This window comes from Legionella nautarum (assembly GCF_001467895.1).
Taxonomy (GTDB): Bacteria; Pseudomonadota; Gammaproteobacteria; order Legionellales; family Legionellaceae; genus Tatlockia; species Tatlockia nautarum.
In genome coordinates, this window is sequence record NZ_LNYO01000013.1 from 1 (window position 1) to 57,671 (window position 57,671).

Here is a 57,671-nt window from a genome sequence, read left to right on the forward strand (position 1 = left end):
GCAGGCGTTGCAGTATTAGACGCAGGTTTTGTTGTGCTGGCAGCAGGTGTTGCTGTGCTAGAGGCAGGTGTGGTTGTACCGGCAGCAGGCGTTGCAGTACTAGAGGCAGGTGCTGTTGTGCCAGCAGCAGGCGTTGCTGTTGTAGCAGCGGGCACGGCGGTTGTACTCGCAGCTGATGCATGCCTGCTGGCCTTAATTGTTTTTCTTTCTGCACGAGCTAACTCTTGCTTCTTATAGGGTTTAGCTAAAGATGAAGATTTTCCTGGAATAGAGAGTTCTTTTTCAGTTGGCATACGAGGAGTTGTACCTGCAGGTTTTGTACCCGCAGGCTTTTTACCTGAAGCAGGTTGTTGAATTGTTGTACTGTGATCTTTAAACTGTTGCGGATTTGCGTCAGAAGAAGCGTGTACCGTATCAGCAATGACATTTTCAGCTTCTTGCAGGACTGCACTATCTGATTGAGCATTTGCAGGGCCAGACATCGTTTGTCCAGTATTTACATTCATTGATTTGCTACTATCTTCAGCATACACTGTTGCACTTAAAATAGTCATTAATCCTGCGCACAGCATGGATTTTTTCATTTATAACACTCCTTGCATTAAATAGTAATATACTCAAGACTTATCACTTTGCCAGTTTGTGGGATGTATTTCAACAGGGCTTTTGTCTGTTACTTAATCTAAAATCGTGCGAATTGAGTTTAGGTCTGATATTATCGCCACAATTTTAATTAGGTCAATCAACAATTCGATGAGATTGAATTTCAATGTTAATTGAGCTTGTTGCTGGACTAGTGTAATGGGGAAATACGATGTTTCTAATTACGGGTGGGGGATCAGGGATAGGTCGCGCTTTAGCTCATGCTTTAGCTACTCGCAAGAAAGAAGTGCTTGTCGTAGGCCGACGCGAACAGTTGCTCGCGGAAACAGCAAGCTTTTCCCCTTTAATTAGTTATTTCTCTGCTGATGTATCAACTACTGAAGGCCGTCAACAGATTAGAGCCTATTTGCAAAAATTCCGCTCGATTGAAGGATTGATTCATAATGCCGGTATTATCGAACCGATAGTTCCACTTACTTCTATGGATGAGGCGTCTTGGCAAAAGATAATGGCGACGAATTTAAATGCGCCCTTATTTTTGACGCAAGCGCTGATGCCGCAATTAGAGCAAGGGCGTGTGCTTCATATTGGTTCCGGTGTGGCTTATTTTCCAGTAGCGGGTTGGTCTGGATATTGTGTTTCAAAAGCAGCTTTAGCGATGCTGACACGCTGTTGGCAACTGGAAAACCCCAATTTCGCAGTGGCTAGTGTCATGCCTGGTATTATTGATACGGATATGCAAGCGTTAATTCGTCACGCTGAGTTTATGGATCCTGAAAAACGTGACTTCTTTGAAGTTTTACATCAGAAAAACAAATTATTATCCACAGCCACCGTGGCGCTCTTTCTCTCTTGGTTATTATTAGATCTTGAGAAATCACTCTATTTGTCTAAAGAGTGGGATATTTATGATAAAAGCCACCATCAAGCCTGGCTCATCGACCCGCATCAAGTACCGGATTGGGAGTCAGTATGAACTTCTGCGAACGCTTATTGATTAATGCAACGATGATCACTGCTGAGGGGACACAATTAGAAAACCAAGCTATTGCCATTGCCAATGGTCGAATTGCTTGGTGCGGTGCTCATGCGGCCTTGCCCTCCGATTATCAACAGCAGGCCAAAGTTATTGATGATTGTCAAAATCAATTAATCACACCGGGTTTGATTGATTGCCATACGCATCTTGTTTACGCGGGTGAGCGGGCTAATGAATTTAAGCTTCGCCTTGAAGGGTTAAGTTACGCGGAGATTGCCAAAGCCGGAGGCGGTATTTTATCCTCTGTCAGGCAGACTCGTGCCGCTTCAGAAGAGGCTTTATTACAGCAATCCCTAACCAGAATTTTAGCCATGCGTGCTGAAGGGGTGACCACTGTTGAAATTAAATCAGGTTATGGCCTTGATTTAGAAACAGAACTTAAAATGCTACGTGTGGCCAAACGGTTAGGCGAGCTGAGTGGTTTGAGAGTGAAAACCACCTTTCTGGGGGCGCATGCCGTTCCTCCTGAATACTCAGACAATAAACAAGGCTATGTGGATTTTCTATGTTCAGAAATGTTGCCTGCTGTTGCCGATACGGGCCTAGCGGATGCAGTCGATGTGTTTTGTGAATCCATAGGATTTAGCCTCGCCCAGACAGAACAGATTTTTATCAAGGCTAAAGAATTATCCTTGGCAATCAAATGTCATGCGGAGCAGTTATCTAATCTTGGTGCCAGTGAACTAGCTGCTAATATGCAAGCGCTGTCCTGCGATCACTTGGAGCATTTGGATCAATCCGGTGTGACAGCTCTGTCGCGCAGTGGAACAGTCGCAGTTCTCTTACCTGGCGCCTATTATTTTCTGCGTGAAACGATTAAACCACCTGTCGCCCTTTTACGCGAAATGGGTGTGGGAATGGCGATTGCTACTGATACAAACCCTGGTACTTCTCCCACAACTTCTTTACTGCTCATGTTAAACATGGCCTGTCAATTCTTTTCCCTGAAAGTGGAGGAAGCCTTAGCTGGTGTCACTTATCAAGCAGCAAAAGCCTTGGGTGTGGAGAAAGAAACGGGAACGATTGCTGTAGGTTTAGCCGCTGATTTGGTTCGTTGGTCTGTGAAGGATAGCGCAGCACTTTGCTATTATTTTGGTTATCCTCTGCCCCACAGTACAATGGTGGCAGGTGAATGGTTGAATTAAGGGGTTGTCAATGAAAAGATTGATTTACGCAACTATCTTACTGTGCATTTCACTAGGTTCATGGGCCTTAGTTCCCAAGACAGTCGAGCTTAAAAAAGAGACTGCTGAAATGGATCTGCAAATTAAATACCCACAAGGTTATGCCGACAAATCAATTGATACCGCTGTCCTCGCTTTTATTGACGCTCTGCAGAAAGCGGATACCCCGAAAAACCAGGAAAAATTACCATCAGATGTGCCGGGAAAAAATAGTTTATATATCAATTATCAGACCAAGTTTCAAAACAAGCAGGCGCTAAGTTTATTGTTTTCAATTTCTTCTTACTCCCGCGGGGCTGCTCATCCTGCAAATCAGGTCAAATCCTTAAATTTTTTAAATGGCCTGGTTGTTAATTTGGATCAATTATTTAAACCCAATAGTGATTATTTAGCTAAAATCGCGAAATGGAGTCGCGAATCGATGATGAAGAAAAAAATCTCAGACGTTGATTGGGTCACAAAAGGAACTCAACCCAATGCTGAAAATTATAAGAATTGGTTTTTTACTAAAAATGGCCTTGCAATTGTCTTTGATACTTATCAAGTGGCAGCTTATGTTTACGGGCCGCAAACGGTTGAAATTCCTAAAAATGAGCTTAACAAGGTCTTGCGCCCAGAAATAGTGAACGCAGTTTGGGGCAAGCAATGAATGAATCGAGCCCGTTTATCGCAGCGGATAGAAAAGTCGCTGAACTAACAGTGCGTAGCATTGTGTTGGCGATCATACTGACAGTGTTATTAGCACTATCAAATGCCTATCTAGCACTTAAATTAGGTATTTTAACTTCTGCTTCGATTCCCGCAGCGATTATCTCCATGGGAATTTTGCGTCTGTTTAAGGATTCAACCATCCTTGAAAATAATGCGGTACAAACTGCAGCGTCAGCGGGCGAGGCTGTTGCTGGAGGAATTGTTTATACCATACCCGCCCTCATTATTATTCAATACTGGAATAGCTTCGATTATTTAACTAATTTTTTTATTGCTGCCTGTGGGGGAATTTTAGGAGTTTTATTTTCAATTCCTTTGCGCCGTGTACTTGTTAATGAGCCTGTACTGCGTTTTCCTGAGGGTCGAGCGATAGCGGAAGTATTGAAATCATCGGCTGAGAAAGCAGGCATTCGCGATATTTTTCTTGGTGGGGCAATTGGCGGGTTAATTGAACTATTCCAATCGGGTTTTAAAATAATCGCGAGTACTTGGACTTTTTGGTTCACCGCAAAACGATCGTTATTTGGTTTTGGTGTTGGTTTTTCAGCGACCATGATTGGCGCGGGTTATTTAGTCGGTCATGAAATGGCGATAAGTATTTTTCTAGGTGCTATTATTTCTTGGCTGATTGCAATGCCTATTGTTAGCCAATTTTACCCCCATTTCCTGATTCAATATCCCCCAGAAAAAGCGGCCAGTTTTTTATGGAATAGCGAAATGCGCTATTTGGGAATTGGCGCGATGTTGTTTGCGGGGACTTGGACTTTTATTAAGTTAATAAAACCTTTGGCGAAATCGATGAGTGTTTCTTTTAGTGCTTTTATGGCAAAAAGTCATCAAGGAAAACAATTGCCACGTACTGATCGAGATATTCCCATGCCCTTTATCTTAATAGGGGTGTTGTTTATGGGCGCTATCTTGTTTTTGTTCTTCCAATTCATTTTTCCCTTATCAGAAGTTGGTTTGAATGAAGTTTATGGGCCTACTTTGGTTTTTGCCGCGGTATTTTATGTATTGGTCATTGGTTTTTTATTTTCAGTCATTACTGGGTATTTTTCTGGTATGGTGGGTGTTACCGCAAGTCCAGGAAGTTCTGTCGTGATTGCGGGGATGCTCTTTGCCGCTTCGTTGCTACTGACTTTAATTAATCATGCCTTACCATTGCCTTTGAGTGATGGGCAAATCAAGGCCGCAGAGGCAATCACTATTATTATCGGTTCGGTAGTCACTGGAATTGCTGCGATTGCTAATGACAATACGCAGGATTTAAAAGTAGGCCAATTAGTGGGAGCTACTCCCTGGCGCCAGCAAGTGATGCTCTTACTGGGGGTGGTGATTTCTTCTTTAGTCATTCCTCCTGTGATGCAATTACTCTTTGAAGTGTATGGAATAGCAGGGGTTATGCCCCATGAAGGCATGGATGTTAGCCAATCCTTGCCAGCTCCTACCGCAGCATTAATGGCAGCAATCACTGAAGCAGTTTTTCGCAATGCACTTCCTTGGACAATGATGCTCTTTGGTGCCTCGGTGATTTTTTTACTTTTGCTGATCAATTATCTGTTTAAGATGCATCGCTATTTTAGACTATCCATTCTAGGCGTGGCGATTGGCATGTATTTACCTATTTCTTCATCCTTTCCTCTGTTTTTAGGAGGAATGATCGCCTTGGTTGTTCATCGTCGTATCAATAGACGTGCCATACCCGACGAAGAAAAGCATTTGCATAAGCAAAAAGGAATTTTAATTGCCTGTGGTCTAGTTGCAGGCTCTGCTATCATGGACGTGCTACTCGCTATTCCTTTTTCCATCCTGCACTCTCCTGATGCTTTAACTTTAGTAGGACCAGGTTGGGACAGTTATAGTATTGTTCTTGCGCTAATATCAACCTTAGCCTTGGCTGTGTGGATTGGCCAGCGAGTTTGCGGGAAAAAATAAAAAAGCGCCCATGCTAATTCAATGGTGACGCGTACGATCCCTTGTTTTTCCATGGGATGAAGGCGTTATGTACATGATGTACAAAGATAAGCTATTGCCGTTTATTTAGGGCCAGAGTAGAGATTTTGAGTGGTTAACGATGCTATTTCGCTGCCAGCTACACTGAAGAAATTATTTGTGAAGTTAGTCTGAAAATGACTTCTCTCTGTATTTCTATGCTGCAAAATTTCTTGTAGTGGTTCTATGAGCCTGTAATTGGCTGTGGCTTGTGCCAGTTCTAGGGCTCGAATGATTTTGGCTTTTGGAGATTCTTTCGCTTTCTCTAGTAATCGTAGTGTTATGTTATTTTGACGAGCAATAATGGCTACCTCAAGTGAGTTAACAGAAACCATTCGCGGAAGCTGGCCTTGATACTCTGCTTTTAAAAAGGTTTCTACAGCCGCTTTGTTATTATGCTTTTCTGCCAAATTCAGTAGATATCGTGTGCGGGTCGTTATTTCCGCCATTATTGAGGCGTTGCGATTCAATAAACAATCGACTATTTCACTATGACCTGCTTTTACTGCAAAAATTAAAGCAGTAGCCCCGTCTGCATAGGGAGCATTGACATTTATTCTATTATCAGCAAGCAAAATTTGTGCTGTTGCAGTGTCAGCTTTGTGCACTGCTGCAAATAAAGCAGTAGCTCCATCAGTACGGCGTGCATTGATATTAACTCTTTTATCTTTCAGCAAAAGTTGTACTGTTGTAAGATGACCATTTTGTGCTGCCAAGAATAAAGCAGTGTGCCCATCTACACAGGGTGCATTGATATCAATTCTTTCGTCGGCAAGTAAAAGTTTAATTACTTCGTTGTGACCTTTTATTGCTGCGATTATTAAAACATGAGCACTATTGTCATGGGTCGCAGAGATATTTACTTTAGGGTGGGCTAGCAACAGTTTGATTGCTTCGCTGTGACCATAAAAGGCAGCTAATAATAGGGGAGTAGTCGCATTGCTCCTTTTTGCATTGACATCAAGCTCCTCTTTTTTTAATAACCACATTAGGGCCTCACTGTGATTAGCTTGAGCTGCTAAATGTAATACGGTGTCGCCTGATAAAGTAGTGGTAGTTAGGCGATATCCTAAATTTTTTAATTGTTTAATATAAGAAAGCGGTTGGCGACAAAGAATAGCCCAGTGCAGCAGTGTAAACCCTAAGGTATCTGTTTGTTCAAGGTCGAGAACTTTCCCATCTTGGCTGCGATACTGCGGTATTATTAATTTTTTATAAATAAAACGAAGGATCTCCCTATTATTTAATTTACAGGCCCAGTCCTGTAGGGTTAATCCATTGATGTCCTTAGAATATAAATCGGCTAACTTGATTTTTTCTTTGATTAAGTTGTTATTGCCGACCAAAAGCAAGAATAATAACTCAGGAAGATGCTTATCTCCTTCTTTAGGCCATTGATCTTTTATGGTTGTTTTTAAGTTAGTCCGGCTACGGGGAAAATATTGTTGAAGAATAGTTTGAGCCATTTTTTTGCGAAAACGCTGATCATTGATAATGCGGTAAAAACTTGATGAAACTTGTTTTGCCTTATGCAAGTCAATTGAGGGTAAACCCTGCAAAATGGCAAAAACTATTTCATCCGGTTGACCAGCTAAACTGAGACGTTCGTTAGGAGAAAACATGAATTTTCAAGCGGTTATAAAAGATGGAAGAATCATAATAGCGGCCTTGATTTTATCAAAGAAAAATTTGAATTCTGTCATTTCCATTTTGGGATGATCAACGTTTTTCTTGGGTTGAACGCTGTGAATTTAGCGTTTTATGCTTTGCTCTATACTTAATATGATGGCAATCAACGAAGTACTAAGGAGGATGCCATGAAGACACATTCTATATCATTTTCAGGATTATTACGGTTAGTAGCTATAGCGGGTTTGTTATCTTTAGCAGCAGGCTACAGTTCTAATGCTAATGCGGAGGATGGATGTGGGTGTGGATATCACAGGAGTTTTGAAGGGGGCTGCATTCGAAACTATCAAGGCTCATATTTAAGACCTACCGTCTATTATTCAAATTACCCAGTAGGCTATTACACAACGGCAGGATATTATCCAACTTGTTGGACTAATGCTCTAGGTTTTACACAATGTTATTAAGCAATAGTATCTCTAAAATTAACCTAGAAAAACCTCATTTCCTCCGATTTAATCGGAGGATTTTTATTCTGGATTCAGATTGGGTGATAGCTAAGTATGAATCGGGGTTGTAGGTGGAGAATTGTTTTCTTCTTTCTCTGTTTGTAAAGTGAATTTTCTTCTCGCAATGAGTTCAGCCTCTGCTGTTTGAAAAATCGATTTACTAGATCTTGCAAGTTGCAGAGCAGCTTTTTCATCTAGGAAGGATCCAACATACCCACCCATTTCAATTGGAAGATCTAAGCTACAGAAGAAACCCATTCCTGCTCCACGAGCAAAGGGTTGATTAGCTAATGCTAAATACCCACTCTTTATCTCTTTATATTTATTTTCTCTCCAACTTTTTACTGCTTCAGGAGCTTTATTATTAAAAATGTCTTCGTCCAAGGAGAGATGGGTTAAAAACGAATAATGAGGAAAAATTCCCTGTAATACTTTTAAATCAGATGGTGTTTTGATTATTTGCTCTAAAATTTTATTCTTAAGTATTAACTTAAATAATTCATCTTTACAACCAGGGAAGGCTTCGACAATCAGTTTAACCTCATAAGTACTTTTCATGTTCTTTTTAGCGGTAAGAATAAGATATTGATACAAGTAAGTTTGATAGGCAGGAAATTGATGGGCATATTGTTTAATATATTCAGGACCAAGGGCTATTGGGTTTGACTTCGAGGGATTTACGATGAATTCGAATAACCGTTTTTGTCCTTCAGGACACCATAAACATAATTTCTCTATATCACTACCAATTGTCACCATTTTTTCTAAATATTCTGGTAAGAATGTGCAATCAATTAATTGTGTTTTATTTTCAGGAAACGTTACGAGTAATTGTTGGAAATCAAAGAAACTTTTTAAAAACCTAGGCAAAATGTTGGGCTGCATAAGATATTCGAATAATTTCTGTTTTTTTTCTAAATCTAAATCTTTAGCAAACTGTTTTACTTCTTGGGTAGAAATTATTTTTTCAAAACTCTCTTTCATAATGATTTAGCAAAGATTAAATGTTATTTATTATACAAGTTGAAGTTGAATGTGGCAAAAATTATATAAAGCTAGCCATCATTCGTAGTCCTGGCTGCAAGCAACCAAGCTTGGTTTACAGCCTAGCTCTAGAATGTTTGAAGTTGATTATATTGACGATGAACTTGTCTTAAAAATACCTTGTGTTTCTAATTCTTTGTTAAAAAATTTAACGAAAAAAGTTTACTCAACTTGAGATTTTTTTTATTTATTCGCGTAAATTAGGCTATATAGCTTACAGTAGCGCGTGAAAGTTCACCCAAAGTGAATAACCAAGCTCCAGCAGGAAGTGATAGCTCATTCAAAGCTAGCTAGTGAAATGCAGGATTTTATAGAGACAGCTTTGGTGGCTGTCTGAAAAACTTGTTAAAGGATCTTATGGATTTAGAAGTTTTAGCAATAACAAAAGAAGAATTATCATGGCTTCTGCTCCATGAAGCGGAAAAAGAAGGATGGCTTTTTAGTGAAGAAGATGTTGATTTTTGTTTCCATTATCCTGCCAATGAATTATCTGCTATAAAAATCAATGGCGAACTTGCTGGTTGTATTCTCCTGCAACGAAAGTTAAATTTTCCCGATAGCCCTCCCATTGCCTCAGTAGGACTTTTTCTGATTCTTGAAAAATATCGTGGGCAAAAAAAATTAGGACCTTTCTTATGGAATCGTGCGATTAGCGAAAAAACAAATGACCAAATGATTATCTGCCTGAACTCAGTGGCGCGCGCTCAAAATTTCTATGAGCGCTTGGGTCTGATGAAAACCTCGGTAAGAAGAGTTAGTTATATTTTGCAAAGTCAAGAAACTAATAAAGAGGCGTTGAATACGGTTTTAGCTTCCATTGATCAAGGGATTATTAAAAAAATAGACCGGCCTCTAGCCATTGATTTATACAATGAAAAATTGTTTTCATCGGCGAAGGTTTTTTGCGATTTTATCCATGATTGGCAACAGCGACCTGACGCTTTGACTTTGGCTTTTTATGAGGGAAAAGAAATTAAAGGCTATGGTATTGCCACCATCTGTAAGAAGGTCAATAAGAAATTATATTATCGTTTTTCGCCGATTTATGCGGACTCCGTTGAGGTAGCAGAAACAATTTTAAAAGGGCTAATCTATTTTACACTACAGGCTCAAGGTAGACAGATAGAGCTTAATCTTCTTGAAGGGAATCCATTCATTAGTATTCTTGAAAATATGGGTTTTGTTTCCGCAGATAAAGATTATATTTTTTGTAATCATAGGCAACTCATTGATTTCAACGCGCCAATGCTAAATAAGATTTTTTCAAGTTTACCGCTTGAATATGCGCATGAAGTGATGGCGACTAAATCCGTACCCTCCTTTTAATTTGCTTTAAAAGATCAAAATCTGCCACCTTTTATAACAGGCGGGGACGTTATCTAATCTAGCTGATATTCAAATTAAGCAGATGCCGAATTTTAAAAAGGCATACAAAAAATTACCTAATGAATATAAGTTAAAAGTGAATGAAGCCATACGAGCTATCGTTAATAATCCAAAAATTGGTGAAGGAAAAAAAGGCGATTTAGTCGGCGGTTATGTTTATAAATTTAAAATTAACCACCAAGAAATGCTTTTGGCTTATGAATGGGGTTCAAATGAGCGACTTTTACTAGCGCTAGGAGTGCATGAGAATTTTTATCGCGCCCTCAAGACCAGATAAGTTTCTGAATAGTATAATACATTCTGAGGATGGAACTGGTGCTTCGTCCAACACATCCTCTCTTATTTTTTTGAGTTTTTAACCACACTTCGCTCCCATCCTATTTCAAAAATTAATTTTTCTGTCACAGCTTCCAACTCTACTATTTTTATAGTAGTATCTACTAAAAATATAGTAGATCATGTTTTATGGTTTCTGGAGAAAAAAATGTCAATAAAAAAGGGGTCGAATGCTTTTACCCATGATCGCCTTCTTACAGAGGTCGAACTTGAATTAATGACTATTATTTGGAGTCTTAATCAAGTAACAATCAAAGAGATTGTCTCACACTTGCCCAAAGAAAGACCCTTAGCTTATACCACTGTGGCCACTGTAGTAAAAGTGCTCGAACAGAAAGGTTTTCTTGAATGCCAAAAAAGCTCTTTTGCCCATGTTTTTGTTCCTATTGTTACAAAAGCCGAATATGAGGGGACCTGCATCGAACATATGGTCACTAATGTTTTTGATGGTGAACCGGTGGCTTTGGTGCAAAGGCTCTTGATGGCCAAAAAATTAGAACAGGATGACATTCAAGCAATTGAGGAAGCACTTAAACAATTGCTAACTTCTGAAAAACAAAGCGAGATCTAGTCATGTTATTTATAGAAATTTTTTTGAGCATTCATTGTTTACTCTTCATAAGCTCGTGGCTAATCGGAGGTCGTTGGCTTGCCAATCAACCGTCTTTTAAACTTAAATTGGCTCGTCTTTTATTAGTCAGCTCTGTGATTTCTCCATTAATCGTCCATTGCCTAAACTCATCTCATCAGCCTGAGCGACAACACTATGTATCCTTTGATGCTTTACAAGAGTATATAAACCAGCCCATCTTGAAGCCTGAACCTTCCCCTTTGACTCCTGAATCAGCAGCTAGTTTTTCAGTGAATAATATGAGTTATTGCCAACTCTTTTATCTCGTCTTTGCTTTGCTGCTCTTGTTTCGCAGTTATGATCTACTGTTAGCTATGGGGCGTGTAAGAACTCTGTTAGCTGAAGCAATTCCTTATCGAACTTCTGGTAAATTGGTTATTAAAGTCTCCGAGAGCTGCCATATCCCTTTCTCTCTATTTCTAATTAACAAAGCGTATATCGTATTACCGCTATCCTTATTGTCTTCTTCAAAGAATGTGAAGATTGCGATTGCTCATGAAGGCCAACATCATCGGAATGGTGATTGCCTATGGGCCTATTTTATTGAGGTTTTGCGGATCATTTTTTTGGGAAACCCAGGGGTTACCCGATGGAGTCGTATTTTAAGTGAATTACAAGAGTTTTCATGTGATGAAGTATTGGTTGGCCAGCCAAAAATTTCGGCTCATGACTATGGCCACTGTCTGTTTGAGGTTGTCCAGACATTGGCTCAACATCCTAGGCCATCTAACCCTGCTCTAGCAGGCACGGTGGGTATGGCTTTGGGCAAAGATAACGAAGACCGTAGTTTTATTATCAGGAGAATTTCAATGTTATCAACTTATCCACTTAATACGGCAAAATCCTTGTTGTTAGGGGGAGTTTTTGCGGGAGTGGCTATTTTGGCCCAAATCAGCGTTGCTTATTCGGCAGTAGGGGCTTTGACCAATTCTAAGGGAAAAGAAGTCGATATCTCCCATTTAGACCCTAAAATGCAACACATTGCAGAGAAAGAAATTAAAATAGCCCTGAAACGATATCATGCAAAATCGGGGGTTATTGCCATCGCCAGTGCAAAAACTGGTGATATTATTGCCTTTGCTGAATCGGGTAAGAATCAGCAGAGTTGGAAGTCACGTGTTTTTTCCCCTGGCTCTACAATAAAACCTTTTATTGCAGCAGCAGCGATTGATTCAGGAAGTAGCTCTGAAACCAAAAGCTATGATTGTCGTGCACCTTATTCGATAGAAGGCCAAACATTTACCGATTACTATGCTAATAAGGGTCCTATTTCATTAGCAGAGGCTATCGCAAAATCGAGTAATGTTTGCCTGATTAAGGTTTCTCAGGAAGCTGGAGCGGCAGTAATTCGTAAAAAACTGACGGAGTTTGGTTTTGATATGAATAGTTGGTGGCAAGAAACAAATCGAAGTGATGAATTGCAATTGGCAATGGCTTCTGTTGGTGAGAATATACCGGTTACGATCGACTCCTTAACTAAATCCTATGCCATTCTTGCGAATAAAGGACGTCCATTTAAAAAAGGAGAGGCCGCTATTATTTCAGGAACAACGCTAAGCTCAATTAATCATATTCTTGAAAACGCTGTGACTAACGGCAATGGAAAACTAGCTGCGATTCCAGGTATTAGCGTAGCCGGCAAAACAGGAACCGTTGGGGAAAGTGTTAATATTGCTCAGGATAAACATCTTTCCTTGTTTGCTGGATATCTACCGGCTAATGGTTACGCCATGGTGGTTGTTATTGAAGATGGTTATTTAAGCAAAAATGGCGAGACCTTGACTTCCGGTGGGGAGGTGGCTGCCCCTGTATTTCGTAAGGTCGTAATGACTAGTCTAAATAATCCCAATCAATAAAATCACCTTGGGTACGGCAACTGTGTTGTACCCCTACCAATGACAGCGATATTGGAGTTTTTATGAAGAAAATATCTACAATTCTAGGTATAACACTATTCTATTGTGTTAATACTTGGGCGCAAGGCTCTTGCTTTTTGGTCTATGAAGATCAAACACTACTTCTGCATGAAGGCAAGGATTGCAATCAGCGCTATACGCCACAATCAACCTTTAAAATTGCCTTGAGCCTTATGGGGTTTGATTCAGGCATCTTAAAAGATGCTTTACATCCTGAATGGCCCTACAAAAAAGGATATGAGCTTTACCTCAATACCTGGAAATATCCTCATAATCCGCATAGCTGGATAAGAGATTCCTGTGTTTGGTATTCGCAAGTTTTAACGCAACAATTAGGTATGAAGCGCTTTAAGGACTATGTTGAAGCCTTTCACTATGGCAATCAGGATGTCTCTGGTGACAAAGGCCAGAATAATGGTTTAACCCATGCCTGGCTTTCAAGCTCGCTTGCCATTTCACCAAAAGAGCAAATTCGCTTTCTACAAGAAATAATCAACAAAAAATTACCTCTAAGCCCCAAAGCGTTCACGATGACTAAAGAGGTTCTTTATATTCAAGAGTTAGCTGGTGGGTGGAAACTCTATGGAAAAACAGGGAATGGCCGACTGTCAACCCAGGACAGAAACCAAAAACTAGCTCTGCAACAGGGATGGTTCGTAGGCTGGATTGAAAAGGGTAATCGTGTGATTAGTTTTGCGAGTCATATTACAGATAGTAAAGAAAAGGCGACTTTTGCTAGTTTCAGAGTGAAAAACGACACCTTGAATAAATTGTTTTATTTGATTGAAAAATTAGAAACATAAGGAAGTCCTAACGGAGGGAGCTTCGATCCTCTTAGTATTATTTCATTTCTCCTCATCACATCATTTCCACACGTCATCCTGCGCTGTGTAGCTAACACATTCAGGGATGACGTAAGGATGAAGCAACTATGCTTTGATCAATGGATTAGATCTTCAGAGACAGCAGCAGACTTTATGGGCCTGTTTAACAATAATATTGCTGAAAATATGAATAGTGCACCTAAAATATCTGAAAAACCTAAGATTTGATCAAAAAAGAGTAACCCAAGTGCTGCTGCAAAAATAGGCTCACTAAGTTCATAGAGTTGAACCTTAGCCGCATCTAATAAGGTTAGCGCTTTGATAGTGCAGTAAAATCCACCGATGGTTCCAAGAATAGCTAGTGCTGCGATGCAGATCAATCCATTGAACGATGGTAGGGTGAATTGATTAAACGTGCTTGGAATAGCTAGAAAAATCGTACCTAGCAATAATAACCACCATAAAAGGGGCACGCCCTGATGGGGAAGTTTAACTTTTTTGTTTAAGGTTAAAAATAATCCATAGCCGATACCAGCAACAGTCGCTAAGAGTAGTCCCCAATTGATTTTAAACGAATCATTACTGGAGAGGTAAAAGATGGCTAAGCCAATCATGGCGAGTACTAAACTAAGCCAATCTTTTTGACTGTGCCTAACCTTTAAAACAAAATGGCTAGCCAAGAAGGTAGTGATTGTAGAAACTCCCTGTAAAGTAAAAACCGTGAGTGCGATACTAGTGAATTGATAAGCACTGGTTTCAAAATAATAGAGTACAAAAATCCCGCATAGTGCCAGCGGTATAATTTTGAAAATATGTTTTCTTAAGGCGAAACATTCTTTTAATTGAGATGAATTGCAACTCAGCGCAATCGATAAAATCAATAAAGCCACCAGACATTTATAAAATGCAACCTGTACAGCAGAGACGCCGCTAATAAATGCTCCTTCGCTTAATACTCCCACTGAAGCATTAAATAGTGCTGCCAAGATAGCAAAAATAAAGCCGATATTCATTTGATTGCTCCCGAAGATTATTTATAGGGGATCTACCCTAATGAGATTTGTATTCTGCGCTTCTTATAAGTTGCATGTCAATACTTTTTAGTATATATTTATATAAAAATAGACTATTAAGTATAAATAATGCCCTTAACTAACTATATTCCCCTTTGCGATGCCATGGTTCTTCTCATGGAACCACTTCTTGAGTTAGTCATCCACGATTTGGAATCAGATACAATCCTTTATATCAATGGGGGCTTATCGAGGAGGCAGGTTGGAGATCCTTCATTACTGGATAAGGATGGAATTGATAAGCAGGATATTGGCAAAAAAATATATCAAAAAATTAATTTTGATGGAAAATTAATCAAATTTACTTCAGTAGTACTTGAGGATAGATGGCTGCTCTGTATTAATGTGGAGTGTTCTTTGTTTAGTAAAATGAAAGAGTTAGCAGAAATTTTTCTCAAAATTTCAGACTCTTCCGCACCAAAAAGCTTATTTATCAATGACTGGCAGGAAAAAGTCCACATTGCTACTAATGAGTATTTGCAAAAACATGAGCTTGAATTTGCTCATTTGAATGCAGCTAATAAAAAAGCTTTAGTTCAACATTTGTGGGAATTGGGTGCTTTTAATGAAAAAAAGGCAGCTGATTATGTAGCAAAAGTTTTAAAATTAGGTCGGGCTACTGTATTTAACTATTTAAAAGAATGGCGAAATAAAGAGGTGTCAACAGGTTCATTATGCTAAATATGAAAGATGGCCATTTCGCATCCCCTCAATTGCCCTTATCAATATCAGCCTTGTTAATTATTATGGGGCAGTTATTTTTTATTTTTAAGATAGATACTCCAAAATCGTGGTTAACTAAGCCTGAAATTAAAGAGCTTAAAGAGTAAACTTTAGAAATTGCAAAACTCTGTGTTAAACCTAGGGGGCATAAAAGATTTCAATATTGATAAGGATTTATATAATTTCTAAATGTATTAATGGGAATTATTTTGGTAAAAAGATCAATCGAAGATACATCTGGGTCAAATATATATCCTAAGATGTTTGGGCCAAATGATGATTAACAATGCCTTTTAGATCGAAAGCTCTTCATGTGCCTTTTGTTCCGATGGACTTCAAGCCCCGTTAGCGGCATCCCTGAGATTTGCCCCCAGAAGTCGCAGTAATTGTATTGCTATCTCAGGATGGCTTTGGACCTCGGTGGTAAAATCAAATGAAGAAATGAAAAAGCAGTCCACATCGGATATCGCCTTTGCAGAGGCCGTAGTTTCTAAAGCATCAAGAATAGAAATTTCACCAAAAAGATCGTTCTCCTTCAATTCGGCAAGATGAAGCATCTCGGCAGCCTTTGACGTTTTGAAAATTTCAACCTTTCCTTTGGTGATAATAAAAATACCTTGAGCTTCTGAACCCTCTTCCATTATCAGCTCTCCTGCATGAAACGATCGAACCCTGCAAATATTTGCAATTTGCCACATTGCCTGAGGGCTTAGGACTTTAAAAAACCTCGTTTGCTTAAGACAATTCACGATTTTAATAAGTTCAGCACTATCTAATTCCATAATTTCCCTCTTTTAATTAGCAATTGGGTAATGAAACAATCTTTATTTAGTAAACACTGCAATCTGACATGCAGAAATAATGCCAGAAGTCTTATCTGCCCATACCTTGACAACGCTGAATGCCTTTTCGCCCATCTCTCCACAGGCTCAATAAGACCATTTTTTAATATCTAAGCCTTAAGTAACAGCTATATTGAAGCAACGATCCAAGGCTTTAGGAGATACTTCGATAACCTCTTTCATTGAGGTATCAAAATTGTCTCAAATTGCATAGTTAAAGAGTCCAAGAGGTGGTCTTGCTATTGTCATGTATAAATATAAGTCTGACTATTCAAGATAATCAGACCTATTTATATTTCCATATAAAAAACAGGTTGGACGGTCTTCAAGAATAGGTTCTAGGTATAAAGCCAAAAGAATCATGCCTTAACAAGGCAATTTTGGCTTTTTTTCCACAGAACCTATTTCTTAATTAATCTCCTGTACAGCAATTATAGTCCTAGTGGGAGTAATGAGCCTCTTCCTGTTACAGGTGGAGCATAGCTTCCACTACTATATTGCTGCCAGGTTGTAGCATGTGGGAGAACAGCATTGCATGGAACCATGTGCCATCCTGTTCCTGAGAATTGCGCAGGAACTGCCCAAACTCCGCAAGTTGATGTTGTACACACCGTTCCTGCAAAACTTGGTGCCGCAGCAATCATAGTTGTGGCGACAATTACCCCAGCTACTACTGATTTGATATTCATCATAAATCTCCTTATTTCTTGTTACCTGATGATGATGCACAATCCATCGTTCTAATTATAGCCTAGTGAACTTTCACTCTAGGCCAATCAAAAGCGTAAAGATTTAGTTAATTGGAGCAGAGCCCTGATGGGACAAGGGGTCTATGCTGGAATTTTTGATAAAAAAATGTACAATTCGAGGGGGATGTTCAGCTTCAGTGTAAATAACTTTAACATTTACCGTTGAATTATCGCTAAAATAATCGTTCAAGCCTTGATGTATTTCTATGCATCAAAGCTTGAACGATTGTTAATTAACGTATTCTATTTCCAGATAAAAACGAGTCTGGTATACCTGGTATACCTGGTATTTCTGCTTTACTAGCAGCTGATTTTTTGCGAACAGACCAAAAACTCAAAATTTGATCAGGACTTGCTGTCACTATTTTTTGGGGGGCTGCCGGGTCTTGAGCCGAATATAATACTCTATCCTTATGCGGATCACTGCTGCTGCCGCTCTTGCGTAATTGTCTCCCATTGATAGTCCAACAGGAAACTCCAGAATTGTAGCCTTCAGTAATAAAGATATTTTGTTCATCCAACCAATGAACATTACAGACCTGTGCATAGGTGGTGGTAGCCTGAGAAATAATTTTTCCGGACTCAGGATTCCATATTTTTAAGCTTTGATCGTCTGTACCACCGCCACTAGCGATGTACTTATTATTGGGAGAAAATGCTAAAGCTTTTGATGGCGAGCGATGCTCTTTAAATATTAATCGAGGGTGATTTAGATAGGACGGATCATAGATTTCCACCGTTGTTCCGTTGCTAATTGCCAAGGTACCAACATCATTTTGCTGGCTAAATGTAAATCCAGCTATGTAATTTTCAAAAATATGGACAGGGTGTGATCCTGGGGGATTTCGTAAATCAATATGTGTCAGGGAATGGCTATATTTAGATGCTGCATAAAAACCATGCGCCCCATCGGATACAATTTTAGTACAGGCTCCAATTCCGTGGGTTAATCGAAATTCAGCAAGGACACCAGAATCAATGTAGTGTACCTTACCGTCTAATCCTGCTATGGCATAAATCCCAGCGTTAGAACCCCCCGAATTATACGCCAGGGCAGTGATGGCCGATGACCCTATATAATAGTTTGCTTTATGCGTTTTCAAATTGTATATAAACATTGTATCGTTCAATCCAATGCAAATCTCTGTTTTGTCAGCCCAACAAAGCGGATTTAGATAATAGTCTTTTGGTAGGCCGGATACATTGATGTATTGCTCTGCAACTGGAGTAAATGTGGCTTTTTCTACTGAGGGTTTGGGCTTATAGTGAGGTGGAATAGATAAACTGAGTAAACGATCCTTATACATATCCTCATAAGGCATATTCCATAGCGCTGGACAAAGAGCGCTTGCGTACTCATATTCATCATGGGAAGAGTGTTGTAAGTCACTAGGTGATTTAAAAGAGCCCGATAATTTCGCACTTTGTAGTTCAGATGTATTGGAGTCTTTTGCTCGAAGAGGAATCTCCCTGTCACTCATCCTTGTTTTTTTCCTGGGTGTTTTTCTATCCTTTGTTTGAAAAAAATCATAATTATGTTTACTGTACATCAGCAATTACCTTCTAACTAAATTATTTGCCGACATTATACACAAAAAAAATACAATAGATGCTCGTTATTTAATCATAATTGTTTGGTCATTACCAATAAGGAATTAAAGCTTAACGTTTACTCTGCTTCGATATTGAGCCGGGTCCAAATAGTCAGCTCTGAGAAGGCAGAGAACCCTCTATTAAAGTGGTATAATGCTAAAGTAGGGATGGATACATCCGCTAGGGGATGAAGCGGATAGTTACATCTTAACTATTTTAGTTTACTCTTAGGCCAAAAATTCGCCTGATCTTTCTTAAAAGTTGTTTAGATATGGAACAAGTTGACGTTATAATTATTGGAGCCGGGGCTGCCGGTTTGATGAGTGCAATTGAAGTAGGCAAACGCCGTCGCAAAGTTCTTATTCTAGATCATGCCAACAAAGTGGGTAAAAAAATTCTTATGTCTGGGGGAGGGCGCTGTAATTTTACTAACTATTACATCGAGCCCCATAAATATTTTTCGCATAATCCTCATTTTTTTAAATCGGCGTTGAGCCGTTATACACAATGGGATTTTATAGATCTGGTTAAAAAACACGCTATTCCTTTTCACGAAAAAACGCTAGGGCAATTATTTTGTGATAATAAATCAAAAGATATAGTCGATATGTTACTGGCTGAGTGTGATAAAGCAGGCGCATTAATTCACTTAAGTACAACGGTAGAAAAGATTCAACGAATGGATACCAATCAGTTCAAAATTCACTCCAATCGAGGTAGCTTTCTCTGCAGCTCATTAATTATCGCTACTGGCGGCCTTTCTATCCCTACCATGGGTGCAAGTCCTTTTGCTTATAAAGTGGCTGAGCAATTTGGTATAAAAGTCTGGCCAACTAGAGCCGGACTTGTTCCTTTGACCTTGGATGTCAATGATAAAGAAAAATGTTCAACACTTTCAGGCGTTAGTATTGATAGCTACGTTAAAAGTGAACGAAATGAGTTTAGAGAGAATATATTATTTACTCATAGAGGATTAAGCGGCCCAGCAATTTTACAATTATCCTCCTATTGGAACCCTGGAGAACCCATTTCTATTGACTTTTTACCTGAACAAGATCTTTTTGAGCTGCTAAAAAAAGCGCGTCTTGAAATGCCGCAAAAACAATTAAATTCCATTTTATCGATGTACTTACCCAAGCGGGTAGTCGAGGTATTTATTCCCCCAAACCTCGCTGAAACAAAGCTTTCTGAATTATCCAATCGAGACCTGAGCGCAATCGCCGGGCAAATGCATACTTGGATTGTAAAACCTAATGGCACTGAGGGTTATAGAACTGCGGAAGTCACGATAGGAGGGGTTGATTGCAACGCAATTTCTTCAAAAACCATGGAAGCAAACGACGTTCCTGGCTTGTATTTTATTGGCGAAGCCTTAGATATAACAGGCTGGTTAGGCGGATATAATTTTCAATGGGCTTGGTCTTCGGGTTGGGCAGCGGGACAGGTTGCCTAAGAAGGTTTCATTTATGATAACTCCATATTTGGAATTGAATAATTGCGGATTCGGACTTATCATGCCTCTTAACAGCGGAGAGGATTATTATGTCATCTAGTACGAATCAGCTAATGAGTTGTTTTAACGATCCTATTAAAGAAATAGAAACAATACGGGAAGGTATTAAGCCTGAGTTGATTGAAAATTTTCTTAATGAGCAATCTTTTGTAGTAAAGGATGTCCTTAGTCGGTTAAAAATTACGACCTCTACCTATTTTGCAAAGAAAAAAGAACATAAATTACTCGATTCCAGCTCTACGGAAAAATTTTTAAGATTATTCTCTGTTGTACAGAATGCGCAAGAAGTTTTAGGAAGACAAGAAGCAAAAAATTGGCTTTATAGAAAAATCCTCTCTTTAGGAGATCAAATTCCAATGGATTTATTGGATACTGAAGCAGGGCATCGTCTTGTTGAACAAACCTTATTACAAATTAAATATGGAATCTATAACTAATGTCCGTCTGGTTTAGAGGTCATCAACATCCAGAGGTAGATATCGTATTTTCAGGTGAGGGTGGATTATCCGTTGCAGGTCGATGGAATCACCTAGGGACAAAAGCGGTATATGGCTCACAATCAATATCTCTTTCTACCTTAGAATGGTTATCACATAACGGCCTGCCGGTTTCTGGATTTAGTTATTATAAATTTTCGATTGAAATTCCAGAAGAATTGCTAGTGCTCTATAAAGTTTCTGATTTACCTAAAGAATGGAAAAATACGCCCTCACCTAATTCCTGTCGAGATTTTGCCGCAAAAAATTTTTATGATCCTAAGCAATATTTGGCAATGGCTATTCCTTCGGTTATGGTGCCAGAGGAGTTTAATTTAGTTATCAACCCGTTGCACAATGCTTTTGTTGAGGTAAAAAAGACAGTGCAGTTCTTAGGAAAATTTACTGCTCCACATAGATAAAACGATATGCTAAAAAAAATCATTCAAGATCAACATATTATTGAACTTTTGAAAGTTCATTATGGAATTGATATTCATACAGTAAAACTCTTCCAGGGTGGTGCTGATATGAATGCATTTGGATATAAAGCCGATGCAGAATCTCATTCCTATTTCGTTAAACTAAAATACGGCGATTATGATGAAATTAACTTAGCAATTATCCGTCTCTTGCATGATTCTGGAATAAAAGAAATTATTTTTCCTATCCCTACAGTTGAAGAAAAATTATTTCAGCAATTGGAGCAGTTTAAAATAATTGTGTATCCTTTTATTCATGCAGCAAATGGTTTCACACAAAATTTGACAGAAAAACAATGGAAACAGTTAGGCAGCGTTTTAAGAAAAATTCATGAAACCTCTGTTCCCCACTCGATTCAACAACAACTAAGAAAAGAAACCTACTCAACTCAATGGCGTGAAATTGTTAAATCCTTTTTTAGTAAAATTGAATTGAATAATTCAGATGATAAAATCACAACGGATTTCAAAACTTTTTTTAAGCAAAATATCGATTCGATTCACCAATTAGTTGGTTCTTCAGAAGAATTATCTAAAAAAATTCAACCTGATTTTGAGCAATATGTGCTCTGTCATTCTGATATTCATGCCGGCAATGTATTGCTTGTTAATGAGGAGTCTATTTACATTATTGATTGGGACGAGCCTATGTTGGCACCAAAAGAACGTGATTTGATGTTCATTGGGGCTGGCGTTGGTAATGTATGGAATACACCCCATGAAATCCGTCTTTTTTATGAGGGTTATGGGGAAGTAAACCTTGATAAAACTCTGTTGTCTTATTACCGATATGAACGAATTATCGAAGATATGGCAATCTACGGACAAGATTTGCTTTCACGCGATCAAGACGATCAGTCCAGACTTGAAAGTTTTAACTATTTTAAGTCGATGTTTGAGCCCAATGAGGTGATTGAAATAGCGTTTTCTTCTAGTGATTTTTCATAACTGCCTGATAAAATTCGTCAATTACTAGTATTAGGGTTTGAATTAGGTTTTACCTCAGCTTCATCTGCTTTATTATTCTTTGCAGCGTTTTTTTCTGGCAAGGCAATATAGGGATTATGTGCGTATACAGACTTTTTCGGTGGTGGGGTAGTTGGAGGGCTAAGAGTAGAATAGCTAGCTTTGGATTTCATGATATTTTTTCCTATAAACCAATTTTAGAGTATTTCCCATTAATCATGGTTAGGATAAAATATTATATAAATCAATTGGTTACAAGATCAAACCTGGCTGCAAGCAACCAGGCTTGTTTATTCTCAAAAACTAAAGGGTTTCAACGCACACTTTCATAGCCGTCTTTTACACCGGATTTAGATAAAACAAGCTGCCAGACTTGCGCTGTTCTTGAGCGAAACATGCCAGCGCACATCAGTAAATAATAGCGCCACATGCGGTAAAATCGGAGGTCAAACTGAGATTTTATCGAATCCCAATGCTGTTCAAAGTTTTGATTCCAAGCCAATAGAGTATCGTCGTAATAAGCGCCAAAATTGTGCCAGTCTTCGACTAGAAAAATGGTTTCCAAAGAATTTGATAATTGGATCATCGAGGGCAGGCTTCCATTAGGAAAAATATATTTGTTAATCCAGCGATCCGTGGTTGTGACGGTTTCATTATTTCCGATAGTGTGCAACAGAAACAGACCATCGTCATTAAGTTGCTCTTTCATTAATTGCAGGAAAGAAACGTAGTTTTTTCGGCCAAAGTGCTCAAAGGCACCAATACTAACCATTTTTGTGAACTGTTTTTTCTCAGAATTATAAATATGACTGTGGCGATAATCTGCGGTATAAAACTCAATAGGCAGATGACTATAATGGTTTTTAGCATAAGAGATTTGGTTGGACGCAATGCTAATACCAACCACTTTGCAGCCATAATTCTCAGCTGCATACGCTGCGAATCCTCCCCAGCCACAGCCAATATCAAGCAAAGTATCATTTTCAGTTAGATATATTTTTTTACAAATTAAGTCATATTTTGCTTGTTGTGCTGAGTCTAGATCGTGAGCATTTCGCCAATAACCACAGCTATAGGCCATGCTTTTGCCTAACATTAACTCAAATAAATGATGATCCAGATTGTAATGTCGTTGGGCAACTTGTTTGGAGCGTCGAACAGTTTGTCGATTGATAAGTTTTGATGAAAGGCTATAAACGAAGTGAAAAAAATTAGTTTTCATTTCTTTATGCATTTCTGCCTTGCAGAGTTGGTAGGAGAGGGTATCTAAGTTATTGCAGTCCCACCATCCTTCCATGTAGGTTTCTCCCAATCCCAGAGAACCGTCGGTAATAATGCGTTTTAATGCCCGCTCATCGCGAAGTATGATGTCATGAGGTTTGCTGCCGTTGATGGTGATATCTGCTTTTTCCAGCGCTTTTTGCACATATTTTTGCACAGTTAAATTTCTCATTAATTCTGACTCCCATAATCCCTTATCTGTTTTTCTGTGACTTAAGCTGTTTCAGAATCTCATTAATTTTGAAGTTAGTAAATAAGCTAGTGCCTTAGCTTTGAGAAATAAGAATTATCCTAGAAAAAATGATTTGAGTTCCAGCATTTTTTGATTAAGATGGCCTAATCATTAAGCAAGAATAAATTGAACTAGAATTAAGAATTATGAAACAGAAAATTGAATCTCTTTTACTCCAAGCCTTAGAAAAACTATCAATACAAGATCAATTGACCTTCCCCAATATGTTCAATGTGAATATTGAACGTCCAAGAGATCCAAATCATGGCGATTTTTCCAGTAATTTGGCGATGATCCTAGCAAAATTAGTAGGCATGCCGCCAAGGGTATTAGCGGAACGTTTAATTGCTTGTATTTCGCTTCCTGAAGATCTAGAGCGCGTTGAAATTGCCGGGCCTGGTTTTATCAATTTTACTATGAGTCAACAGGGCCTACAGAATCAACTGAAACAAATTTGGGAGTCTGCTGTATGCGGAGTGCTTTCTAGTGAAGAACCACATACCGTGGTGGTTGATTATTCTTCGCCTAATTTAGCTAAAGAAATGCATGTAGGTCATTTACGCTCAACCATCATTGGTGATGCAATAGTCCGTGTTTTGGAGTTAAAAGGGCATAAAGTCATTCGCCAAAACCATGTTGGTGATTGGGGTACTCAATTTGGTATGTTGCTTGCGCATTTAGAAGATGAAGAATCTAGTCATCAAGGCGAAGTGCGGCTTAATGATTTGGAGAGTTTTTATAAGGCTGCGAAAAACCGTTTTGATAATGAACCCCATTTTGCAGAAAGAGCTAGGCTGAAAGTTGTACTTTTGCAATCCGGTGATGCACATTGCTTGGCGTTATGGGCAAAATTTATCAAATTATCCTTGGCGCATTGCCAAGAAATTTATGAGCGATTAGGTGTTTCTTTGCAGACTAAAGATGTTCAAGCGGAAAGTGCCTACAATGAGCTTTTACCAATGATAGTGGACTCTTTACGAGAGCAGGGTTTATTAGTTGAGCATGAAGGGGCACAATGCGTATTTCTTGATGAATTCAAAGGCAAAAACAATGAACTTCTGCCTGTCATTGTGCAAAAAAAGGATGGTGGTTTTTTATATTCCTCTACCGATCTCGCAGCCATTTATTACCGACAGAGCAAATTAAAAGCTGACCGGGGTTTATACGTCGTCGATGCACGGCAATCCCTACATTTTCAGCAAATTTTTGCTTTAGCCTATAAGGCCGGCTTTGCAAATCCTTCCATGCAATTAGAACATGTTAGTTTTGGAATGGTTTTAGACAAATCCGGCAAACCCTTTAAAAGTCGAGAAGGCGGTGTGACCAAACTAGTGGATTTGCTCGATGAGGCTGAGCGACGTGCAAAACAATTAATTGAAACTAAACAAACTACTGCCTATCCTCCTGAGGAGTTGGAAGAAATGGCCAGAGTCTTGGGGATCTCATCAATCAAATATGCGGATTTATCAAAAAACCGCACCAGTGATTACATGTTTGATTGGGATGCTATGTTAAGCTTTGAGGGCAATACCGCGCCTTATCTTTTATATGCCTATACCCGCATCAACAGTTTATTCCAAAAAGCAGAGGTCAACTTAGATTCCTTTACAGAGCCTCTGCTTTTGCAGAATGCTAACGATGTTTCATTAGCCAAACAGCTTATTTTATTCCCGGAAATCATCGATACTGTTGCCCTGAAAGCTTCTCCACATTTGCTTTGCACCTATCTTTATGAGTTGGCGGGTACCTTTTCGTCGTTTTATGAGGCCTGCCCTATTTTAAATCAGGAAGATCAGTTATTAAAATTCTCTCGGCTTAAATTGGCTAAATTAACCTCACGAATTTTGAAGTTAGGCTTGTCTTTGTTAGGTCTTAAAACATTACAACGCATGTAATTTATTTAGAAAAGGTTAAATTTTTTCAGCAGTTGGTTTATCAGCGGTTGATTGTTCGAAAGGAATAAAACTCTCTTCTTGCTTATGTCCGATGAGCTATCCACACGAAATTAAATAGACTATTTAGTTCATTACTCCTTTTGTTTATCCCGCTCGCACTGAGGAAGCGCGCAGCGCTGTCTCGAAGTGCCGCAAAAGCCCCCCTTCGAGAGGCCTCAGGGCAGGCCTTCAAGAGCCTCAGGGGGCAGGGCACTGACCCTTCGAGCATCTCAAGCCTTCGAGACGCACGCCCTGCGTGCTCCTCAGGCAGAACGGGATAAAATTAATGATCCTCATTCTTAGTTTGACGGCTATGGGCCAAGCTCCAACTTGCAGTGCTTAGACTTAAAGTGTCTCAATCGTCTTTTTATTCTGTAACAGCTTATCTTTTGTGAGCTGTGCCTGACTGAGCTTTTCCTGTTCTTTAGCGATAATTTCCGCAGGCGCTTTATCGGTAAATTTAGGATTGTTCAGTTTCCCTTCGGCAAGCGCAATGTCTTTATCAAGTTTAGCGATTTCTTTATTCAGGCGAGATACTTCCGCTTCTTTATCGATTAAACCTGCCATAGGAATAAGCAATTCCATTTCGCCAACCACGGCAGAAGCGGATACAGGTGTTGGTTCCTGCTCACTCATACAATGGATATGAGTTAATTTACCCAAGGCAATTAAGGTATTTTGATATTTTTCAACCCGCTCTTTAATCGTTGGTGTGACATTTCGTAACAGCAAAGGGATTAGTTTAGCAGGGGAAATAGTCATTTCGCTGCGAATGGTGCGAATCGATTGAATCACTGTTTTTAACCAGGTTAATTCCTCTTCAACCCCAGGGTTGATGAATTCTTCATTCACTTGCGGATAGGGGCTCAGCATAATACTTTCGCCGTTTTGACTGGTTAATTTGCTTGTGCGCTGCCAAATTTCTTCTGTGATAAAAGGCATGATTGGATGCAATAGTTTGAGAATTTGATCCAACACATGGATTAAGGTACGGCGTGTTCCTCGCTTCATCGCCCCCAAAGCTTGGGTGTCATAAAGGACTGGTTTTGATAGCTCAAGATACCAATCACAGTATTCATGCCAGACGAATTCGTAAAGCGTACTCGCTAATAAATCGAAACGATAGGTTTCAAAATAATGATGGCATTGTGCGATAGTATGTTGTAATCGTGAAAAGATCCATTGATCCGCCGGGCTGTATTGAAAAGCACCATCGCCGAAATCAATCTGTTCTTCATCGGTGTTGAGTAGAACATAACGTGACGCGTTCCATAATTTATTACAGAAATTGCGATAGCCTTCTACACGACCGATATCAAAACGGACATTACGGCCTGTGGATGCTAATGAGCAGAAGGTAAAGCGTAGTGCATCAGTACCAAACGCAGGGATACCATCAGGAAATTCTTTGCGGGTTGCTTTGGCAATTCGGTCGCGGACAGAAGGAAGCATGAGATTAGAGGTTCGCTTTTCGACTAAATGGTCAATACCAATGCCATCAATAATATCTATTGGATCAAGGACATTGCCTTTTGATTTTGACATTTTTTGGCCTTCACTGTCGCGAATAAGGCCAGTGATCATCACCTCTTTGAAGGGAACTTTAGCGGTAAATTTCAGGCCCATCATAATCATGCGTGCCACCCAGAAGAAGATGATGTCAAAACCCGTGACTAACACTGACGTAGGATAAAATTGCTCTAGTTCAGGAGTTCGTTCCGGCCAACCCAAGGTAGAAAAAGGCCAAAGAGCTGAAGAAAACCAAGTGTCAAGCACGTCTTCGTCTTGTTTTAAAGTAATTGAATCATCGAGTTTATTTTTAAAGCGAATGTCATTTTCGCTGTATCCGACGTAGACATGGCCGTGATTATCGTACCAAGCAGGGATGCGATGCCCCCACCATAATTGTCTACTAATACACCAATCTTCGATATTTTCCATCCATTGAAAGTAAGTTTTAGTCCAGTTTTCGGGGATAAAACGAATCTCACCCTTTTGCACCGCTTCAATAGCGGGTTCAGCAAGAGGTTTGGTTTTGACATACCATTGATCAGTGAGCAGAGGCTCAATAATGACATTGGATTTTTCACCGCGAGGAACTTTTAATTTATGCGGTTCTACTTTGACTAATAAGCCGGCTTTTTCTAAATCTTGTACGATTTGTTCTCGTGCTACAAACCGATCCATGCCTTGATAATCAACCGGGGCATTTTTATTAATTGTCCCTTTTTTAGTCAATATATTGATTAAGGGTAAGTCATGGCGTTTTCCTACTTCATGATCATTAAAATCATGTGCAGGAGTAATTTTTACGCAACCACTGCCAAATTCTTGCTCAACATAATCATCCGCAATAATGGGAATCGTGCGATTGCATAAAGGAAGCTGGAGATATTTACCAATCAGATGTTGATAGCGCGTATCTTCGGGATGAACGGCAACGGCTGTATCGCCCAGCAGTGTCTCAGGGCGGGTAGTGGCGATAGTGATTGATTCGTCCGAATCAACGAGAGGGTAGTGAATATGCCATAAAAACCCATCTTCTTCTTCGGCAATTACTTCAAGATCAGAAACTGCAGTGCCCAGTTTGGGATCCCAATTCACTAATCGCGTGCCGCGATAGATTAAACCTTCTTCGTAAAGCTGCACGAAAACTTTTTGGACTGCGGCTGATAATCCTTCGTCCATGGTAAATCGTTCTCTTGACCAATCCACTGAAGAACCGATGCGGCGCATTTGGCTGGTAATGGTATTCCCCGATTCTTCCTTCCATTGCCAGACGCGCTCTAGAAATTCTTCACGGGTCATGTTTTTACGGGATAAGCCTTCGCTATCTAATTTACGCTCAACCACAAGCTGGGTTGAAATTCCCGCATGGTCGGTTCCAGGTTGCCACAGTGTTCTGAATCCTTGCATACGATGATAACGTGTCAACGCATCCATTACTGTATGTTGGAATCCATGACCCATATGCAAGCTGCCGGTCACATTGGGAGGGGGCAGCATAATGCAATAGCTTTTGCCTTCACCCCGGGGAGCAAAATAATGGTGGCTTTCCCATTTTTCATAACATGCTTGCTCAATATCATGTGGGGAATAAGTCTTATCCATGGGTCTAACCTGTACTAATGAAAGTCGCGAATTTTAACATAACCTGGTTGTTGGATAAAACATTCAAAATTCCAAACCATGTTCTGTTTCAAGTTTTTTAACGAAAGATTTCTCTTCACCGGGCTTAGATTGGTTATTCTCATCCTTGTCATGATCATGACGATGATCAGCCGCAAGATAAGTATACATGGTAGGTACTACGAAAAGAGTAAAGCCAGTACCTATTAATAGACCAGCAGAAATAACCAAGCCAATATCAAAGCGACTTACAGCCCCTGCGCCGCTTGCAATTAATAGCGGGAATACCCCAAAAACCATCGCTGCGGTGGTCATTAAAATAGGCCTTAGGCGAATGGCTGCTGCTTCTTCGACCGCTGCCCGGCGGTCTAGTTTTTTCTCTCGTTGCAATTGGTTGGCGAAGTCAACAATTAAAATACCGTGTTTACTGATTAGACCGATCAAGGTAATCAGGCCGACTTGGGTATAAATATTAATTGAAGCGGCGCCTAAGTTAAGCGGGATAAGCGCACCGCAAATCGACATGGGTACAGAGATGAGGACTATCAAGGGATCTCTAAAACTTTCATACTGAGCCGCTAACACAAGGAAAATAACAATGATCGCTAAAAAGAAGGCAAAAATAAGGGCATTACCTTCCTGAATAAATTGTCTTGATTGGCCGCCATAATCGTAGCTAAATCCTTTGGGTAGGAGCTTATCCGCTTGCTCTTGTAAATAAGCCAAGCCTTGACCTAAAGTGGTACCCGGCATCATGACTGCTTGAATAGTCGCTGAATTGAGCTGTTGAAAATGTGATACGGAGTTGGGTTGAATTTTTTCCTTTGGTGTGACTACCGTTGAGATGGGGACCATGCTTCCTGAGGCAGTCCGCAAAAAGATTTGCCCTAATTGCTCTGAGGTCAAGCGATATGGCCTATCCAATTGCGGAATGACTTGATAACTACGCCCTTGTAAGTTGAAATAGTTAATGTAATTTCCCGATAAAGCACTGGTTAAACTACTGCCTAAGGCTTGCATATCCAAACCGAGATCCGAGGCTTTAGAACGATTGATTTGAAACTCGATCTCAGGCTGATTAAACTTTAAACTGTTATCCATATAAACAAAAAGCCCAGAGTTCCGCGCTTTATCAATTAATTGATTGGAAAGATCAAACAAGGTTTGAAAGTCATTCGTGGTTTTAATAACAAACTGAACCGGTGTGCCACTGCCGCCACCGGGTAGGGGAGGAGGAATCACGGCAAAGGTTTTAAGCCCAGCGACCTCGTCTAATTTTTGTTGTAGAGGCCCTTTCAATGCAAATTGAGTACGTTCTCGTTTATTCCAAGGTTTCAAGACCATACCGGAAATAGGAGCGCTCATATTCACAGTGAAATAATGCTCGGTTTCAGGAAAACTCTTATAGATATCATCAAAGGGCTTGGTGAAGGCTTCGAGATAATTAATGGTCGCATATTGAGGGGCTTGACCTACGACAAAGAAAAATCCTTGATCTTCTTCTGGTGCTGTTTCTTGCGGGGTATGAGAGTATAAATAAGGTAACATCAATAATACGACGGCCGCGAAAACCAGTATGATTTCACGAGTATTTAGCAGACTGTGCAGGGCTCTTTGGTACTTTAGTTTCAGTTTATTGAATTTTTGATCGAGAAATTGAACCAAACCACCACTTGAAATATCGGCAGAGAGAATTTTCGAACACATCATCGGTGTGAGTGTCAAGGCAATGATGCCGGAGATGATGACCGCACAGGCGAGCGTAAAGGCAAATTCTTTGAATAAAGCACCAGTCAAGCCACCCATAAATCCAATGGGTGCATAAACAGCAGCCAAAGTAATGGTCATAGCAATCACAGGGATAGCAATTTCCCGCGCTCCAATGAGTGCTGCTTGTAAGGGGGTACAACCTTCTTCAATATGCCTATGAACATTCTCAACCACGACAATCGCATCGTCGACCACTAAGCCAATGGCTAAAACAAAAGCGAGGAGAGTCAGCAAGTTAATCGAATAACCTAAAAAAAGCATGAGCGAACAGACACCGATTAACGATAAGGGAATAGTTACAACTGGAATAATGACGGAACGGAATGAGCCTAAAAATAGGAAGATCACTAAAATAACAATGACTGCAGCTTCCACGATGGTGTGGATAACTTCATCGATAGAAGCACGAATAAAATCTGTCGCATCATAAACGATTGTTCCACTTAAAGAAGGTGGAAATTCGTGCTGAATGCTTGGCATTATTTTTCGTACGTTGGTAATGACGGTTAAGGGGTTAGCTGTAGGTGTGGGGCTAATGGCAATGAATACTGCTTTTTTGCCATTAAAACGCACCGAGTTATTGTAGTCCTGTGAACCTAATTCGACACGAGCAATATCACGTAAGCGGATAATCGAATTGTTATTGGCCCGCACAATTAGCTGACTAAATTCTTCGGCATTGTTTAAATCAGTTTTGGCCGTCATGTTAAGTGCTACGTATTCTCCTTTGGTGCTTCCTGCGGCCGTGAGAAAATTGTTGTGGGCTAACACATTGGATACATCAGAGGGCGTAATATTCATCGCAGCCATTTTAATGGGATCGAGAAATATACGCATGGAATAAGTCGCCCCGCCGAGAATTTCGGCTTTTGCGACGCCGTCAACGGTTTCAATCTGTGGTTGTACAACCCGCGTTGCATAATCAGTAATTTGTTGTGGCGTCATTTCTTGGCTATCAAGACTGATATACATGAGTGGAGTCGAAGTGTCTGAACTTTTAACAATGACGGGTTGTTGCGATTCGTGGGGTAATTTATTAATCGTTTGCTGAACCTTAGACATCACATCTGTAAAAGCAACCTGCGGATCAAAATTTAATTTAATCGTCAGAGTAATTGTGCTCAGCCCTTGAACGCTAGAAGAAGTCATATAATCCACTCCCTCAGCGCTGGCCACGGCTGCTTCGAGGGGAGTCGTGATGAAACCGGCAATTAGATTAGCATCAGCACCAGGATAACTGGTGGTTATGGTGATGACAGTATTGTCCATGCGTGGGTATTGGCGTATTTGCATGGTTAAAATCGAATTTAAACCGAATAAAAAGATAAGCAAACTGACCACAGTTGCAAGAACAGGACGTTTGATAAATAAATCTGTAAATTTCATGATTATCCTGGTAAAAAATTAGGTTGGGCGAAGGTCTATAGCCGCCATGCTAGGGATATTTTCCAACTCCGTTCGGGCTGAGGAGGCCGCTAGGCCGTCCCGAAGCCTTACAAGCCCTGATATGAGGCTTCGAGACGGCCTAGCGGCCTCCTCAGCCCGAACGGAGCCAGATAAAATAGGGATAAATCTCCTTTGCCTGACGGCTATGAACCTTAGTCCAAAAATAACTTACTGCCCCAAGCTTTCAGGTTTAACCACCTCATCAAGCTTAACGCTATTATTAATGACGACCCGCGTTCCGTTTTGCAATTTTAATTCACCTGAACTCACTACCTGCTGACCATTGGTGATCCCTTTTTTAATAATCGTATAATTGCCTTCTTGCTCGCCGGTGCTAACGAAGACGCGTTTAACTTTTAAAATATCTTTATCGTTCTTATCCTTCCCTTTTTTCTCAATGACAAAAACAGAATTGCCATACAGGCTATAGGATATTGCTGTGGAAGGTAAAACGACGACATCAGGGATATGGGGTTGCTCTATCGCGATGGAAGAAAACATGCCTGGAATAAAAGCAAAGCGAGTAATATGATTGGCTGAATTTAATCGGCTATCGCAGCTGATGATCTTTTTTTCTCCATCAACTTGTTTGCGAACTTTGATTAAATCGGATTCACGCATTGAATTAATGGCATCAAAAGGGCAATTCGGTAGAGTGGCTTGAACAAGAATATTATGGGTATTCGTATCGACTTTGGAGTTAATGGCAGTGATTTTACCTTCAAACAAGGTGTTGGGAAATTCTTCCACGCTAAATTGAATGCCTTGATTGATATGAATACGCTTCAATAATTGCTCTGGTAAATGGAATTCAAGATAGAGCGGATCGAGGGATTGTAGCGTGACGATGGCTGTTTGCCCGGGTGTAACGTATTGGCCAAGATTGACTTGCCGAATTCCTAGCAGGCCAGAAAAGGGCGCAACAATATGTTTTTTCTTAATTTCTGCCTCGGTACGTTCAACATTAGCTTGAGATTGCTGAAGGCTGGCAGTTGCTTCATCGACCACTGAGCTTGAAGTAGCCCCTCGTTTAAACAAATCGGCTTGGCGTTTGTAATTGAGTTGTCTGAGGGACAGTTCGGCTTGGTTAAATTTTAAAGTAGCCTGGTCGACACGATCGTCGATATCAATTAACGGACTACCTTCTTCAAGGTATTGACCGGATTCAAAATGTATTTTAACGACATTGCCGGAAGTTTCAGAATTGACATCTACCCCATTGATTGCGACAAAATTACCGACAGCCGAGAGATGAGGTTGCCAGTTTCTTTGAACTGCCGTCACTGAAGAGACACTTACTGGCGGCGGCTCATAACTTGCAAAAAAGCGTTTAATCATAAAGCTTTTAAACAGGTTAAAGCCAATAATTCCCCCAAATACAATACCCAAGGCGCTTATCATGATAGTCATGCGTTTATTCATTTTTTTCCTCAGGTAAATGGGTAAAAATTACGTGACTAAATATACCATATCTTATTGCCAGAAAAAGCTATTTATTCGGCTTATCAATGATTATAAAAAAAACCTGTTGACTAAATTAAAGGCTTTGTTACCATTTGGTTTCCACTAAATTAGGGGACAATAATAATGAAGTTCAAGTCGTTGGTTTTAGCTAGTTGCCTAGGTTTATTCTCTTCAGCTTATGCTGATCATAATCACAGTTACCCACAAACTAATGTTCCAGCAGGGAAGTCTGATTTAAAAAAAGGGGCTACCTATCCTGGCCCTTGCGCGATAGAAATTGTCAACAATAGCTATGAGGGAGCATCGGTCTACGGTACTTTTGAAGATGGTGTTCCCCTTGAATCGTTCTATATTCCAGGTTATGACCGTATTCCTCATGTGATTCATTTAGACCATTATGATACCCGTTATGGCTATAGGTTTTGCCATCGTGGTATGGACATAGCTATCGAAGATGCTAGACACCATTTTATCTTTGATAACTATATTACCGATGGATCTAGTATCGAAATCCGTCCTTATTTTAACAATCAGCTCAAAGCTGAAGTGAAAAAGAAATAAGTGATACCAGGTGATAAACCTCGGTTGCAAAGGCACGTTAAACGTGCCTTTCTTTTAGGTTTCGATAATAAGAGGTTCTTATGAAGCGTTTATTTTTATTACCTTTGGCCTTGTTGCAGCCCTTGAGTTCCTGGGCGATTACTAATCACTCTTACCCAAGAGAGCAAGTTATAATTAAATCGAGTCCTTCTGTCCGCCAACATGATCACGGCAAAGAAAATTCTCGGGCAGCCAATAACCATCATCACGAGCGACAAGCCGTTATGGTACCTGGAGCGCCACGTCATCATGGCCACAATTATGCAGCTCCGCAGGGCCCACGGTTACCTGCTTTCGTGAAGAAAATTCTTCCAGGTAAGCATCATCGTGCAGAAGTTCATACGCATAGTCATGACTAGTTCGTGACACTATGGTAACCTTGGGTATTTCTTTGCAAAAAAGAAGTATCTCAGTCAGTGAGCGGGCTAGTGAATTGCTGTTAGAGCTAGCTCTCAATCAGCTGAGTATTCTATAATTGTATAATTATTTATAGGTTAAGGACTGATTGCTATGTTTAATCGAAATGACACGATTGCAGGTTTTGATGAAGAACTATCGCGAGCAATCGAAGCTGAGCGTGTACGCCAAGAAGAGCATATTGAGTTAATTGCCTCAGAAAATTATGCGAGTCCACGCGTTTTAGAAGCGCAGGGTTCAGTTCTTACCAATAAATACGCAGAAGGTTATCCGGCTAAGCGTTACTACGGCGGTTGTGAGTACGTTGATATAGCAGAGTCACTTGCTATTGAACGCGCCAAAAAATTATTTTCAGCAGCTTATGTTAATGTGCAACCTCACTCGGGTTCGCAAGCGAATGCAGCCGTGATGATGGCCCTTCTCGCACCCGGTGATGTGATTTTAGGCATGGCTTTACCCCATGGTGGTCATCTTACTCACGGCTCTAAAGTGAATTTTTCTGGGAAATTATATCAGTCGGTTGAATACGGCGTGAATGTAGATACCGGTTTAATCGATTACGATCTGCTAGAGCAACTGGCTGTCACACACAAACCCAAAATGATTATTGCCGGTTTTTCCGCTTATTCACAAATTCTTGATTGGCCAAGGTTCAGGGCCATTGCTGATAAAGTAGGCGCTTATTTAATGGCTGATATTGCTCATGTGGCAGGGCTTGTGGCAGTTGGCCTTTACCCCACTCCGATTCCTTACGCCGATGTGGTGACAACGACAACGCATAAAACCTTACGTGGCCCCAGAGGGGGTATGATTATGGCGCGCGCCAATGAAGAAATTGAGAAAAAATTAAACTCTTCTGTGTTTCCCGGTATGCAGGGCGGACCTCTGATGCACGTGATTGCAGCGAAAGCAGTGGCTTTTGCTGAAGCCCTACAGCCCGATTTTAAACTTTATCAAGAGCAGGTTTTAAAAAATGCTAAAACTATGGCTGAGGGCTTAATAAGCCGTGGCTATCCGATTGTGTCTGGAGGCACAGCAAATCATCTGCTTTTAGTTGATTTAATTGAAAAAAATATTACTGGTAAAGAAGCGGATGCTGCCTTAGGCCGAGCGAATATCACCGTGAATAAAAATACGGTGCCAAATGATCCGCGTTCGCCCTTTGTAACCAGCGGATTACGCTTGGGAACCCCCGCTGCGACAACGCGTGGCTTCAAAGAAAAAGAGATCGGTGAATTAACGGGATGGATTGCGGATGTACTCGATGATGTGAATAATGAAGCAACCATTGAGCGAGTTAAATCGCAGGTATTGCAATTATGTCGTGAATTTCCGGTATATCTCTAATCATGCATTGTCCATTTTGTCATGCTGAAGACACTAAAGTTGTCGATTCGCGGTTAGTGGCAGAGGGGGCGCAGGTACGCAGGAGGCGTCAATGCCTTTTGTGTCATGAGCGCTTTACTACCTTTGAGTCGGCTGAATTAATCATGCCTTCCATTATTAAACGTGAGGGACGGCGTGAGCCTTTTAATATTGATAATTTACGAGCCGGGATGCTACGGGCACTTGAAAAAAGGCCTGTCAGTGTTGATGCGCTTGAAGCAGCCATTGTCACGATAATGCAAGAAATCCGTCGCAGTGGTGAGCGAGAAATTGACTCGCGACAAGTTGGCGAATTAGTGATGAAACAGTTGTTTCGTCTTGATCATGTTGCCTATGTGCGATTTGCATCAGTATATAAACGTTTTAAAGACGTAAGTGATTTCAGACAAACTATTGATCAAATGAAAGACGATAGAACTTCAGAAATCCCTGATGAAAAATAGACCGGCAAAATAGTATCTTGAATACATCAATCGCTCCCAAGGTTTGCTCTAAATGCAACTAACTATTTTCATTGAGAATAATGACAGAACTTCATGAGGTAATTGTGGAAAAACAATCAATTAAGGGGAAAAGGCGTGCTCGCAAACTTGCTCTGCAAGCGCTTTATCAATGGCTGATGTCAGGGCACGAACTATATGAAATTGAAACCCAGTTTCGTGTTGCCAATGATATGAGCAAAGTCGATTCAGAATATTTCTGTCGTTTACTTCATGGTGTACCAGAACGGGTGAATAGTTTGGAAGAAAGCCTAATACCATTTCTCGATCGACCCATTCAAAGCTTAAATCCTATTGAGCTGACTGTGTTACGTTTGAGCGCGTTTGAGTTGTGTTATTGCCCGGAAATTCCTTATCGCGTGGTACTCGATGAGGCAGTTTCATTGACCAAAGAATTTGGTTCACAGGACGGTCATCGTTATGTTAATGGTGTGTTGAACAATCTGGCTAAAAAAGCTAGAGCAGTAGAAATTAATCTTCATAATGAATGAGTTTTCATTAATTGATGTTTACTTTAAAAGGTCCGCACTCAACCGCAATGATGTGATCTATGGGATAGGCGATGATGCAGCCTGTTTAGCTCTACCTGAGGGAATGGAACTACTGATTAGTACCGATACACTGGTGGCAGAGGTGCATTTTCTTAGCAGTTGGGATGCTTATGATATCGCCTATAAAGCCGTTATGGTCAATGTCAGTGATATTGCCGCGATGGCAGCAAAGCCTTGTTGGATAAGTTTGGCACTCACTTTACCTGAGTTGAATCAATCGTGGCTAAGGCGTTTTTCTCAAGGGTTGCATGAGGCTTTGCGCCAGTTTGATATCGCCTTAATTGGCGGCGATACAACACGCGGGCCTTTGAGCATGACGCTTACTGTCCATGGGCTAGCTCCCGCAGGAAAAGCGGTACGCCGCAAGGGAGCCAAGCCTGGTGATAAAATTTACGTTAGTGGTGAGCTGGGAGCTGCCGCTTTGGCTGTTAATTATCTTCAAAAAAATGATTTGGATGAAGGGGACAAAAAAGAGTTAATGCAAAAATTACAGCATCCTTGCCCTCGTATTGATTTAGCTGAAACTCTACAAAAATCGGCCTCAGCTGCTATTGATATCTCAGATGGCTTAAGTGCTGATCTGAATCATATTTGTGAAGCCAGCGGCGTGGGTGCCAGCCTTTATTTCTCCGCAATTCCTGTGCATCCTTTAGTAAAAAAATATCAACAAGAGAAGGCGGTTGATTTTGCTCTAATTGGTGGAGATGATTATGAGCTATGCTTTACGGTTCCTGCTGCAAAAGAAGCGAAATTTTTAACGGAACTGAAAGACGCTGGATTAAATTGTTATGCAATTGGTATTATTGAGGAAAAACCGGGAATGCGGGTGGAAATGAGGGATGGAAAGGTGAAAAGTTTTGTACCCAAAGGGTATAGCCATTTTTAAGTACTTACCCCTTATTATATCCGGCGGACAAGCCCTATATCTTAAATCACATCTCTAACAACCTAGTCCAGCCCTACTCCGATGTCCCGCGGCCTGTCCGGCGTTGTTGCATGGTTGAACTCTCTCCCTACGTCCCCCGACTTGTTCGCGGGATCCAGAGATCTTTAGTATGGTCTGGGCTCACCTGGATACCACGGACAAGCCAAGGTATCCAGGCACGAGAGTAGAATCTGCAACACCGCCAATTAAGTTGCGGGATGTTGATGATGAATCCAATTTCTTGCGGGGATAAGGGAGTTGGTCGAAATGAAAACAGCACGAGGAGTATTTAATGAACCCTAGCAATTTAGCGAAAAAAGTTTGGCAAGATCCAATCTATTTTGTTGGCTTTGGCCTTGGCAGTGGCTTAATACCTATTGCTCCCGGGACTTGGGGGAGTTTGGCGGCTGTGCTTTTGTATTTATTACTCGCAGGACTGCCCTTAGGTGTTTATTTATTCTTTGTCCTAGCTGCTTTTTTTCTCGGAATTTGGGTCTGTGATAAGATCACGCGTGATTTGGGAGAAGAGGATTACTGCGGTATAGTCTGGGATGAGGTCGTTGGCTATTTGTTAACTATGACAATGGCACCGGTGGGATTAGTCTGGATAATCATCGGTTTTCTCCTCTTTCGTCTTTTTGATATTTGGAAGCCACAACCGATCCGTTTTGTTGATGAGCGCGTAAAAGGGGGGGTGGGAATTATGTTGGATGATGTTTTGGCTGCAGTACCTGCTTGGTTAATTATGCAATTACTTGTTTGGGGCTTTGTAAAATGAATGAAAACCACAAAGAGCTGCTGAGTATCAGCTTGACTGTTGCTATCGTTGCTCTGGCTGTATTTATCGTTCACCGCTTTATTCCATCAATGATTTGGGCGGCTATTATCGTGATAGCAACCTACCCACTTTATAAGTATTGGCGACGGTTATTTGGTCGTCATGATAATGTTGCGGCCTTATTATTTACTACGGTTTTAGGGCTAATTATCTTATTGCCTTTGAGCTGGTTGATTACTATTCTTGTAACGGAAATTCAATTATTTATCAATTACTTACAGGTTATAAATAAGGTTGGTGGCCCGGCGCCCGAGGTAATTAGAAAATTTCCAATGATTGGCAATGAGTTAATCAATTATTGGGATACACACATTAGTCATCCTGGAAATCTTCGTAATTTGCTCACGGATTTACATCTCTCACTAACACCAGCTAGTTATTATATTAAGCAAGTGGGAATCAACCTGGCTCATCGTGGATTTCAGCTTGGGTTTACCTTATTAACCTTATTTTTCTTTTATCGCGATGGCGATAAATTATTTCAGCAAATCAATGAGATTGGTGAGTATTGTTTAGGCGCTCGTTGGTTTCGTTATGCGGATCGCTTACCTTCCGCTTTAAGAGGAACAGTGAATGGGACTATCGTTGTCGGTTTAGGCGTGGGTATTTTGATGGGGCTCTGCTATTTGTTAGTGGGTTTTCCAGCACCTACCTTGGTTGGTTTTATCACTGCCTTTGCAGCGATGATTCCTTTTGTTGTGCCAATTGTCTTTGTGATCGTTGCTTTAATTTTGCTTGCTAGCGGTTCTATGGTTGGCGCAATTATTGTCATTATTTGGGGCACCATAGTGATGTTTGTAGCCGATCATTTTATCAAGCCAGTATTAATCGGTGGGGCCATAAAGCTGCCTTTTCTCGCAGTGCTGTTTGGAATCTTGGGGGGGGTAGAAACTCTTGGCTTGCTTGGGTTATTTGTTGGCCCTATTATAATGGTTCTGTTTATCACCCTGTGGCAGGAGTCTCAGGGAATTGGTCATGCGAAGATCGTTGAAAGATAAAAAAATAAACATTGTATTGAAAAAATATGCAAATTATGGCATGATCATCTTTACAAATATGGCCTTGTATTTTTTTTATTTGACCCAATTTATCTGGATGTAGAGAATTTTTTTATTACCCGTAGTCATGAAGTAGGGGGTGTGTATGAATAAAAGTTGGCCCACAAAAGAAAAGGATATGAGCACTGCTCAGCGTATTATGGAGGAATATGCAACGGAGCAAGAGACTGATTCCTTGGGACTATTTGAATTAGTGGTCAATCAAGAAGAAAAACGGATGGATTTTCGTCTTTCATCTTGGGTGGTTATGCTGGCCGAGCATTTCAAATCCCTCTATGGACCCACCAAAGGGGATTTCATTACCCGTCAAGTGATTAGCTATTGCATCATCAAAGAAGAAACCCTGCACTAGCCTTTACGCCCCCCGAGCTGTATTTGGCGTATCTTGCGCAAAAATAATACTGCGGAAGCCCCACATACTGATGTATGCTAGGTTTCCTCAGCGTTGTTGCAAATTTTAGCCCTCATCCCGACCTTCTTCGAGTGAGTCGCGCGGCGTCGACGAATGATTAATCTAATGGCTAAACAACCGGATATTTAAGACAAAGATAGCAAAATAACTCTTTTCCTCCTAATATAAATAGAGTCGCCCATCCTAAGGACAGGAAATGTTGGAATGGTCTTTTGTTGTTTTAATAACAGCTAGTGTTGCTGCAGCCTATGGTTATACAGGGACTGTATCCACCTCAACTTACATCGCCAAGCTGATATTTGTCGTTTTTTTAATGCTTTTTTTGTTTTTAATTATTTTGAGTTTATTTAGCACGGCGCCACCTCCACCGGATAATTCTAAGTTGCCGTTATAGAATTCAATTCGCTAGAAGACAAGAGGGCTAATATTAGGGATTGGTACCTGTAAATTTTTCTTTCTGGTCGTCGTCTTCTTCCTCCTCCTTACTATTCGATAAAGGAGTCATGTTTAGATTATCTTTAGGGGAAGGAGTCGGTACTGGTAGTTGATCTCTTTTTGCGTTATTTATTACCCCAGCTATGGTATTGCTATTAATCATATCAAGATTTTGCAGCAGAAAGTCGTTAAAGTGCTCAAGTTGCTGTAAGGTTAATTTCATCAAAGGTTGACGACTACCAATGATTGGTTTGTTGTTTACAGCCATAGTATCAAAAATAGTTTCTAGTATATCCGTCTTGTCTTTCAATTGGTCTGCGTTAGTAACAATGTAATCAAAGGTACGGGAATCAAGGGCACCATAGTTTGCTAAACTAGTAAGTAGTTTGTCTACGGTAGCTAATTGAGTGTCGTTTAATTTCATCAGGCGATCTATTTTATTTTGCCCGATTAATTGAGTAAGTGGGACCTCACTTTCTATCATTGCTTTGATACAATTATTTAGAGGTATAGCGTTAGATTTGAACTTATCAATATTATTAATGATGCCTTTAAAATCATCTTTGCTGAGGTGAATATCACCACCCTTAGCATCCTTTAAACTATTCAAAATCCGGGTAAGAGCGTTTAACTGGTTGGTATCGAGATTCATGATAGGTTGGCGATTACCAGGAAGCGTCACTCCATGAGCACGCATTGCTGCAAAAACATTGATTATTGCGTCGACTTTGTCTTTATTGAATTTGCCTGCATTATCAATGATAAAATCAACGGTGCGATTGTCCAACTTGTCATCCGGCTTAAACGCTGTTAAAAGCCGGGCAATATCACTTAAGTTGTCTGCTTTTATCAGGCTCTTTAATCTATCTTCGCCAATAGTTTTCCCTAGACTAACGCCATTTTGGGTTAATGTCTGAATAATAGAATTTAAAACAATACTATTTATTGAGTTAAATTGGGAAATATTATTAAGTAGCACTTTAAACGAGCTTGGAGCTAATTTTAATGGCGTGGATTGATTGGATAAATGACTTAAAACAGCCTGTAGATTATGAAGCTGTGTGGGATTGAGCTTCATCACTGGCTGTCTATTACCGGGAATAGGAATACCCTGCTTTTGCATAGCGGTGAAAACGCTGACGATAAGGTCTGCTTTTGTTTTTGCTGAGTCTGAATGTATGGTCCCAAGTGATTTTGCATTTTCGACAATATAATTAAAGGTTGTCTCATCTAATCCGCCATTTTGGAAAGAGCTCAATACCTTAGCTACATTCGATAAATCATCCTCGTCAAGATTTAGAAGCAGAGCTAATTTATCTTTGCCTATCATTTGAGTGAGCGGAATAGTATTTGCTGTCATCGCAGCAATACAGGTACTAAGAGAGGTCGTATTAGTCGCATTAAACTTGCTGAGATTAGTCCGTAAAACTTTAAAAGAATCTGGGTCTAAGTGATCTTTTAAGTTTCGTAACACGCTGTGTAAAGTGTTAAGCTTTTCTACAGATAGCTTGATCAGTGCTTGGCTATTGTTTGGAATAGAAATATCGCGATGACGCATCTCGGCGAAAATTCGTTCAAGGAGCACTGCTTTTGTAATCTTTTTCATTGCCGGCTTTTCTAAGTCTCCAGTTTCAGCTTCAACTTCTTTATCTAAGTCTAATTCCCCTACGTTCTTAACAAGATAATCAAAGGTATCTTTATCTAATTCTTCCCTGCTAAAAGCGGCCAATACTGTGGCTACTTGCGGTAAATCCTTGTTATCAAGAGTCAAAAGCATTGATAGTTTATTCTGTCCTATGGCTTGAGTGAGTGGAATATTATTCCTAGCCATTGCAGCTATGCAATGACTAAGGTATTCAGTGTTAGCGGCATCAAATTTATTAAGATTCTTAGGATCACGCAACTCTTTAAAAAAGTCTTTTAAAAACGTTTTATCTTCGGACATTGTTTGCGGGTGTAATTTATTCAAGACCGCATATAGGGTTTTCAGTTGTGCTGCGGACAGTTGAAGGATTGGTTTTCGATGACTGATAGTAGAAATATCGAGCTCTTTCATCTTATCAAAAACAAAAGAGATTAGTTTTGCTTTAGTCACTGATTGAGTTGCATTATCGAGTGTTATTTCGTCATTCAGGTCTAGTGTACCTGCGTTATCGACGAGATAATCAAAGGTAGTTTCATCCAATTCCCCTTCTTTAGCGTCTTTGAAATGAGCTAATACCTGCGCGACCTGAGGTAAATTAGCCCCAAGAGTTAAGAGTTTAGCTAATTTATCCTTTCCTAAGGTTTGAGTGAGAGGAATATTGTTATTTGCCATGGCAGCAATACAGGTTTTGAGGTCTGAAAGGTCTTGGGGATCGAAGTTTTGGATATTATCCAGTAGAGCAGTAAAGCTTTGCTCATCTAGTTTATTTTCTGGAAAGTCTTCCAATACAGAAATTAAGTTCTGCCAATGATCTTTTTTCTCCAACAGAGTTTTTAATCGATCTTGTCCAAAGGTTTGTGTCAGAGGAATACCCATTTTGTTCATTAGGTTGATACATTTACCTAAGGCTTCGGCCTCTTCAGGGCTGTAATCAGCCGAGGAAATATTTCTTCTTAGCACATCAAAAGCGTCTCGATCTAAGGATTTGCCATCAACAGGCTGAATTTGTTTTACAACAGCGGCTAGGTTTTTTAAAGCTTTCTCTAAAGCTTCCTTTTTAGCGGGATCAGAAGTGGTTGCGGCTTGAATAGCCATGCTCATCACGGGTTGTCTATTTTTGATGATAGGAATACGGGCTTGGCCCATCGCTGTGAACACATCGGCAACTAAGTCTGCCATTGGTTCCAGATTCCCTGCATTTTTAGTGATGTAGTCAAAGGTTCTTGCATCTAAATAGCCCTCTTTATCTTGGTCTGCATTGGATAGGCTATCAAGAATATGTGCGACAGCGTTTAGTTGATGATTGTCAAAATGAAGAAGCTGGGAAAATTTATCCTCACCGTCTTTGATAAAAGGGATGTTATTTTTCTGCATGAGTTGCATGCAGTCGCCCAATGCTTCAACTTGACTCTCTTTTATGTCACCAGCATTATCACAGAGAAGTTTGAATGAGTCTTCGTTGAGTTTAACCCCTTTCTTCTCAAGTTCAGCGACTAGTTTATTAAGACCGACAAAATCAGAGTCTATGTTCATTATGAATTGTCGATTGCCCTTTATTGGGATATCCAACGCTGCCATGTGATCAAAAAGTTGGTTGAGCTCAGTTGCCTTGGCGGCTAAATGTTCCGCATTATCCATAAGGTAATTGAAGGTACGGGAATCCAGAGCACCATGACCGGCTAAATTGCTTAAAATAGCTTGAGTACCTTTCCAGTGAGCCTTATCTAAATCTAAAAAGCGCTGAATATTTTGTTTGAAGAATCGTGAGGCGAAAGGAATATTACTGGAAAGAGGAATATTGCTCTGGAGCATGGTATTGATGGTATTGCTAAGATAGATCTGCTCCTCGGTTGTTAATTTTTTTTCTACTATTATTTTTGCTTGGGTAATTAAATCAAAAGCATTTTGATTGAGCGTTTTACCGGATGGGAGATTGTCTAAGATTATAAACGAAGTTTGCAACTGATTGAGATTCATCGTTAAAAATGATTTGCGGGAAATACCCGTTAAATTATTTTTTTTGCTGCTGTCTTGGGAGAGTTCGTATAATTTTTTTAATTGGTCTAATTTTGCCAGTCCATCGCGGTGCATTGGATTTGTCATTGCTAAAATTTTAAGAAAGCTGTCTTGATTTAATTCGTTTGACTCGTCATAAAACTGAAGTACCGTGTTTAGGTCAGTTAATGTGGCCTTGATGTCTCCTGGAGCAGCCAATATGCTCGTCCTGCCTTTTAGCTCTAATTTTTTGATCTGCGCCTTGAGTGTTGTTACTGCGGGGCTTTGGTCTTGGTTTAATTCAGCTAGCAACTCGTCTATATAAGGCATATATTTTTCTCCTACTTTGCTCGAGTCCATTTATTCGGCATAGATTTCAGATGGATTATTCGGTCAAAATGGGTTTATTTTGTACTTTTTTGTCTATATAGAGTTTAGCAGTGTTTGCTGTGAATGGGCGGATTGCTGTGGAAAAACAAAAAATGAAGGATGGATTTACTAAAAATCTTGGCTCACCAAGGTTTAAATAACTCAGCAAGCCAATGAATAATAAAATTTATTTAGAATGTTCTTCAATAAATTTCATCATTTCTTTGTTGCATTTTTCCCATTCATCATAAAATAGCCCATGTCCGCTCTTCTCAAAGCGAATAATCTTCGAGCCTTTAATGCCTTTGTTCATGGCTTCCGCTAAACCGAAGGGGCAAACTTTATCATGAGGGGAGTGGAAAATTGCGGTAGGCACTTTGACTTTCTCCAAGTTCTTGCGTTGGTCGGTATCCCGAAGCGCAATGATATGTTCGGAAGTGGCATAGCCAGTAGCGTCCATTCCCATATTTTGCATCCATTCTGCAAATTTAGGACTGACTGCATCTTCTGAGTGGAAGAAAATCTTACCAAAATTTTCCAAAAGCTGTGGTCTATCTTTGTAACATAAATCAAGAAGCTCATTGCATTGATCGACAGTGAAGCCATGTGGAAAATCGGAGCGCTGAGTCCAGATAGGAGCGGCCGCACCCATTAGTACCATTCTTGAAACACGTTCATTGTGATGGCGTGCGCAATAGTTAATACAGATTGCACCACCCATGGAATGACCGGCGATAGTGACATCATCTAAATTCAAATGTCGCATAACGTGTAAAATATCATCTGCCATCACATCATAAGAGTAAGAACCCCAGGGTTTGTCTGATTTTCCATAGCCTCTCATATCAATTCCAATACAGCGGTAACCCTGCTTTGGCAGTTGATTAAATTGATATTCATAGCAACGGTGATCAAAAGGCCAGCCTGAAATAAATACGATTGGTTTACCAGCGCCCCAATCCTGTACGAAAACTTGAGTAGAGGCATCAACTTGTACATATCCCATTTGTATCTCCTTGTTGAATAATGCGTTGGCTCTTAAATACTTAGAACAGATAACTACTTATAACTATAGAATTATTTTATGAAAAGAGTGAGAAATTTTGAAAAATATTTATTCATTGCTGACCGAGTAGACAGCATGGGTAGAACTAATCCCGTCTAATCATTGATTAACTCAAGAAGCTTAGATAGGCTAAATGAATCCCCTTTTAATTAAATATCCCATGCAACAGCAGATTAAGGTTCCAGTCCTTTTAGAATCGAGGATAGCTATTTATCAGAAACAATTTGCAGAATTAGAGCATCCTCTTAAGATCGCTCTGCAAACTTTGCTATTGGTTAGTGATTATGCTTGTCGTCATCTGGAGAACTTAAAACAATTGCTGGCTGAGGATGATTGTTTGTCTCCTCTGCACTACGCGGATTATTGTGAGTTACTAAAACAACTTTCCAATCATTCCGCTTATTTCAATCCTGCTCTTCGGCGTTTTCGCCATCGCCATTTTTTGCGTTTAATGCTGCGCGAATTGGGGGGCTTTGCGGATATCGAAGAAACAATGGCCGCTTGGTCTGCTTGTGCAGATGCGGTTATTTTAAGCGCCCTTGAATTTTGTCAGCGACAATTGATGAACCGTTATGGGCAGCCCTGTGATGAAACCGGAAAGCCCAGCAAACTGTATACGCTTGCGATGGGAAAATTGGGGGGCAAAGAGCTCAATTTTTCTTCGGATATCGACTTAATTTTTGCTTTTTCCGCTGCAGGTTATACTAACGGCCAAGAACAATTATCTAACCAACAATATTACAGCAAAGTGGTACAAGCGTTCATCCAACTTTTGCAGCAGGTTACTGAAGATGGTTTTGTTTTCCGTGTTGATTTACGGCTGCGTCCTAATGGGGATAGCGGCGCTTTAGTCTGCAGTTTGGCGGCGATGGAAACCTATTATCAAGAGCAAGGTCGCGATTGGGAGCGCTATGCAATGGTAAAGGCCCGCCTCATTGGCGAAAATGTGTCGGCACCCACGCATTGGTTTCATCGACTGATTACTCCCTTTGTCTACCGGCGCTATGTTGATTTCAGTGTGATTGAATCGTTGCGCAGCATGAAAGCAATGATTGAGCGTGAAGTGCAACTTAATCCGATGCTCGATGACATCAAACGAGGACTTGGCGGCATTCGCGAAATCGAATTTATTATTCAAAATATCCAACTGATTCGGGGAGGGCGTTTACCTCATATAAGACAGCAAAATGCAATGGCCGCTCTGAATGCAATGAGAGAGGGGCACTTGTTAATGCGTACCGCTGCTTTAAAACAAGCCTATCTCTTTTTGAGAAAACTAGAAAACGCGCTGCAAAGCCAAAATGATCAGCAAACCCATTCTTTGCCCAAAGAAGAAGCAAAACAAGCGCAGATTGCTTTAGCCATGGGCTATGGCAATTGGGAGGAATTATTGGCGAGATTGCAGCAATTTCAACGTATTGTTAGCGTTCTTTTTCGCTCTGTTTTACGAAAAGTGGATTTTTATGAAGATGAAAATCGCCTTATTGCTAATCAATTATCGAGCTTATGGCAGGGGCATGTTGAAACTACCATGGCTATTAATTTGTTGAAAAGTTTGAAATTTCATCAGGCTGAGCGTTGCTATCAAATGCTCTATACTTTTCGTCATGCGCCGCGCTGTCGGCGTTTATCGCAGGCAGCGCGTATGCGGCTTGATCGTTTTATGGTGCTTTTGCTCAGCGAATTAACGCAAGTGGTGGAAACCGACACAGTTTTATCTCAGGTTTTGCATTTATTAGAAAATATTGTTGGGCGCAGCGCTTATTTAGCCTTACTCACTGAAAATCCTCAAGTTTTAAAAGAGTTGTTGCATTGGTTTGTGCATAGTCCTTTTATTAGTTCTTTGTTGGTGGCTCAGCCTTTTTTGTTAGAAATTTTGTTGGATCAGGAAGAAAATTGGCGGCTTCCTTCGCGTCAGCAACTTGAGCAAACCTTAAAAACTCAACTGGCTTTTTGTGACGAAAGTGAAATGCAAGATGAAATCTTGCGTCAATTTAAATTAAACAATTGGCTCTCGGTGGCTAGAGCTGAGATGCATGGCCAATATGATGCGGTGCGTATAGGCCGTTTTTTAGCCGATGTTGCAGAAGTGATTGTGGGGAAAGTGTTAGAGCTCGCTTGTCAGCAATTGGCGCATCGCTATCCCCAGATTATGCAAATTAAATCCCATTTTGCGATCATTGCTTATGGCAAATTAGGCAGTCGAGAAATGAATTATAATTCCGATCTTGATCTGGTTTTTGTTCATACCGCAGATCAGGAAGAAGAGGGGTTAATCACTCGCTTGACGCAAAAAATGATCCATATGCTAACGACTCGTTCACAAGCTGGAATTTTATATTCCGTGGATACCCGTTTGCGGCCTTCAGGCGCTGCGGGTTTGTTAGTGAGTCATATTGATGCTTTTACTGAATACCAACGGACTCAAGCCTGGACTTGGGAACATCAAGCCTTATTGCGTGCGCGGGTGATCTCAGCGAATAAATACCTTCATCAGCGCTTTAAGCAATTGAAGTCGGATGTTTTATTGTTGCCGAGAGTTAAAACGATACTTCGCGATGAAGTGTTAGCAATGAGGGCAAAAATCACTCAGCATAGGTATACCGAGCAAGTGAAGTATGCGCCTGGAGGTCTTGTGGATCTGGAATTTCTAGTGCAGTTTTTGGTGCTTGCCAACCCTAAACAGAGTTTTCTCCGCTATACAAATACACTGAGTTTATTGCAGAAATTGTTCAGTGAAAAAATTCTTAGCCAAGAGCAGTTTATAAAACTTAAACAGGCTTACAAGTACTATCATGATTTGTTGCATCAAAATTTATTGCAGCCGGTGACTTATGATTGTCGTTCCCAGCAATTGGATGTGATATCGGTGAAGGATGAGTTTATGGGCTAAGGAATGTTGGGTAAATTAACGTATTGATGTCGGTACTGTTTGGGGGGGTAGGCCACCGTTGGCATAAAAAACTTGTCGAGCACGGTATTTATACTGCCTATGATGTAGCAAAGGCGGATATCGCCTATTTGAAGGCGCAATTTAATGTTGTGTTACAACGCACGGCAATGGAGCTTCAGAAAGTTTAATTGCTAAAGATCCAGTGGTTGATGGATTTTTCAGTTTCATTCGCCACAGAAATTAACTGCAAATATAGTTTATCGAGTAATTCACTATAGCCTGCTTTGCGATAACGCTCTAGGTACTGACAAGCAAATTTAAGTCTCACGGTACCGCAATATAAGGCACCGCTTTTCAATTTATGCGCCAGCTTTTCAATTTGATCCCAATCAAGCTTGTCATAAGCAAGTTGTATTTTCTGCAATTCTAAGGGTAGTTCTTGCTTGACCATCATATTAAGCAATTCGCGTAAAATAGATTGATCACCGCTATTGTTGATTCCTGTATTGATATCGAGCAATGGATAGTTGTTTAGCAGGAAAAGCTCTTCCTCAGTGTTAGGTAAATCAATACCAAGTGGTTTTTTTTCTGTAGCATTACCGGTGGAAGCTGGCCCAGTTTTTCCCATTTTTCACCCAAGATTACATCGTGTTACTTAGAATTATATATGAATTCTGCTTTTTAGGATTATTTTGTGAGCAATAAAAATGCTCCGTGCTTATAAATGAGGTCAAAGCATCAGAAAGTACAAAGCGCATTTTAAATTTCCCTATGTTAGAATCGTTTTTTAATCACGCCTATGAGAGAAAATGATGGACGTCAAAAATACTTTTTGCTGGATAGATATTCCTGTTGCCGAACTGGATAGAGCAATCGATTTTTACTCAGCCATTTTAGATGAGCCCGTGCAAAAAATTTCTGAGCATGGATTTGTATTTGGATTGCTGCCTCATATACAAGACAATGTTTCTGGATGTTTGGTTGTCATGAACGATAGAAAACCTTCAGAAAATGGGCCACTGGTTTACCTCAATGTGGAAGGAAAATTGGATCAGGCGATAGAAGAAACCAAAAAACTTGGCGGCACAGTTCTCAAGGAAAAAGAACAGATAGGGCCTTATGGACACAGAGCTGTTATTTTAGATACAGAAGGCAACGCGGTGGCGTTGTACTCTAAAATAGCGTAGTGATGTTGGGCCTTGGCCCAACAAGTTCCTTTAATTAAAGCAAGCTATTAAAAAAGCACTTCACTTAAATAGTCACGCGCCTTTTTCGCATATTCTAATGGTGAAGCTTTGGCTGGATCTTGTTCTGCTTCCACAATCATCCATCCTTGATAATCCATTTGCTCAAAGGCTTTCAGGATTGAAATAAAATCAATATCACCATCACCGGGTACTGTAAAAAGACCAGCACGGACGGCGTCCATGAAATTAATTTGTTGGGGTAAAACGGTGTTTAGTATCGATTGACGAATATCTTTCAGATGAACATAGCGAATACGAGGGCCATATTTTTTTATGAGATTGATAGAATCAATTCCAGCTAAGGCCGCATGGCCTGTGTCCAATAACAAAGAAATGAGTTCTGGACTGGTATGTTGCATGAGGTAATCAATTTCTGCTTCGGTAAATACACCGGTGCCAGCATGATAATGGTAAACAAGTTTCACCTGAAAATCGTGGGCAATTCTTCCCAAGCTATGTAAGCCTTGGATTAGATCATCCCACTGTTGACTGTTAAAAACGGGTTTAGAGTTGCCAAGGATAGGCAGGGTAGTGCCTTGAATGGCGTGGCCGCATTCACAAACATTTAAAAAGTTTGCTCCTGAGGCGCGAATAAAACTTAATTGATCCAAAAAGCGCCCTAAAGTTTCTTGGTATTTATTCGCTTCAGTGAAGTAGGTGCTGAACCAAGAGCTTGCTAATTCAAGCCCATGCTGTGCTAAAGATTGTTTTAAAATGGGTGCATTGCGCGGATATTTGTTTCCTAACTCAGTGCCTACATAGCCTGATTGCGCCATCTCTCTGATGCATTGCTCAAAACTAATGTGCTCACCTAAGCGCGGGTCGTCATCATTGCACCAATTAATAGGAGCAATGCCAAGTTTAATTGTCATTCTAGATCCTTAATTATTAATAGTCTTTCACTGTTTCAAGCTGAGCCCGCATTTTTTGATACGCCAATTCCACTTCTTTTGATTGAGAAGTTTCCGCTACGTCCACGCGCCACCAGGTTTCATAGCCATTCGACATTGTTTTAGGCAAAACAGGTAGAACAATGACACAGCTTGTTGTTTCTTTTTTCGCAGCAACAAGAACGGTAGAAAAATCGGCATAGGATTTTGCATGAAAGGTTTTTGCACCTAAGGACGCTGCGTATTGGCAAAAATCAATTGCTAGATACTCGCCTCGCAATTGATTACTCGGTTGATGACGATAGCGAAACTCATTACCAAAGCCTTGACTACCATTCGCTTCTTGTAAGTTGCGGATACATTGATAGCCATGGTTATCAAAAACAATAATAGTAATTTTTTTGTGCTCTTGGATGCTTGTTAATAATTCAGAGTGCAGCATAATAAAGCTTCCGTCGCCAACTAAGGCATAAACTTCTCCAGGACTATTCGCTTTAGCTAAACGGACTCCCAAGGCTGCTGCAATTTCATAACCCATGCAGGAATAGGCATATTCCAAATGATAATCTTTAGGAGCTTTTGAACGCCACAAGCGGTGTAAATCGCCGGGTAAGCTACCCGCAGCACCAATAATCACATCTTCTTTGGTCGTTGTTTGATTTAAGATTCCTAAAAGGGCGGTTTGGTATAAGCCCTGTTGTTCACTGGCAGGGAGAGCATAAACCCGATTAACTTCTTTATGCCAAGCTTGAGAATATTCTCTAATCAATTGCTGATAATTGGTCGAGGTTTTATAGGTCCCGAGTTTGGTTGACAGTTGCTCAAGCCCTGATTTCGCATCGCCTTTGAGGCTAAGACTATTCATTTTAATGGCGTCGAAGCGACTAATGTTGAGGTTGATCAGTTGGCAATTTTCATGTTTAAAACCCCATTTTGATGAGGTGGTAAAGTCTTGCAAACGCGAACCTACAACTAGGATAACATCTGCCTGAGCCGCAATTTTATTAGATGCTTCCGAGCCTGTAACCCCAATGCCACCGACGTTCAAAGGGTGCTCGGCAGCTAGAGCGCTTTTACCTGCCTGAGTTTCAGAAACGGGGATACCATGTTTTTCCGCAAAGGCAGTTAAGCTGGCCGTTGCTTGAGAATAATGAACACCACCCCCTGCAATAATGAGGGGTGTTTTTGCTTTTTTTAATAAGAGTGCGGCTCGCTCAATAGCTTGTTCATTGACGGTTTCACGTTCAATAATCCATACCCGTTTGGCAAAGAATTCGCTGGGATAATCGTAGCACTCGGTTTGCACATCTTGCGGTAAACATAAAGTGACAGCACCCGTTTCTGCAGGATCAGTCAGCACTCGCATGGCATTCATACAGGCTGTCATTAATTGTTCGGGACGGGAAATGCGATCCCAATATTTACTAACTGGTTTAAAGCAATCATTCACTGAAATAGTATAGTCATGGGGCACTTCAAGTTGCTGCAATACTGGGTCGGGTTGACGGCAGCTAAAAATATCGCCTGGGAGTAATAATAAGGGAAGACGATTAGTGGTTGCCGTTGCTGCAGCAGTCACCATGTTGGTCGCCCCTGGACCAATAGAAGAGGTACAAGCAAAGACAGCTAATCTGTCTTTTTGCTTGGCGAAAGCGGTTGCTGCGTGAGCCATACCTTGTTCATTATGGCCTTGATAGAACATAAGGCCCTGAGAATCATATTCCAAGGCTTCGCCTATTCCAGTCACATTTCCGTGACCAAAAATACCAAATACGCCTTGCACGAAGCGCTGTTCTTGCTGGTCTAAGCTGATATATTGATTCGCTAAAAAACGAACCAAGGCTTGCGCCATTGTTAAACGTATCTTTTTCATCGTTCTTGCTCCTCTTATTCTCTTAATTGCCAGACACGCTTGTTGGCAGACAAGTCACGGGTCCATTCATGTTGGGACTCGAAGGTTGGTGTATGATAAGGATCATCAGTATGACGAATAAACCACAGGGTATAGAGCGCATAGCCCGGGGCAGTACAATGAGCATGAGTTTGCCCCTCGATGATTTGATAAGTATCGTAATGTTCTATACGCAAGGCCTCCGGCCCATTTTCGCCAAAGGCATAACCTTGAGGTTCAGAAAAGCGATAATGATAAATTTCAGGTTGTCCATGGTAATGAGAAGGATAACTAGACCAATGGCCCTGCAAACTAATAATTTCTCCCAACACAAGATTAGATTCGGGACGATTTCGTTTATCAAACACCGTACGAACTATGCGATAAGAAGTGTTTTCAAGGAGACCTTTGCCGCGATGATCCAGTTCCACACTGTTGTGTTGATCAAAAAATAGAGGTAGGAAATCACGTTCATTTTCTGTTTCAATCAACATAACTTCGCAATCGGTTAAGGCTTCAACACTGGCTTCTATCCCGCTAGGGCAATGGAGGACAGAGGGAGTTTGCGAAAAATAATCACTGCGCTCGGCGCGCACTGTCTTTTTCTCATAATGAAAATGAACGCGTCCAGTCATTAAAAGAGCAGCAAACTCAAATTCCTTATTAAAAGAAAAACGCTCGCCCTGACGTAATTTAAGGGAATAAAAATTCATTAAAGCATTAGGTTGGGCTTCATCTATTTTCACGATGGCATTGATTCCATCTTTAAATCCCCAAGGATTTTTGATAAGCATGGGTTGGGAAGTGTGAGTATTTTGCTGGTGAAGTTGGGCAAGGTATTCCGATTTCCAAACCAGTGGATTGTATTCGTACTCTTGCATAAAATAGTTCAACTCATTCCAATAAGGAATCGCCGGAGAGCAGCCATGGCGGGTGACGACCAAAGCGCCGCAGGCATTGGCATAATTGGTAGCGGTTTGCCAATCGCTTCCTGATAATAGTCCGCGCAGCAAGCCGGCCATAAAAGCATCCCCAGCGCCGAGAATATTGAGCACTTCAACAGGAAAAGGTTTGGATTGGAAAGGGTGGGTTTCTTTCTGAAAATGCACTTGGCAACCGCGTTCACCCAATTTGACGACAACCGGGGCCATGCTGTGAGAATGAATAATTTTCAGTGCCTGGCTTTGGTCTTCAACGCCGCTGGCGATGCACATTTCTTCTTCAGTCCCCACAATGAGGTCGCAATAAGGTAAAATTTGCTGATAAATTTCACTCACATGGGCGCTTGGTAAATATCGGGTTTCACCGTTACCAATTGCCGTTAATCCCCATAAAACAGGGCGAAAATCTAAATCAAAGATGATCTTGGTTTCTGATTTTTTAGCAAGCTCTAAAACATGTAAGGTTGTGGCAAGCATAGCTTCAGTTGATAGCCCGGTGCCAGTAATAAGAAGGGCTTTTGCTTGTTGGATAATTGCTGTTTTTGCCTGCTCTGGTTTTAACTGCATATCGGCACAATTATTTCGGTAAAACATTAATGGGAAATCCTTAGGCGGTTTAATTCCCAGGAGAACGAGACCCGTTAAATGTTGATCAGTTTCATAGAGTAGATCGATCTTAACTTTCTCTTGAACTAGCGTTTTCTTGATGAAAATGCCCATATCATCTTTGCCTACACAGGAAAACATCAGCGCTTGCAACCCCAAGCGGGCGGCACCCACTGCAATATTACCCGCGCAGCCGCCTAAGTATTTCCGAAAGCTCGTTGCCTCAGCTAATTCACTGCCGATTTGTTCGGCATAAAGATCAACAGCAACCCGCCCCATGCAAATTAAATCAATAGGGCGATCGCTGGCATAGGGAAAAGCATTGTTATTCATGATTAAACCTCTAAAGAAACAGGGCGGTTGCTTTCTAAAGATTGCTTCGCAGCCTTAGCAATTAAATGCGCCTGTAAGCCATCAAAACCAGAAACAGCACTTGGTGCTTTCTTGGTCCAAGATTCATAAAAAGCAGTTAATTCGGCAAGAAAAGCTTGTTCATAGCGTTCTAGGAAAAAGTAAAGTGGGTTAGCAAAATACGATTGCTGAGCCGAATAGAGTTTCACCGAATTATTGAGTTGATTATCAGCGAATAACATTCCCTGGCTACCAAAGGCTTCGATACGTTGATCATAACCATAAACGGCCTGACGGCTGTTATCGATAACACCCAAAGCACCATTAGCGAAGCGCAATTGAATAGTAGCAGTGTCAATATCGTTATAAGCTTCGAAATCAGGATTAATTAAAATAGCCCCCATGGCATATACTTCCACCACTTCGGAGGCCATTAAAAAGCGTGCCATATCGAAATCATGAATCGTCATGTCCATAAACATGCCGCCTGAAGTTGCGCAGTATTCTTTGCTGGGACAAACAGGATCTCTCGAAGTAATACGCAGTAATTGCGGATTGCCGATAGCCCCTGATTTTAATTTCTTTTCTAGGTTTGCAAAACTAGGATCAAAGCGGCGATTAAAGCCGAGTTGTAATAGCGTTTTATTGCCCTCAACTACTTCGAGAGCAGAGCGAATTTCTTCATCTGAAAGACCTATCGGTTTTTCACAGAAAATCGCTTTGCCCGCATTGGAGGCTGCTTTGATTTGGGCGCAATGAAGACCGGATGGTGAAGCTAATAAAATCGCGTCAAGGTCTTTACGAAAAATAAGTTCGTCGGCACAGGAGCTGATGCTGGGAATATCAAGCGATTTTGCCCAGGTTTCATCTAAATTAGGATCGGCGATGGCCGCAATCTCAAATTGAGGTAATCGATATTTAATATTTGCTGCATGCAATTTACCGATTCGTCCGGCACCAATAATTCCAATTTTGCATTTTTTATTCATTTTAAAAATCCTTATTCGTTTTAATCGAAATGAGTTGCTGACTGATTAGTCCAGCGGCCAAATTGAAAGCTGAATAATTTTCGTTGAGGAAGGACTTGACCAAGATCACGAATTTTATTCCCGGCAGCTAAATTTTTCTCAATTTGTTCCAATGAAACGCCGGTTGTTTCAGGGACAAAATAATAGGTAAATAAAAAGGCGAGTAAGCAAATCAAAGCAAAAAGAGAAAAGGTCAATGTTTCTCCATAATTTTGATAAATTTGCAGAAAAGAAATAGAGACAAAAAAGTTTGCGCCCCATTGCACAACGGTCGCAATACTCATCGCCATGCCGCGAATTTGTAAGGGGAAAATTTCCGAGATTAATACCCAAAACAAAGAACCTACGCTGACGCAATAACCGATAACAAAAAAGGACAGGCCAATGAGGACAGCAAAGCGCTGGAAGGGTAGATGCAGTTGAAATAATAGGCTAACAATCAATAAACTCAGTGCCGCCATCAAGGTTCCGCCTAATAAAAGCGCTCTACGTCCCAGTTTATCAACGCAGATAAAGGTAACGGCAGTGAATAAGAAATTAAGTAAACCAATCCAAAAAGTAGCAAGAATAGCATTGTGGACGGGGAAAAATCCGGCAGATTCGAAGATGACCGGGCCGTAATATAAAATAGCATTAATACCTGAAAATTGTTGAAAGATGCCTAGACTGATTCCTACTAGCAAAACAGAAAGAATCATGGGTTTTAGCAGGAGTTTTTTATTGCTGAAAGGATTATGTTGGACGGAAGCTAGAAGTTCATTCAATTCATTATGAACATCAACAGATTTCGAGCGAATTTTTCTCAAAGTGGTCAATGTTTTTTCTTTGCCATAATGTTTGATTAGCCAACCAGGGGCATGAGGTACAAAAAACATCCCGATAAATAAAGCCAGGGCCGGGAAGATACCCATTCCTACAATTAAGCGCCAACTTGAAGGAGAAATATCGTGAAAAAAATAACCGACCAAATAAGCAACCGCTTGACCAAAAGTAATGGCTAATCCGTTGATCAGTATTAAAGCGCCGCGTTTTTGGGGCGGAGCAATTTCAGCAATAAACAAGGGAGCGATATAAGAACCAACACCGATACAGATGCCGATAAGAAATCTGCCGCTGAGTAAACTGGTTAAATTGTTGGCTTGAACACAGAGAGCAGTGCCTAAAATAAAGCCGATGGCTACTATCTTCAATAAGGAGCGTCTACTCAAGCGATCGGCTATGAGGCCGCTTAAGGGGATACCTAAAACCGCGCCTAGTAAACTAAAGCTGACGACTTTAGACCATTGCCAAGTAGTCAGGGAAAGTTGCTGCATGACTTGATCTTGAATATTGGCAACAACGCTGGAATCAAAACCAAAAAGAAAGCCGCTAAATCCGGCGATAGTGGCGATAAGTAATATGATCTTATTAATACCTTTATCCATAATTTTATACTCCATCCCTGAATCTAAAATTCGTAGCCCTGCCGATAGTATCACTGTCTGTTTTATTTCGTAACTAGATTGAATCTATTTTTGTAATGGTTTATCAATATGATCTAAAATTAAAAAAGGACGTCAAGCAATCAAGAATGAATACCATGAGATATTGGTTATTAATTGTAATTCTTCTCTCGCCCTTAGGCTCTGCCACTTCCTATGCCACTATAAAAATAGGCACACCGGCTTTCAATCCTCCTTTTGAAATAAGTGATACCGAAGGTTTCGATATGGATCTGATGCGGATTATTTGCCGGCGAATTAACGAGGATTGTAAATTTTATCCAATGGAAAAACCTATGCTCTATAATGCCTTAAATCAACGACAAGTCGATGTAGCTATTGGAGGGTTTACCATTTCTGAGACACGCAGTATTAAATATATTTTCAGTCTTCCTTACATTGTTAGCAATGGCACCTTTATCGTTTTAAAAAATCAATTATTCACTTCAATTAAGGATTTAGCTGGAAAGAAAATTGGTGTTGTCGAAGGGTCGGATTATGAGCAATTCTTAACGGAACAGTTTGGTTCACAATATCAAGTGGTTTCTTATCAAGGACCGATTCATCTTATGGATGCCTTAGAAAAAGGGGAAATTTCCGCGGTTTTTCTAGACAGCTTTGCACGAGATTATTGGGTATCTTACAGCTCGGGTGAATTCACCAGTTTAG

51 protein-coding genes (1 of these 51 running past the window's edge) are annotated in these 57,671 nt (G+C 40.5%); 31 read left to right on the top strand and 20 right to left on the bottom strand.

Annotated features, from left to right (window positions below; translation table 11 throughout):
- The coding region (locus tag Lnau_RS03340) for a hypothetical protein (protein ID WP_202972570.1) at positions 1-584 on the bottom strand (584 nt) is incomplete at its 3' end.
- A gap of 230 nt (positions 585-814) precedes the next feature.
- Here Lnau_RS03340 and Lnau_RS03345 point away from each other — a divergent pair.
- From Lnau_RS03345 to Lnau_RS03360, 4 genes are read left to right on the top strand one after another with little or no spacing between them, the layout of a single operon-like run.
- Entirely contained in the window at positions 815-1,579 is a 765-nt protein-coding gene (locus Lnau_RS03345) for an SDR family NAD(P)-dependent oxidoreductase (RefSeq protein WP_058503738.1), read from the top strand.
- On the top strand, positions 1,576-2,787 hold the full coding sequence (hutI, locus tag Lnau_RS03350; protein ID WP_058503739.1) for an imidazolonepropionase: 1,212 nt from the start codon (positions 1,576-1,578) through the stop codon (positions 2,785-2,787). Before Lnau_RS03345 ends, hutI begins: the two co-directional genes overlap by 4 nt.
- Before the next feature lie 10 nt (positions 2,788-2,797).
- Entirely contained in the window at positions 2,798-3,475 is a 678-nt protein-coding gene (locus tag Lnau_RS03355; protein WP_058503740.1) for an RsiV family protein, read from the top strand.
- Entirely contained in the window at positions 3,472-5,472 is a 2,001-nt protein-coding gene (locus tag Lnau_RS03360) for an OPT family oligopeptide transporter (protein WP_058503741.1), read from the top strand. The genes Lnau_RS03355 and Lnau_RS03360 overlap by 4 nt, the downstream gene beginning before the upstream one ends.
- Before the next feature lie 101 nt (positions 5,473-5,573).
- Here the strand turns inward: Lnau_RS03360 and Lnau_RS03365 are convergent, their stop codons facing one another.
- On the bottom strand, positions 5,574-7,151 hold the full coding sequence (locus Lnau_RS03365) for an ankyrin repeat domain-containing protein (RefSeq protein ID WP_058503742.1): 1,578 nt from the start codon (positions 7,149-7,151) through the stop codon (positions 5,574-5,576).
- Between the two features lie 195 nt (positions 7,152-7,346).
- Between Lnau_RS03365 and Lnau_RS16950 the strand changes: the two genes are divergently transcribed.
- On the top strand, positions 7,347-7,625 hold the full coding sequence (locus Lnau_RS16950; protein ID WP_058503743.1) for a GCG_CRPN prefix-to-repeats domain-containing protein: 279 nt from the start codon (positions 7,347-7,349) through the stop codon (positions 7,623-7,625).
- Positions 7,626-7,715: 90 nt separating this feature from the next.
- On the opposite strand, the gene Lnau_RS03375 is transcribed toward Lnau_RS16950, so the two are convergent.
- Positions 7,716-8,651, bottom strand: a complete 936-nt coding sequence (locus Lnau_RS03375) for a hypothetical protein (protein WP_058503744.1) — start codon at positions 8,649-8,651, stop codon at positions 7,716-7,718.
- Between the two features lie 417 nt (positions 8,652-9,068).
- On the opposite strand from Lnau_RS03375, the gene Lnau_RS03380 reads away from it, so the two are divergent.
- The 5 genes from Lnau_RS03380 to blaOXA all read left to right on the top strand — a co-directional run bounded on the left by Lnau_RS03380 (position 9,069) and on the right by blaOXA (position 13,783).
- A complete protein-coding gene (locus tag Lnau_RS03380) occupies positions 9,069-10,037 on the top strand; it encodes a GNAT family N-acetyltransferase (protein WP_058503745.1) in 969 nt (322 codons plus the stop codon).
- 82 nt (positions 10,038-10,119) lie between these two features.
- The gene (locus Lnau_RS03385) at positions 10,120-10,374 is read left to right on the top strand and encodes a type II toxin-antitoxin system RelE/ParE family toxin (protein WP_058503746.1); all 255 of its coding nucleotides are present in this window, start codon (positions 10,120-10,122) and stop codon (positions 10,372-10,374) included.
- Positions 10,375-10,581: 207 nt separating this feature from the next.
- Positions 10,582-11,004, top strand: coding sequence for a BlaI/MecI/CopY family transcriptional regulator (locus tag Lnau_RS03390; RefSeq protein WP_058503747.1), 423 nt, complete (start codon positions 10,582-10,584; stop codon positions 11,002-11,004).
- Between the two features lie 2 nt (positions 11,005-11,006).
- The gene (locus Lnau_RS03395) at positions 11,007-12,920 is read left to right on the top strand and encodes a M56 family metallopeptidase (protein ID WP_058503748.1); all 1,914 of its coding nucleotides are present in this window, start codon (positions 11,007-11,009) and stop codon (positions 12,918-12,920) included.
- Positions 12,921-12,982: 62 nt separating this feature from the next.
- Positions 12,983-13,783, top strand: coding sequence for a class D beta-lactamase (blaOXA, locus tag Lnau_RS03400; RefSeq protein ID WP_058503749.1), 801 nt, complete (start codon positions 12,983-12,985; stop codon positions 13,781-13,783).
- Positions 13,784-13,920: 137 nt separating this feature from the next.
- Here blaOXA and Lnau_RS03405 read toward each other — a convergent pair whose 3' ends face one another.
- A complete protein-coding gene (locus tag Lnau_RS03405) occupies positions 13,921-14,817 on the bottom strand; it encodes a DMT family transporter (RefSeq protein WP_058503750.1) in 897 nt (298 codons plus the stop codon).
- Positions 14,818-14,946: 129 nt separating this feature from the next.
- Here Lnau_RS03405 and Lnau_RS03410 point away from each other — a divergent pair, with 129 nt between their 5' ends.
- Complete coding sequence (locus Lnau_RS03410; protein WP_058503751.1) at positions 14,947-15,558, top strand: helix-turn-helix transcriptional regulator; 612 nt, start codon at positions 14,947-14,949, stop codon at positions 15,556-15,558.
- On the top strand, positions 15,552-15,707 hold the full coding sequence (locus Lnau_RS16325; RefSeq protein WP_157070619.1) for a hypothetical protein: 156 nt from the start codon (positions 15,552-15,554) through the stop codon (positions 15,705-15,707). Before Lnau_RS03410 ends, Lnau_RS16325 begins: the two co-directional genes overlap by 7 nt.
- 228 nt (positions 15,708-15,935) lie before the next feature.
- Here the strand turns inward: Lnau_RS16325 and Lnau_RS03415 are convergent, their stop codons facing one another.
- From Lnau_RS03415 to Lnau_RS03425, 3 genes are all read right to left on the bottom strand, one after another.
- Positions 15,936-16,298 carry a Crp/Fnr family transcriptional regulator gene (locus tag Lnau_RS03415; protein ID WP_162263174.1) on the bottom strand — a complete coding sequence of 121 codons (363 nt, stop codon included), beginning with the start codon at positions 16,296-16,298 and terminating at the stop codon, positions 15,936-15,938.
- 575 nt (positions 16,299-16,873) lie between these two features.
- On the bottom strand, positions 16,874-17,134 hold the full coding sequence (locus Lnau_RS03420) for a hypothetical protein (RefSeq protein ID WP_238585912.1): 261 nt from the start codon (positions 17,132-17,134) through the stop codon (positions 16,874-16,876).
- Positions 17,135-17,424: 290 nt separating this feature from the next.
- On the bottom strand, positions 17,425-18,741 hold the full coding sequence (locus Lnau_RS03425) for a WD40 repeat domain-containing protein (RefSeq protein ID WP_058503754.1): 1,317 nt from the start codon (positions 18,739-18,741) through the stop codon (positions 17,425-17,427).
- 314 nt (positions 18,742-19,055) lie between these two features.
- Between Lnau_RS03425 and Lnau_RS03430 the strand changes: the two genes are divergently transcribed.
- The 4 genes from Lnau_RS03430 to Lnau_RS03445 all read left to right on the top strand — a co-directional run bounded on the left by Lnau_RS03430 (position 19,056) and on the right by Lnau_RS03445 (position 22,203).
- The gene (locus Lnau_RS03430; RefSeq protein ID WP_058503755.1) at positions 19,056-20,237 is read left to right on the top strand and encodes a BaiN/RdsA family NAD(P)/FAD-dependent oxidoreductase; all 1,182 of its coding nucleotides are present in this window, start codon (positions 19,056-19,058) and stop codon (positions 20,235-20,237) included.
- Positions 20,238-20,326: 89 nt separating this feature from the next.
- Complete coding sequence (locus Lnau_RS03435) at positions 20,327-20,734, top strand: antitoxin Xre/MbcA/ParS toxin-binding domain-containing protein (RefSeq protein ID WP_058503756.1); 408 nt, start codon at positions 20,327-20,329, stop codon at positions 20,732-20,734.
- Positions 20,734-21,195 (top strand): RES family NAD+ phosphorylase, encoded by a 462-nt coding sequence (locus tag Lnau_RS03440; protein WP_058503757.1) that lies wholly within the window; start codon positions 20,734-20,736, stop codon positions 21,193-21,195. The genes Lnau_RS03435 and Lnau_RS03440 overlap by 1 nt, the downstream gene beginning before the upstream one ends.
- 6 nt (positions 21,196-21,201) lie before the next feature.
- The gene (locus Lnau_RS03445; RefSeq protein ID WP_058503758.1) at positions 21,202-22,203 is read left to right on the top strand and encodes a phosphotransferase; all 1,002 of its coding nucleotides are present in this window, start codon (positions 21,202-21,204) and stop codon (positions 22,201-22,203) included.
- A gap of 17 nt (positions 22,204-22,220) precedes the next feature.
- Here the strand turns inward: Lnau_RS03445 and Lnau_RS16330 are convergent, their stop codons facing one another.
- The gene (locus Lnau_RS16330; RefSeq protein ID WP_157070620.1) at positions 22,221-22,394 is read right to left on the bottom strand and encodes a hypothetical protein; all 174 of its coding nucleotides are present in this window, start codon (positions 22,392-22,394) and stop codon (positions 22,221-22,223) included.
- Positions 22,395-22,534: 140 nt separating this feature from the next.
- On the bottom strand, positions 22,535-23,674 hold the full coding sequence (cfa, locus tag Lnau_RS03450; RefSeq protein WP_058503759.1) for a cyclopropane fatty acyl phospholipid synthase: 1,140 nt from the start codon (positions 23,672-23,674) through the stop codon (positions 22,535-22,537).
- A gap of 206 nt (positions 23,675-23,880) precedes the next feature.
- On the opposite strand from cfa, the gene argS reads away from it, so the two are divergent.
- The gene (argS, locus tag Lnau_RS03455) at positions 23,881-25,629 is read left to right on the top strand and encodes an arginine--tRNA ligase (protein WP_058503760.1); all 1,749 of its coding nucleotides are present in this window, start codon (positions 23,881-23,883) and stop codon (positions 25,627-25,629) included.
- A gap of 384 nt (positions 25,630-26,013) precedes the next feature.
- Here the strand turns inward: argS and Lnau_RS03460 are convergent, their stop codons facing one another.
- The 3 genes from Lnau_RS03460 to Lnau_RS03470 form a co-directional block, all read right to left on the bottom strand.
- On the bottom strand, positions 26,014-28,779 hold the full coding sequence (locus Lnau_RS03460) for a valine--tRNA ligase (RefSeq protein ID WP_058503761.1): 2,766 nt from the start codon (positions 28,777-28,779) through the stop codon (positions 26,014-26,016).
- A 63-nt stretch (positions 28,780-28,842) separates the two neighbouring features.
- Entirely contained in the window at positions 28,843-31,953 is a 3,111-nt protein-coding gene (locus tag Lnau_RS03465; protein ID WP_058503762.1) for an efflux RND transporter permease subunit, read from the bottom strand.
- Positions 31,954-32,181: 228 nt separating this feature from the next.
- Positions 32,182-33,435 carry an efflux RND transporter periplasmic adaptor subunit gene (locus tag Lnau_RS03470; RefSeq protein WP_058503763.1) on the bottom strand — a complete coding sequence of 418 codons (1,254 nt, stop codon included), beginning with the start codon at positions 33,433-33,435 and terminating at the stop codon, positions 32,182-32,184.
- Positions 33,436-33,600: 165 nt separating this feature from the next.
- Between Lnau_RS03470 and Lnau_RS03475 the strand changes: the two genes are divergently transcribed.
- From Lnau_RS03475 to Lnau_RS03520, 10 genes are all read left to right on the top strand, one after another.
- Complete coding sequence (locus Lnau_RS03475) at positions 33,601-34,038, top strand: hypothetical protein (protein ID WP_058503764.1); 438 nt, start codon at positions 33,601-33,603, stop codon at positions 34,036-34,038.
- Between the two features lie 80 nt (positions 34,039-34,118).
- On the top strand, positions 34,119-34,436 hold the full coding sequence (locus tag Lnau_RS03480; protein ID WP_058503765.1) for a hypothetical protein: 318 nt from the start codon (positions 34,119-34,121) through the stop codon (positions 34,434-34,436).
- A 151-nt stretch (positions 34,437-34,587) separates the two neighbouring features.
- Positions 34,588-35,841, top strand: a complete 1,254-nt coding sequence (gene glyA, locus Lnau_RS03485) for a serine hydroxymethyltransferase (protein ID WP_058503766.1) — start codon at positions 34,588-34,590, stop codon at positions 35,839-35,841.
- A 2-nt stretch (positions 35,842-35,843) separates the two neighbouring features.
- On the top strand, positions 35,844-36,323 hold the full coding sequence (gene nrdR, locus Lnau_RS03490) for a transcriptional regulator NrdR (RefSeq protein ID WP_058503767.1): 480 nt from the start codon (positions 35,844-35,846) through the stop codon (positions 36,321-36,323).
- Between the two features lie 104 nt (positions 36,324-36,427).
- The gene (gene nusB / locus Lnau_RS03495; protein WP_058504803.1) at positions 36,428-36,871 is read left to right on the top strand and encodes a transcription antitermination factor NusB; all 444 of its coding nucleotides are present in this window, start codon (positions 36,428-36,430) and stop codon (positions 36,869-36,871) included.
- A complete protein-coding gene (gene thiL, locus Lnau_RS03500; protein ID WP_058503768.1) occupies positions 36,864-37,817 on the top strand; it encodes a thiamine-phosphate kinase in 954 nt (317 codons plus the stop codon). Before nusB ends, thiL begins: the two co-directional genes overlap by 8 nt.
- Before the next feature lie 331 nt (positions 37,818-38,148).
- Positions 38,149-38,634, top strand: coding sequence for a phosphatidylglycerophosphatase A family protein (locus tag Lnau_RS03505; RefSeq protein ID WP_058503769.1), 486 nt, complete (start codon positions 38,149-38,151; stop codon positions 38,632-38,634).
- The gene (locus Lnau_RS03510) at positions 38,631-39,692 is read left to right on the top strand and encodes an AI-2E family transporter (protein ID WP_058503770.1); all 1,062 of its coding nucleotides are present in this window, start codon (positions 38,631-38,633) and stop codon (positions 39,690-39,692) included. The genes Lnau_RS03505 and Lnau_RS03510 overlap by 4 nt, the downstream gene beginning before the upstream one ends.
- Positions 39,693-39,837: 145 nt before the next feature.
- Positions 39,838-40,104 (top strand): hypothetical protein, encoded by a 267-nt coding sequence (locus Lnau_RS03515; RefSeq protein WP_058503771.1) that lies wholly within the window; start codon positions 39,838-39,840, stop codon positions 40,102-40,104.
- 256 nt (positions 40,105-40,360) lie between these two features.
- Positions 40,361-40,558, top strand: coding sequence for a DUF1328 family protein (locus Lnau_RS03520; protein WP_058503772.1), 198 nt, complete (start codon positions 40,361-40,363; stop codon positions 40,556-40,558).
- Positions 40,559-40,591: 33 nt separating this feature from the next.
- On the opposite strand, the gene Lnau_RS03525 is transcribed toward Lnau_RS03520, so the two are convergent.
- Together Lnau_RS03525 and Lnau_RS03530 are read right to left on the bottom strand one after the other, a co-directional pair.
- Complete coding sequence (locus Lnau_RS03525) at positions 40,592-44,569, bottom strand: hypothetical protein (protein WP_058503773.1); 3,978 nt, start codon at positions 44,567-44,569, stop codon at positions 40,592-40,594.
- Positions 44,570-44,795: 226 nt separating this feature from the next.
- On the bottom strand, positions 44,796-45,614 hold the full coding sequence (locus Lnau_RS03530) for an alpha/beta fold hydrolase (RefSeq protein WP_058503774.1): 819 nt from the start codon (positions 45,612-45,614) through the stop codon (positions 44,796-44,798).
- A gap of 220 nt (positions 45,615-45,834) precedes the next feature.
- Between Lnau_RS03530 and glnE the strand changes: the two genes are divergently transcribed.
- On the top strand, positions 45,835-48,567 hold the full coding sequence (gene glnE / locus Lnau_RS03535) for a bifunctional [glutamate--ammonia ligase]-adenylyl-L-tyrosine phosphorylase/[glutamate--ammonia-ligase] adenylyltransferase (protein WP_058504804.1): 2,733 nt from the start codon (positions 45,835-45,837) through the stop codon (positions 48,565-48,567).
- A gap of 26 nt (positions 48,568-48,593) precedes the next feature.
- The gene (locus Lnau_RS16335) at positions 48,594-48,755 is read left to right on the top strand and encodes a hypothetical protein (RefSeq protein ID WP_157070621.1); all 162 of its coding nucleotides are present in this window, start codon (positions 48,594-48,596) and stop codon (positions 48,753-48,755) included.
- Here the strand turns inward: Lnau_RS16335 and Lnau_RS03540 are convergent.
- Positions 48,752-49,195, bottom strand: coding sequence for an Hpt domain-containing protein (locus Lnau_RS03540; RefSeq protein ID WP_058503775.1), 444 nt, complete (start codon positions 49,193-49,195; stop codon positions 48,752-48,754). The two genes, Lnau_RS16335 and Lnau_RS03540, sit on opposite strands and share 4 nt — an antisense overlap.
- 181 nt (positions 49,196-49,376) lie before the next feature.
- Between Lnau_RS03540 and Lnau_RS03545 the strand changes: the two genes are divergently transcribed.
- On the top strand, positions 49,377-49,754 hold the full coding sequence (locus Lnau_RS03545; protein ID WP_065240237.1) for a VOC family protein: 378 nt from the start codon (positions 49,377-49,379) through the stop codon (positions 49,752-49,754).
- Positions 49,755-49,801: 47 nt separating this feature from the next.
- Here Lnau_RS03545 and iolE read toward each other — a convergent pair whose 3' ends face one another.
- Genes iolE through Lnau_RS03570 form a run of 5 tightly spaced genes read right to left on the bottom strand, consistent with a single transcriptional unit; the run spans position 49,802 to position 56,945 of the window.
- On the bottom strand, positions 49,802-50,686 hold the full coding sequence (iolE, locus tag Lnau_RS03550; RefSeq protein WP_058503776.1) for a myo-inosose-2 dehydratase: 885 nt from the start codon (positions 50,684-50,686) through the stop codon (positions 49,802-49,804).
- A 16-nt stretch (positions 50,687-50,702) separates the two neighbouring features.
- On the bottom strand, positions 50,703-52,577 hold the full coding sequence (gene iolD / locus Lnau_RS03555; RefSeq protein WP_058503777.1) for a 3D-(3,5/4)-trihydroxycyclohexane-1,2-dione acylhydrolase (decyclizing): 1,875 nt from the start codon (positions 52,575-52,577) through the stop codon (positions 50,703-50,705).
- 14 nt (positions 52,578-52,591) lie between these two features.
- Positions 52,592-54,475, bottom strand: a complete 1,884-nt coding sequence (gene iolC, locus Lnau_RS03560) for a 5-dehydro-2-deoxygluconokinase (RefSeq protein WP_058503778.1) — start codon at positions 54,473-54,475, stop codon at positions 52,592-52,594.
- 2 nt (positions 54,476-54,477) lie between these two features.
- Complete coding sequence (gene iolG, locus Lnau_RS03565; RefSeq protein ID WP_058503779.1) at positions 54,478-55,482, bottom strand: inositol 2-dehydrogenase; 1,005 nt, start codon at positions 55,480-55,482, stop codon at positions 54,478-54,480.
- A gap of 20 nt (positions 55,483-55,502) precedes the next feature.
- Complete coding sequence (locus Lnau_RS03570) at positions 55,503-56,945, bottom strand: sugar porter family MFS transporter (protein WP_058503780.1); 1,443 nt, start codon at positions 56,943-56,945, stop codon at positions 55,503-55,505.
- 146 nt (positions 56,946-57,091) lie between these two features.
- On the opposite strand from Lnau_RS03570, the gene Lnau_RS03575 reads away from it, so the two are divergent.
- On the top strand, positions 57,092-57,671 hold the 5' portion of the coding sequence (locus Lnau_RS03575; RefSeq protein WP_058503781.1) for a transporter substrate-binding domain-containing protein. The gene runs 146 nt beyond the window's last position; the window shows 580 of its 726 coding nt (coding positions 1-580); it begins with the start codon at positions 57,092-57,094; the stop codon falls past the right edge of the window.

Bases quoted from the DNA above. Each gene is read 5' to 3' on its own strand.
- Lnau_RS03355 (WP_058503740.1), top strand. From the start codon at position 2,798: ATGAAAAGATTGATTTACGCAACTATCTTACTGTGCATTTCACTAGGT.
- Lnau_RS03365 (WP_058503742.1), bottom strand. From the start codon at position 7,151: ATGTTTTCTCCTAACGAACGTCTCAGTTTAGCTGGTCAACCGGATGAA.
- Lnau_RS03515 (WP_058503771.1), top strand. From the start codon at position 39,838: ATGAATAAAAGTTGGCCCACAAAAGAAAAGGATATGAGCACTGCTCAG.
- Lnau_RS03470 (WP_058503763.1), bottom strand. From the start codon at position 33,435: ATGAATAAACGCATGACTATCATGATAAGCGCCTTGGGTATTGTATTT.
- Lnau_RS03445 (WP_058503758.1), top strand. From the start codon at position 21,202: ATGCTAAAAAAAATCATTCAAGATCAACATATTATTGAACTTTTGAAA.
- Lnau_RS03475 (WP_058503764.1), top strand. From the start codon at position 33,601: ATGAAGTTCAAGTCGTTGGTTTTAGCTAGTTGCCTAGGTTTATTCTCT.
- Lnau_RS03415 (WP_162263174.1), bottom strand. From the start codon at position 16,298: ATGTGGCAAATTGCAAATATTTGCAGGGTTCGATCGTTTCATGCAGGA.
- Lnau_RS03430 (WP_058503755.1), top strand. From the start codon at position 19,056: ATGGAACAAGTTGACGTTATAATTATTGGAGCCGGGGCTGCCGGTTTG.
- Lnau_RS03525 (WP_058503773.1), bottom strand. From the start codon at position 44,569: ATGCCTTATATAGACGAGTTGCTAGCTGAATTAAACCAAGACCAAAGC.
- Lnau_RS03435 (WP_058503756.1), top strand. From the start codon at position 20,327: ATGTCATCTAGTACGAATCAGCTAATGAGTTGTTTTAACGATCCTATT.
- Lnau_RS03395 (WP_058503748.1), top strand. From the start codon at position 11,007: ATGTTATTTATAGAAATTTTTTTGAGCATTCATTGTTTACTCTTCATA.
- Lnau_RS03375 (WP_058503744.1), bottom strand. From the start codon at position 8,651: ATGAAAGAGAGTTTTGAAAAAATAATTTCTACCCAAGAAGTAAAACAG.
- Lnau_RS03360 (WP_058503741.1), top strand. From the start codon at position 3,472: ATGAATGAATCGAGCCCGTTTATCGCAGCGGATAGAAAAGTCGCTGAA.
- iolE (WP_058503776.1), bottom strand. From the start codon at position 50,686: ATGACAATTAAACTTGGCATTGCTCCTATTAATTGGTGCAATGATGAC.
- Lnau_RS03420 (WP_238585912.1), bottom strand. From the start codon at position 17,134: ATGATGAATATCAAATCAGTAGTAGCTGGGGTAATTGTCGCCACAACT.
- Lnau_RS03440 (WP_058503757.1), top strand. From the start codon at position 20,734: ATGTCCGTCTGGTTTAGAGGTCATCAACATCCAGAGGTAGATATCGTA.
- nrdR (WP_058503767.1), top strand. From the start codon at position 35,844: ATGCATTGTCCATTTTGTCATGCTGAAGACACTAAAGTTGTCGATTCG.
- glyA (WP_058503766.1), top strand. From the start codon at position 34,588: ATGTTTAATCGAAATGACACGATTGCAGGTTTTGATGAAGAACTATCG.
- thiL (WP_058503768.1), top strand. From the start codon at position 36,864: ATGAATGAGTTTTCATTAATTGATGTTTACTTTAAAAGGTCCGCACTC.
- Lnau_RS03380 (WP_058503745.1), top strand. From the start codon at position 9,069: ATGGATTTAGAAGTTTTAGCAATAACAAAAGAAGAATTATCATGGCTT.
- glnE (WP_058504804.1), top strand. From the start codon at position 45,835: ATGCAACAGCAGATTAAGGTTCCAGTCCTTTTAGAATCGAGGATAGCT.
- Lnau_RS03465 (WP_058503762.1), bottom strand. From the start codon at position 31,953: ATGAAATTTACAGATTTATTTATCAAACGTCCTGTTCTTGCAACTGTG.
- iolG (WP_058503779.1), bottom strand. From the start codon at position 55,482: ATGAATAAAAAATGCAAAATTGGAATTATTGGTGCCGGACGAATCGGT.
- Lnau_RS16335 (WP_157070621.1), top strand. From the start codon at position 48,594: ATGTCGGTACTGTTTGGGGGGGTAGGCCACCGTTGGCATAAAAAACTT.
- Lnau_RS16950 (WP_058503743.1), top strand. From the start codon at position 7,347: ATGAAGACACATTCTATATCATTTTCAGGATTATTACGGTTAGTAGCT.
- Lnau_RS03520 (WP_058503772.1), top strand. From the start codon at position 40,361: ATGTTGGAATGGTCTTTTGTTGTTTTAATAACAGCTAGTGTTGCTGCA.
- hutI (WP_058503739.1), top strand. From the start codon at position 1,576: ATGAACTTCTGCGAACGCTTATTGATTAATGCAACGATGATCACTGCT.
- Lnau_RS03540 (WP_058503775.1), bottom strand. From the start codon at position 49,195: ATGGGAAAAACTGGGCCAGCTTCCACCGGTAATGCTACAGAAAAAAAA.
- Lnau_RS03410 (WP_058503751.1), top strand. From the start codon at position 14,947: ATGCCCTTAACTAACTATATTCCCCTTTGCGATGCCATGGTTCTTCTC.
- Lnau_RS03345 (WP_058503738.1), top strand. From the start codon at position 815: ATGTTTCTAATTACGGGTGGGGGATCAGGGATAGGTCGCGCTTTAGCT.
- Lnau_RS03385 (WP_058503746.1), top strand. From the start codon at position 10,120: ATGCCGAATTTTAAAAAGGCATACAAAAAATTACCTAATGAATATAAG.
- Lnau_RS03570 (WP_058503780.1), bottom strand. From the start codon at position 56,945: ATGGATAAAGGTATTAATAAGATCATATTACTTATCGCCACTATCGCC.
- blaOXA (WP_058503749.1), top strand. From the start codon at position 12,983: ATGAAGAAAATATCTACAATTCTAGGTATAACACTATTCTATTGTGTT.
- Lnau_RS03460 (WP_058503761.1), bottom strand. From the start codon at position 28,779: ATGGATAAGACTTATTCCCCACATGATATTGAGCAAGCATGTTATGAA.
- Lnau_RS16325 (WP_157070619.1), top strand. From the start codon at position 15,552: ATGCTAAATATGAAAGATGGCCATTTCGCATCCCCTCAATTGCCCTTA.
- Lnau_RS03510 (WP_058503770.1), top strand. From the start codon at position 38,631: ATGAATGAAAACCACAAAGAGCTGCTGAGTATCAGCTTGACTGTTGCT.
- Lnau_RS03390 (WP_058503747.1), top strand. From the start codon at position 10,582: ATGTCAATAAAAAAGGGGTCGAATGCTTTTACCCATGATCGCCTTCTT.
- Lnau_RS03530 (WP_058503774.1), bottom strand. From the start codon at position 45,614: ATGGGATATGTACAAGTTGATGCCTCTACTCAAGTTTTCGTACAGGAT.
- Lnau_RS03405 (WP_058503750.1), bottom strand. From the start codon at position 14,817: ATGAATATCGGCTTTATTTTTGCTATCTTGGCAGCACTATTTAATGCT.
- argS (WP_058503760.1), top strand. From the start codon at position 23,881: ATGAAACAGAAAATTGAATCTCTTTTACTCCAAGCCTTAGAAAAACTA.
- iolC (WP_058503778.1), bottom strand. From the start codon at position 54,475: ATGAATAACAATGCTTTTCCCTATGCCAGCGATCGCCCTATTGATTTA.
- Lnau_RS03545 (WP_065240237.1), top strand. From the start codon at position 49,377: ATGATGGACGTCAAAAATACTTTTTGCTGGATAGATATTCCTGTTGCC.
- iolD (WP_058503777.1), bottom strand. From the start codon at position 52,577: ATGAAAAAGATACGTTTAACAATGGCGCAAGCCTTGGTTCGTTTTTTA.
- Lnau_RS16330 (WP_157070620.1), bottom strand. From the start codon at position 22,394: ATGAAATCCAAAGCTAGCTATTCTACTCTTAGCCCTCCAACTACCCCA.
- Lnau_RS03505 (WP_058503769.1), top strand. From the start codon at position 38,149: ATGAACCCTAGCAATTTAGCGAAAAAAGTTTGGCAAGATCCAATCTAT.
- cfa (WP_058503759.1), bottom strand. From the start codon at position 23,674: ATGAGAAATTTAACTGTGCAAAAATATGTGCAAAAAGCGCTGGAAAAA.
- Lnau_RS03425 (WP_058503754.1), bottom strand. From the start codon at position 18,741: ATGTACAGTAAACATAATTATGATTTTTTTCAAACAAAGGATAGAAAA.
- Lnau_RS03480 (WP_058503765.1), top strand. From the start codon at position 34,119: ATGAAGCGTTTATTTTTATTACCTTTGGCCTTGTTGCAGCCCTTGAGT.